The organism is Flavobacterium xueshanense, from assembly GCF_900112975.1.
Classification (GTDB): Bacteria; Bacteroidota; Bacteroidia; order Flavobacteriales; family Flavobacteriaceae; genus Flavobacterium; species Flavobacterium xueshanense.
This window is the reverse complement of sequence record NZ_FONQ01000011.1, coordinates 57672-115342: the sequence shown is the minus strand read 5'-3', so window position 1 is coordinate 115342 and position 57671 is coordinate 57672. Positions and strand designations below refer to the sequence as shown.

Sequence of the window (57671 nt, the reverse complement as noted above, 5' to 3'; positions counted from 1 at the left end):
TGTGTCTATGAAGATGCGTTTGGGGTATGATAACAGCGAAGAAATTCTGGATGTTTTGCCTATTTTAGATACCTATCCTATTAAAAATATAGCGATTCATGCGCGCATTGGAAAACAACTGTATAAAGGTGGCGTAAATCTAGATGCGTTTCAACATTGCATTGATAACAGCAAGCATAAGTTATATTATAATGGCGATATTACTTCAGTGGCTAAATTTCATGAAATGCAACAACGCTTTCCAAGCATTGACCACTGGATGATTGGTAGAGGATTAATTTCGGATCCTTTTTTACCAAGCATGATAAAAAACAACACTTCAGAATATCCTGCGAACAAAATGGAATTATTCAGTACGTTTCACGATACTTTGTATGCTATTTATAGCGAATCTCTTTCTGGATCAACGCATATTTTACTGAAAATGTACCATTTATGGGAATACTTTTCGGCTACGTTTTCAAATCCACATAAAGTTTTGAAAAAAATAAAAAAAGCGCAAAGTATACGGAATTATGAAGTAGCTGTTGCTGAAATTTTCAAAAATGAAAAAATTTGATTAAAAGATAAACCATTGAGAAGATTCTCAATTTTCACTTAATCTTTAAAAAAAAATGAGAATCTCATTTGATTGAGAATCTCATTTTAATATTTTCTTTCTAAAATTAGCGGTAGCAGATTATGCTTTGATCCAATTCAATACTTCTGGATCTGTTACTAATGTTTTTGGAGAAATCACTTTTTCTAATTCTCCTTTTTCGTTGACTAGGTATTTTTGAAAATTCCATTCCACACTTGAATCTTGTAATCCATTTTTAGCTTTTTGAGTTAAAAACTGATAAATTGCTGCCATATCATCTCCTTTTACAGAAACTTTGTCCATCATAGGGAAAGTCACACCATAATTCATTTGGCAGAAAGTGGCAATTTCTTCATTCGTTCCAGGCTCTTGTGAAGCAAAATTATTTGCAGGAAAACCAACAATTACTAATCCTTTGTCTTTATATTCTTTATAAACTGCTTCAAGATCTTTGTACTGTGGTGTCAATCCACATTTTGAAGCAGTATTTACAATCATAATTTTTTTACCCTTCAAAGAAGCAAAGTCAAAACTGTTTCCTGACAAATCTTCTACTTTAAATTGATAAATGGTTTCTTTAGCTACTAATGGTGTGCTCATATTGGTTTCAGATTTTTGAGGTTGTGCTTGATTTTTACAACTGAACAATAATAAAGCACAGCTGGCCAGCAATAATACATTTTTCATATTTGAAATTTTTTATAAAAATAGACAATTTTTTGTCTCATTAAAATTTATTTTCGATAAACACACGTTAAAAAAAGAAACCTGACATTAAGAAAATGCCAGGCTTCCAAACAAATAAACAACAAACCTTTATGCGGTATTAAAAAGTATAAGTAATTTTTCCTTTCATAAAAAAAGGTGTTCCCGGTGTAAAGTGAATTTCTTCAACACTTTTTATTTCATCCTGAAGTCTTGATTCAGTTGCAAATTGTGTTTCGTTCCATTCCGTATTAAAAATATTCTCAACAGCCATCCCAAAATTTACATTCTTATATTGATAATTAACATTTAAATCCGAAACAAAATAGCCTTTAGCAACAATAGAATTATCTTCATTTGCGGGACGGCTTTTTAAATAACGAGATCGAATTCCTCCAGAAAAACCATTTATTTTTTGAAAACTTAAACCTCCTGTTGTGGTAAAATCAGGTGCTAAGGGAATGTAATCCTGACCTTGTGGTTCATCAATACTTCTTGCGTACGTATAATTGGCATCAGCATCAAAATACAACCAATCGTTCAATTGGTAACGCAATCCTAGCTCAGCTCCCATACGCTTTGATTGTCCGCTTGGCTCAACTATTCCTGCATCACCTACGTAAACAAATTCCTGCTCTAAATACAAATGCCATAGTGCTGCATTAAGAATCAACTTTGGAAATGGTTTCCAAATAGTACCAACATCAGTTCCTATAGCCGTTGGTAAAATTTGTTTCCCATTGTTTTGAACAACCACTCGGGCATCATTCGAATGAAATCCCATACCGGATTTTATAAAAAACTGCAAATTGTTGTTTTGCGAATAAATGAAATTCAGTTTTGGAGAAAATTTAAATTTAGATTCAGATTGAGTTTTGTAATTCGCAGTCAACTTGTCTTGATAATTGAATTTAAAATAATCCAATCGAATGGCGGGATTAATCATCAGTTTACCAAAATTGATTTCTGAATTTAAATACGCAAACAAATTTGACTCATCAATGTCTCCTAACTTGATATTTTCTAAAACCGTTCTTCTGTTCAAAGTATGTGAAAGTTCTGTATCTTTTGTGGCATCAGCACGAAAACCCCCACCAAATTGCAACAATATATCTAAATCATTTAATTTGGTTTTCTGGTTCAATTCCGCATTCATACCATAAATATCTCTATTTTCTTTCTGTTTAATTTGGTCTCCGTTAATTGGATCATTCAAGAAAAAAGTAAAATTAGAATACAGCTCAAACTCATAATTTGAATAAAAAGCATTCGCTTTCAAGAAGGTATTCTCATCTATAGGTTTACTTAAACTTACATTAAAATTGGTACGAGACGTTTTTCCGCCTTCAGTATCATCAACAGCACCAAATCTAGAAATCGTTCCATTATCTATCAGCCGTTGTGGTATTTGCCCAGAGGCATCCCATTTGCTAGAAAAGCGAGAGGCCGAAATGGAAAACTTACTATTATCACTTAAAATAGCGGAATATTTTCCCAATAAATTAATTCTGTTAAAATTCTGGGGCGAATCAAATGGTCCGTCTGTTAGTATATATTCTGTTGCTATATAGGCACTTTGTGTTTTTTGGGTTCCCAAAAGGTTAATCAATCCAACGGTTCTCGTTGTATTGAATTGTCCTACTTCTAATCCTACACTACTCTGTCCTATTTTATCTTTCGTTTGGAAGGCAACGTATCCTGCTGTCGCAAAATCCCCTTTGTTAGCATAGTACGTTCCTTTTCCAAAATCGATTTTTTCTACTGTTTCCGGTATTACAAAGTGTAAATCAGCATAACCCTGACCGTGAGCATGAGAAACCATATTTACAGGCATTCCATCTACTGAAATGGCGATATCAGTTCCGTGATCAATATCAAAACCTCTAAGGAATATTTGTTCCGCTTTTCCGCCACCGGCATGCTGCCCGATGAATAATCCGGGTACTTTTCGCAAAATTTCCTGTGACGAATTAACTGGCGTTGTTTGCAAATCTATTTTAGAAATGACATTCATCGCCGAAAGTTTCGGTTGGATTACAATTTCATTCAATCTAAAAATATCATCTTCCAAAATGATTATGTCATCTGAAGAAACAATGGTAAAATTTGACTTTTTATAGCCTACCGCCGTTATCTTGATAACATCACCCAAAACCGTTTTGTCTAAGCTAAACAATCCAAATTCATTTGTGTGGGCATGACTTTCAGAATTTGTATTAACCAAATAAGCGTTTTCTACAGGATTCCCATCACTATCCAACACTTTTCCTTTTTGGATTTGGCCATAGGAAGTCAACCCAAAAAGGACAATCATCATTAAAACAATATTTTTCATACGCTATAACTGATTCACTTTTTGGTCAAAATTAGGACCTAATTCATACAAACTAGATAACAATTCTTCTTTAATAGGTTTGGTTTTGAGCGCTAAATTATTAGACTTGTAAATCATGGCTAAATGATATTGTACCTTTGGTTCAAATGATTTCCCAGCCACATGTTTTTGTGCAATTTGTAATGCTTTTTTATGCTGACCTAAGTTCAAATACGACCAAGCTAACAAATCATAAGAATCAGCTGTAGGTCTGTGATTGACCTCCATTTTTGCAATTTCTAATGCTTTTTGAGCCGTTTGTTTGTCATCAGCGTATATCAAAACATTGTACTTGTTATACATTGCCCCGTAATTATTATTCTCCATCATCGAGAAATAAGCGTTTCTATTTTTTATTTCCTCGATTTTATTTCCTTCAAATTGAGCAATTTGAGATTTTAATAAGTAAAAATCCGGCGTATTATGAGTTGCCGCAATTGCATCAATAATTCGGTTAGCTTCCTTTGTATTTCTTTCTTTGGAAAAAACAATCCAGGCAATTCCTTTTAAAGCGTAAGAATAATTAGGATCAATCGCTAACGTCTGCAGGAAACTATTGTATGAATCCTCAATTCTTCCCGCATGACCATAAAAATCACCTAAATTAGAATTAGACCATATTTTTAATGTCTTGTTATCATATTTTTCAGCAATATCTCTGGCTTTTTCCATAAAAGTTATAGCTGTATCCAGGTCGCCTTTATGATCATTCCACTTTGCCAGACGAATTAAATAATCAAAATCAGTCATGTCTCGAATAGCATTCAAGTTTTTGATAGCTTCAGGATAGTTTCCTAATTCCATTTGAACGTCAAAAAGTAATTTTTGGGTTTCTTTTTTTCCTTCGCCTATTGCTAAAGATTTATTAGCAAGTACAAGTGCTTCTTTAAAACGATGTTGAGAAATATAATTCCTTGCCAAAGATCGAATGGTGGAAACTCTTGAGTAATCATAAGCTTCATTCGATTTTGTTAATAATTCTTCAGATGTATACAAATGACTGATATTGCCTGTGTATTCAAAAAGAGTACTGTAGTTAGATGATAATTGACTTAAATAACTGATTTGGTTGGGAGCTGCATCGAATTTTTTTTGCCAAAAATCAATTTCATTTCGTGCAAAACTCAATGATTTATTATCTTTTATTGTCAAATATTTATTATAATCTTCTTTATGCGTAATTTGTTTTGATTTAGTCTCGCAACCGAATATAAATAGGATTGTGAAAACCAAAAATGGGATTATTTTTAAAGTTTTCATACTCTAAGTGTTTTGTTTGTTTGTTTGTTTGCTTGTTTGTTTGTTTGTTTGTTTGTTTGTTTGTTTGTTTGTTTGTTTGTTTGTTTGTTTGTTTGTTTGTTTGTTTGTTTGTTTTGAAAAAAAACAGAGCGAAGATTACTATGTAAACGCTCTGTTTTTTTTAATATAATACTACCAAGCAGTAGCTAAATAGGGGAAAGTTGTTCCAAAAGCTTTGTCATTTGCATTCACGTTGTCTTTAGTAAGATTAGGATTAGATGCTCCAGTAGAACCTCCAAAAATCAATAATAATTCAACGTCAATTACATCATCTGCCAACGCTCTTCCTGTTAAAACATTTGTTCCATCAAAGAAAGTTGTTTTAGCAGTTTTTGATACATTTAGTACATCCGTAGACAAAAGACCCGTAAACTGAGCTGCCGTTTGTCCTAAAGCATTAGTGGTAAAGCCTGAATTTAAAGCCAATAATCTAGATTGGAAAATAGATTGATATTTAGCTCCCATTGCTGAAGGAATTGCAGCATTAAAATCATCCTTAGGCTGTCCTGAAGCAATGAATACAGTATTAATTGCTGGTCTTGCCATTTGATCTTGCTGTACAAATGTTCCTGTGAAATTAAGATTAGCCTCAGGATAACTATTTGAATCGTCGTTATCACAATTTACTGAAACAACCGCTGCTACCAGTGCGATTGCTATAATTTTGAATTTATTTGTTTTACTCATGATGTTTGTATTTAAGTTTTTTTGAGAAATCGTTACTCTGCGATTTCATAATTTAAATTTAAAATGTTATTGTTTTTTCTTAGTTTCAGCCCAAACATTTAATGTGCTTGATGTACCTAACATTGCTTTTGGAACTTCTACGATCAATGACATAACGTTCGTCCCTGCAAAAGTATCAACACCTGGGCTTTTAAATCCTGTTGCAGTCCCTGCAAGAATTGCTCTAAACTGACCTAAATCAAAGAAGAATGGATCGTCTCTTGGTCCAGCAAAAAATTTCATTCCATTTTTTTCAGCAGTTAATGCTGCAGTACCGTAAGATGATATTGCTACACTTCCAGAAGCTGCCGCCGTTTTAATAGTACTTGTGGTACCTGTAGTACCTGGAGCAACTGGCCCAAAGAAATACATTTTGTCATCTCTTTTGATCGCTTGAATTACTAGATCTTCAACATTATCCCCATTATTATCAATGTTGATTTCAATCATTACATTTTCATCGAATTTTGCCGCAGCAGTTGCACCTGGACTTAACAACCCTTGTGTGTTTACAGCAAATACTAAATTACTAGTGTTCTGACCTTGAAAAGCATAGACATCAGTAATATCAATAGCACTTCCTGATGCAGTTAATGGAGCATCAATGTGATCCGCAGCTACTAAAATCAAGCCTGAAACCGCCACTAGCGATAGACCTAAAATCATTTTTGTTTTTTTCATTTTGATAAAATTAAAAGTTTATACCATCATTTACGGGTAAGTATTCGATTTGGTTTTATAAAACATAAAAAAAAATGAATTTTTTTATCAAAATATTGATAAACAATGCCTTACAACTTAAAAAAAATACATTTTTTTGTAACTTAAAATTTATTTTAATGTTGGTAATCATAAAATATGGCATTTGTAAATAAGAATGTATAAGTTTGTATTCGTTAAATAATAAGATATGAGTCAAGAAGAATTATTAGTATTAATTTATAAGAAAGACGAAAGGGCATTTACACATCTTTACGATATGTATTCTAAAAGTTTATTTTCGGTTATAAATGTTCTTGTAAAAAACAGAGAAGAAGCCGAAGATGTACTTCAGGATGTATTTGTCAAAATCTGGAAAAACATTGATTCCTACCATGAAAGCAAGGGAAGATTCTACACTTGGATTCTGAATATTGCCCGGAATACTTCTATTGACAAACTGCGTTCTAAAAATTTTAATAACAGTCAAAAAAACCTTTCTACTGATAATTTCGTAAATCATTTTGAAGACAGTTCTAAACTGGTCGACAAAATGGATACTATAGGTTTACAGGATTTTGTAAAAAGGCTGAAACCAAAATGTATTCAAATAATTGATTTACTGTTTTTTAAAGGCTATACCCAACAGGAAGCTTCGGATGAATTGGCGATTCCTTTGGGAACAGTAAAAACACAAAATAGGAATTGTATTAATGACTTAAGAAATTATTTGAAAGTATAATGGAAACAAAAGAATATATAGAATCAGGAATCCTGGAACTCTATGTTTACGGTTTACTTAATGAAACCGAAAACGAAGAAGTAAATACCATGGCAAAAAACAGTCCGGAAATACATGCGGAAATTATCGCTATTGAAAAAGCCATTATTGCTTTATCGTCAAGCTTTTCACCGTTTCATTCTGTTGCCAATTATGAGAAAATTAAAGCTAAACTGGAACTCAAACATGCTGAAGTCATACAATTTGAACCTAACAAGAACAGGTCTCAATATATTGGATGGGCAGCTGCTGTGTTGTTATTAGTTGGTATTGGCTACCAATTCAATCAACTGAACCAAACCGCAACACAAGTAGCTAATACTGAAATTGAGAAAGCCAAATTAGAGAAAGAATTTAATGTCTTAAAATTAAAAAATACGGCTAATGAAACGAGTTTAGCGGTTGTGAGAGACACTAAAAACACAGTTGTAGCTCTTGGAGGACAGGCAGTTGCTCCTGAATCTTCAGCGAAAGTATACTGGAATCAAGATACTAAAGTAGTTTATATTGATGCTGCAGGTTTACCGGAACCACCTGAGGGAATGGTTTACCAGGTTTGGGCATTGAAATTAAGCCCGTTGCCTCCTACCAGCATTGGATTATTAGAAGATTTTGATGCAAATGAACAAAAATTATTTGCGGTAAATAATGCTAACGAGGCTGAAGCTTTTGGAATTACACTTGAACCTAAAGGTGGAAGCTTAACTCCTACCATGGAACAATTATGTACGTTAGGAAAAGTCTAAATAACATATTTTTCTAATTAAAACAAAAAAGGTTCAACCGTAAAGTTGAACCTTTTTTCATAGCAATCAAAAAAATATTATTTCTTATAATACTTCTTATATTTTGGATATGAAATAGCTCCAAATAAAGTTATTACCCCTAATGAATACCATATCCAACTTAAAGAATGTGCTTCGCCACTAGCGTAAGAATGTAATCCAACTAAGTGAAAATTTACACCATAATACGTAAACAGAATGGATATAAAAGCAAACATACTCATCAAATTGAATATCCATTTTCCACGTAAAGAAGGTACAAATCGAGCATGAATTACAAATGCATAAACCATAATACTGATTAAGGCCCAAGTTTCTTTTGGATCCCATCCCCAATAACGTCCCCAACTTTCATTAGCCCATTGTCCTCCAAGGAAGTTTCCGATAGTCAACATAATTAAACCGACTGTTAACGCTAATTCGTTTATATAAGTGATTTCCTGAATATTCAAATCCATTTTGGCTTTGTTTTTTTCATTGGTAAACAAAATCAGTAATAATGAAACTGCTCCTAAAATCATTCCTAATGCAAACGGTCCATAACTTGCCACAATAACCGCCACGTGAATCATTAGCCAATACGAATTTAGTACCGGTTGCAGATTTGCAATTTCCGGGTCAATCCAGTTTTGATAAGCAGCCCATAGAATCATTGCGGTTACGAATGCTGATGAAGCCACAGTAAGTTTTGATTTTCTGTCAAAAGCCAAACCGAAAAACATCGTTGCCCAAGCAATATATATGATTGATTCGTACGCATTACTCCAAGGTGCGTGCCCGGAAATATACCAACGAGCAATTAAGCCAACTGTATGCACTATAAATAATAATCCTATAATAAAATGCATAATATTTACTGCTCTAGCTAATATTTTGCGCTCTTTAAAGATCTGTAAAATAGTCAAAAACAACATCAAAATAGCCGCTAATATATACCAGAACGGTAATTTTTGAAAAACATCATACTTATTATACAATATCTCTGTCGTTATTTTTTCTTCACTTGGTCTTACTTTGCTACCAAATCGTTTTTGGAAACCATTCATGCTTTCCAGCAGCTCATCGGCAGTTTTGTAATCATTAGATGTTGAAGCGTTTGCCAAAGAACCAAAATACAAAGGCAATACATTTTTAGTATAGGTCGCTTCCATTCCTTTGAAACCTGCTTCATTAAGTTCTAAATAAGAAACCCATTTGTTATTTTTATCATCCGGAATTGGGAAAATCTTCAATATTCGTCCGCTAAGCGCCGATTCCATCAGATTTACTTTTTTATCAGTTTCGATAAAACCTTTTTCAAAACTATTCGGATTGGCAGTCTTGAAAGCACCCTCTAAATAAGGAGACAATTTATAATTCCCTTTTTCATCAAAAAAAGCGACAAAAGGAGCGTATTTTGCTTTTTTATCGATACCAATAATTTTTCGGATACTATCGTTTTCCGGTTTAATATAGATAATTGGAATTTCAATCCAATAACTCGCATATTGTGTCATGGACAAAAATACCTGATCAGAATTCATTCCGTTATAAGAATCATCATGACTTACTTTTCGCAATAATTCTGATGAAAACGTATTAATCGGTTTCATCCTACCGCCACCATCTTGAATTACCAGTTTACCAAATTTAGCTGCATTCGCTTCAGGAACTTTATATTTAGTGATTAAAGCATTCAGTTCATCCTGACTGAGTACTTTTTTGGTGTGATTCGCATGAGTTGCTGGTGCAGCTTCGGCTTCCGTATGCGCATGTCCTTCGTGATCCGCGTGATTGTGTTCCTGTTCTTGTGCAAAGCTATTGAAACTGAACAGCAATATTAAAATAGTTAATAATTTAGCTTTCTTAGTTTTAACCACTTCCAGTTTGCGTTTAATATCCGCAAAACGGGAATATTTAGTAAACATAATCGCCATCATTGCAAAATAAAGCATGAAATAACCGCTGTACGTAATTGCAGTTCCCCAGAAATCGTGGTTTACAGATAATATGGTTCCCTTTTCGTCAGGATCGAAACCGGATTGAAAAAAGCGATATCCATCATGATCCAAAACATTATTCATATAAATTCTGGCATCAAAAGGTTCTTTGTCCTCCACAGTCACCTTACTTTCAAACGAAGAATAACTTTTCTCCGTTCCCGGATATTTCTGTGCGATAAAATCATTCAACTTTATCTTAAAAGGCAATACATACGCTTTACTTCCATAAAAAAAAGTATAATCAATTTTTCCAATTTTAACTGTTTTAGCTTCTCCAACTTTACCTTTGGAACCTAAAACGGTCACCGTTTGTTGTTTCCCTTCGGCCATAACTTTTACAGTAATTGCATCCTCTTGGCTTTTAGCTTTAAAATCATTATCCGATTCATAATCAACAATTCCTTTTACCGCGGGATCTGGAAATACAAATCGCATTTCGCCAATGCTATATAATGAACGCATCATTAATGGTTGCGCATTATCCTTAGTTACTTTACCCTCTAATTTATCCGCCATTCTCATAAAATTACCTTCAAAAGGTGTTTGGATTGTATAAGCAGTTCCGGTAGTATTGATGTTTATCGCACCATCTGTAAATTTATTTAAGGAAAATAATACGTTGTGAATGTTTTGTACTTCGCCATCTTTCAAGAAATGCTCGTGACGCCCGCCATCTCCAGCTTCTACAATTTTCAAAAACAAAGTACCTGTACGATCTGGTTTGATGTATTCTTTAGCTCCCATGATAAAATTTTCATATTCTACTTCAAATGGAGTATCGGCAAACTTTCCTGAAATGCTAAAATCATTATTTGTTGCCGGAGAAAGCAATACTTGTTTTTCAAAAACCCTGCGTTTCATTTCACCTTTAAATTCACCGTCTACAAAAACAGTCAGAAAGGTTTTATCTGAAAATATCTGATTTTCCGAAGCGCCTTCTCGGATGGGCATCATCCCTTCATAACTGATGTAACGCGTTACAAAAGCACCCGCAATAATAAAGATAAAAGATAAGTGAAGCAATAATGTAGCCCATTTTTCTTTCTTTAAGAGTTGATAACGCTTGATATTTCCAATGAAATTGATAACGAAAAATACGTGAATGGCTTCAAACCACCAGGCATTGTAAATTAAAATTTTTGCGGTATCGGTGTTGTATTTACTTTCGATAAAAGTTCCGGTAGCCATGGCAACGGCATAAGAAATAAATAAAAAGGCCATTAATCGTGTAGAAAACAAAAAAGAGAATATTTTTTTATCCATTTTTATGGGATTATGTTTTGTAAAAGTGTCACAAAAGTACTTAAAAATGTTGACTTTTATATTCTGACATTTGTTAATTTAAACCAAAATTAAGAATGATTTACAAACCCTGAAAAGGCTCTTTTTAGGGCTAAATTCAATTTTTCACCCGCGTAAATTTCGAACAAAACTCTTAATATTTTTTTGCTAATTTTGTCCCATGGTCAAAGTAGTAATTATTGGTTCCGGTAACGTAGCGCAACATTTGATTGCCGCTTTTCAAAATGCTAAAATTCAGGGGTCGGAAATTGAGCTGGTTCAAGTTTATTCCAGACAAACAGAAAGTGTTTCCTACCTGATCGATTTGAAACAGATTACAAATGATTTAGATACTTTGGCGGAGGCTGATTTATATATTATTTGTGTATCGGATGATGTGATTGCAGCGCTTTCTTCACAACTTCCGTTTAAAAATCGTTTGGTGGTGCATACTTCAGGGAGTGTTTCGTTGAATGTTTTGAATGAAAACAATCGTAAAGGGGTTTTTTATCCTTTGCAAACCTTTACCAAAAACAAACCTGTAGATTTCAAAATAATCCCAATTTGTTTAGAAAGTGAAAATGCTTTTGATTATCAATTATTGGATAAAGTAGCCAAATCAATTTCTGAAAAAGTTTTCGCAATAAATTCAGAACAACGAAAAGCCTTGCATGTATCGGCGGTTTTTGTCAATAATTTCACGAATCATTTGTACCAAATAGGTCAGGAAATTTGCCAGGAACATCAGGTTCCTTTCGAAATTCTGAAGCCTTTAATCGCTGAAACCGCTAATAAAATAATGATACTTTCTCCCGAAGAAGCGCAAACTGGTCCTGCAAAACGAAATGACACTGCAACTATTGAAGCACATGAAGCTTTTTTATCACAGGCGAATCATTTGAATATTTATAAAACACTAACACAATCAATATTAAAGAATGGCAAAAAGTTATAAAGAAATAATGAACGATATCACTACTTTTATTTTTGATGTCGATGGCGTACTAACCGATAGCTCTGTTTTTGTAACCAATGAAGGAGAAATTTTGCGTACGATGAACATTCGCGATGGTTATGCGATGAAAGCTGCTGTTGAAAGCGGTTATAAGGTGTGCATTATTTCGGGCGGAAGTAATGAAGGTGTTCGGGTCAGACTTCGAAATCTTGGTATCACAGATATTTATTTGGGCACACCCGATAAAGTGGAAACCTTTGATGAATATACGGATGTTTACCAAATAAATCCAGAACATGTTTTGTACATGGGCGATGATATTCCTGATTATCATGTAATGAAATTAGTAGGATTACCAACTTGTCCTCAAGACTCAAGTCCAGAAATCAAAGCCATTTGTAGCTATATTTCACATAAAAATGGTGGAAAAGGCGCTGTGAGAGACGTAATAGAGCAAGTTATGAAAGCACAAGGAAAATGGATGGCTTATTTTGACGGGAAACACGATTAGTAGTATTTTAAATCTTAAATTATAAATTTCAAATAAAATCTGTGGTTCCATTTCTAAAACTCATCCGATACCAAAACCTGCTATTGCTCGCTTTTATGCAGCTTATTTTTAGGTACGGATTTTTTAAAATTCAAAAAATTCCTCTGGCATTAGCGGATTGGCAATATGGCTTATTAGTTTTATCAACCGTTTTGATTGCTGGTGGTGGATATATCATTAATAATATTTTTGATCAAAACACGGATGCAATCAACAAACCCAATACCGTTGTTATAGGCAAAAGCATTTCGGAAACGCAAGCCTATAATTTATACATTGGACTTACTGCAACGGGCGTGGCGATTGGTTTCTATTTATCAAATGTTATAGCCAAACCGGGTTTTGCATCTATTTTTATTCTGATTGCGGCGACACTTTATTTGTATGCCACAAGTCTGAAACAAATGATGCTCGTTGGTAATATTATTGTTGCATTGTTGCTTTCCTTTAGTGTAATTCTCATTGGTATTTTTGATTTATATCCTGCGACAGGAATATACAATCAGCAGCAAATGGGATTGTTTTTTTCTATATTATTAGATTACGCTATTTTTGCTTTCATGATTAATCTGCTTCGGGAAATTGTAAAAGATATTGAAGATACAGATGGTGATTACAACCAAGGAATGAACACCTTACCCATTGCAATAGGAAAATCCAGAACTGGAAAAATAGTCTTTGGATTGAGTTTTATTCCACTTTTTTTTATTTTATTTTACACTAATAAATACTTGTTCGAATTACTATTCGTTACAGTATATCTATTGCTTTTTGTTGTAGGTCCTCTGATTTTTTTTACTGTAAAAATGTGGTCGGCTACATCGAAAAAAGAGTTGCACATTTTGAGTGTACTTTTAAAATGGATTCTGCTTTTTGGAATCCTGTCCATTGTTGTTATCAGTTTAAATATGAAATATAATGCTTAGAAATAAATTAAAAAAATACCTTTTAATTCTGGCTTCGGGTTCACCCAGACGCCAACAATTTTTCAAAGATTTAGACTTAGATTTTGAAATTCGATTGAAAGAAATCGAAGAAATTTATCCTCCGGAATTAAAAGCTCATGAAATCACTAATTATTTGGCTGAACTTAAAGCCAGCGCTTATGAAGGAGAATTAAATCCGAATGAAATTCTGATTACCAGCGACACCATTGTCTGGCACAATGACAAAGCTTTGGGTAAACCAAAAGACGAACAAGATGCTTTTGAAATCTTAAAATCATTATCGAATGCTACTCATGAAGTAATCACTTCCGTTTGCTTTAAAACCAATGAAAAAGTCGAAATTTTACACGAAATAACAAAAGTCACTTTTAATGAATTAAGCGAGGAATCCATTCGATATTATTTAGAAAATTACAAACCGTATGATAAAGCGGGTTCGTATGGCATTCAGGAATGGATTGGTTTCATAGGTGTTTCAAAAATTGAAGGTTCTTATGCTAATGTGATGGGAATGCCAACGGATAAAGTGTACGAATATTTGAATAATTTAGCGTAGTCATTTTATGGAAATCTCATTAGTACACGAATACACCAGAGAATTAATTGCCACCGGAGTTTTAGGGATTCTGCTGATTATATTGCGGATAATTTCAACAAAACTGGTGCGTCGCTACGCAAAATCAAACCAAACGCTGGAGCACAGAACCAATTTAGTCATCAAATACATTCATTTATTTATTCATATACTAGTAATTGTTGCTTTAATAATAATTTGGGGAGTACAGACTAAAGATATTTTTATTGCTCTTTCTTCAATTACAACCGTTGTAGGAGTTGCCATGTTTGCCCAATGGTCTATTTTGAGTAATATTACTTCCGGTATTATTTTGTTTTTTTCTTTTCCTTTTAAAATTGGTGACGTTATAAAAATTCACGATAAAGATTTTCCAATTGAAGCCGAAATTGAAGATATTGGTGCTTTTCATGTTTTCTTGAAAACGATTGATGGGGAAAAAATTATTTATCCCAATAATTTGTTATTGCAAAAGGGAATATCCGTTCTAAAAAATCATTTTGAAAATAGAGAATTCGTAGATTAATTTATAACTTTATGAATGCTAATGTTATTTTCAATAATAAATCTATCAATTGGGACGTGACAATTATATAACTATTGCTGAAAAATATGTAAAACTTTAATTTTTTTATTACCGCATATTTGACAGTTGAATAATAATTAGTTTAAAATACAAAACAAAAAAGAAATGAATGACATCTTAAAATTTCCATTTTATGCTAAATTATCCTTGACTTTGTTGGGTTTAATTGCTATTATCTTTATTTTTTATATTGGTCAAGACATATTGATTCCTGTAATGATGTCGTTTTTATTTGCCATTTTGTTGTTTCCCATTGTTCAGTTTTTCAAATCAAAACTTCGTTTTCCACATGTTCTGGCAGTAATGATTGCCGTGATACTATTTGTTTTAATTTTCATAGGTCTTTTTGTGTTTCTATCCTTTCAAATCAGTGATTTTGCAGATGATTTTGATAAAATAGAAAGAAATATAAATATTCATCTTAGGAATATTCAGTTTTTTGTGAGAGATAATTTTCATTTAAGTTCAAGAGAACAAAAGCAGTACATGGATACTGCTACTCAAGATTCGATGGAAAAAGGGAAAGAAATTATTGGAACTACCCTAATGTCATTTACGGATACTTTAATAAATTTAACTTTAATTCCAATTTATACTTTTTTAATTCTTTTGTACAGAACTCATTTTTTACTGTTTTTATCTAAACTAGTCAAAAAAGAAAATCACGAACAGTTAAAAAGTATTTTAACAAATGTAAGAGTAGCAATCAACAGTTACATTGTAGGTTTGATTATCGAAATGATTTTAATTTCAGTAATGACAACGCTCGGATTTATGCTTATTGGTATGAAATACGCCATTTTATTGGGAATCATTACAGGAATTCTAAATCTAATTCCTTACATAGGAATTCTTTTTGCCGGTGTTTTAAGTATCGTAGCTTCATTAACCGGTTCACCTGATTTATCAATAATTGTGGGTGTAATTGTAATTACGATCGTCGTTCAGCTAATTGATAATAATTTGATTGTTCCTTTGATTGTAAGTTCTAAAGTTGAAATAAATGCATTTATATCAATTGTAGGAATCATTATTGGCGGAGCAATTGCCGGAATTTCAGGAATGTTTTTAGCACTTCCGATACTTGCTGTTCTCAAAGTGATTTTTGACCGAGTAGAATCATTGGAGCCTTGGGGTTATTTAATGGGCGATCATTTACCTAAAACCTACACTTGGCGTAAAATTAAATTACCGTTGTTTGATTCTGAAGCACCATCGGAAAAGATGATAATCAAAGCTGATGTTGTTGTTCCGGTTTTTACCGAAACGACTACTGAAAATGCCTCCAATCAAACTGATAAATAAATGGGTAACCATTAACCAAATCAGTTTATAATGCTGAATATCTTTAAATCTTTACGCAATCATTAAGACGTTTTCTTGAGATTTTCTTACTCTTTTACAGTAGATTCTTTGACAATGTATAAAAAAATAAAACTGGTATTGTTTCTTGTGTTCATTTGTTGTTCTCATATTTCTTATGGGCAAGAAATAGAGACTGGAAAAGATTCAACCAAAGTTTATTCTACTATTAAAAATTATTCCAAAAAGAATAAATTTACCCGATTGATACATAAATTATTTTTTAAATCGCCATTGATAAAATACGAAATAACAAAAGAAGTCCAAAAAAATTACAGCGGTTTTGAAGGCAAAATTATAAGAAACATTACTATTCTTACACTCGATCCTTTTGGGTATTCTGAAATTGACACTTTAAAAAAGCCTAAAAATTGGGCGGAAAGAAATGGGAATAAAATCCATATTAAAACCAATCCACTGACAATAAGAAATTTATTGCTAATCAAAAAAAATAAACCGTTTAATTCTTTATTAGTGAAAGAATCGGAGCGTTTAATACGAGCGCAAAGATTTATAAATCGGGTTGATATTGTACCTAAATTAATTACAAATAGCCCTGATTCTGTAGATATTGCTATCCGAGTTTTAGATTCTTGGAGTTTGGTTCCACGAGGATCAATTTCAAGTTCAAGAATTAGTTTTGGATTGAACGACCGTAATTTTTTAGGTTTAGGACATCAATTTGAAAATAAAATAAGAAATAGATTCAGTGACGGAAAAAGTGCCTACGCAGTTGCTTACACTATTCCTAATATAAAAAATACCTTTATAAATACCAAAGTCACTTACCAAATTGATTTAGACGGTTATTATGGAAAAAGCATCGCTGTTGATCGCCCTTTTTATTCTCCTTTGACAAAATGGGCTGGTGGAGTTTATGTCGATCAACAATTCAGAAAAGACACCCTACCCGACACCAATTTAGTTTTTGCCTATCAGAATTTCAAATTCAATACACACGATTTTTGGCTTGGACGTGCTTTTAGAATTTTCAAAGGTAATACTGAAAGTGAAAGAACGACAAATCTTGTTGCAACAGGACGGTTTTTACATATTAAATACCAAGAAAGTCCCGTTTTTGAATATGATCTCGATGATTTTTATTCGAATGAAAAACTCGCTTTAGTTGGAATTGGTATTTCATCACGTAAATTTATAAGAGACCGCTTTATTTTCAAAAACGGAATTATTGAGGATGTTCCCATTGGAAGAAATTACGGAATAACAACCGGCTACCAATATAAAAACAGTTCTGGACGATATTATTTGGGTGGTCGCGCCTCCTTCGGGAATTTTTACAAATATGGTTTTTTAAGTGCTAATTTGGAAGTGGGAACTTTTTTTGAAAAAGCCACTACCAAACAGACGGCTTTTTCTTTTCAGGCTAATTATTTCACCAATCTGTTAACTCTTGGAAAATGGAAATTACGACAGTTTGTTAAACCACAATTAGTTATTGGATCAAACCGCATGGATGCAATTGGAGATCAACTTTCAATTAATGAGAATTATGGTCTCGATGGTTTCACTATGGCAGAATATGGGACCAAAAAAGCTTTAATGACTTTGCAAACCCAAGCCTACGCTCCATGGGATTTTTGGGGATTTCGTTTGAATCCTTTTTTTAATTATTCAATTGCTTTACTTGGGAATTCAAAAAAAAGCTTGACGGAAAGCAAAGCGTATTCTAAAATTGGGATTGGGTTCATCATAAACAATGATTATTTAGTCTTTAGTTCTTTCCAAGTTTCCCTTTCCTATTATCCTACCATTCCCGGAAATGGCGAACACATTTTCAAATCGAATGCATTTGAGACAACAGATTTTGGCTTTCAGGATTTTGAATTAGCAAAACCAAGAACTGTAATTTACAAGTAAAAAAACTAAATCAGCAGTACAATTACAAGCAATCAAAATCTTAAAAATGCTAATTTTAAAAAAAATACAAATTACACCTCAATGAAGTTTACGTAAATTATATAATTAATTACGTTAATAGTGTAAGTTTTTGTAGCGTATTATTTTTTACTTTTATCAAATATAAATTTTTAATTAAAACCAAAAGAAATGAAAAAAGTTACCTTTTATTTAATGATGATGGTATTGTCATTGAGTATTGTTCCTACGCAAATGTTGGCTGCTGAAAAAACTCCAACTTCGGTTTCAAGTACCCCAAAAGAAGTTCCTGCTGAAGTTAAAGTATTGCTTAATCGTCTAAACGAAATAAAAGCAATGGACAAGTCTGAATTGACTTCAACAGAGAAAAAAGAATTACGTAAAGAAGTTCGTGCTATCAAAGCAGAATTAAAATCTACAGGAAATGGTGTTTATTTATCTGTTGGAGCTATTATTATCGTTATTCTTTTATTGATTCTTTTGTTATAAGCCAATAAAAATTAAAAATAAAAATCAGGAAACGGTCAATCGTTTCCTTTTTTTATACAATCTACATTCAATACAAACCCTATTATTTAAGCTTGGCACAGTTCTTGGCTTTGATAAAGAAAATCGTGACTTAAATAGTACTTATAAAAAGATTATTAATTAAAATTAAAAAAGATGAAGACATTAAAATTAATCGCCGTAGCTATAATCCTTTTGGCATCAACCAATATGATGCAGGCACAAGTTTCAGTAAATGTAAATTTAGGAAGTCCTCCATCATGGGGTCCTGCAGGATACTCCGCAGTAGATTATTATTATTTGCCAGATGTTCAGTCTTATTATGATATAAAAGCCAGGCAATTTATTTATTTAGGTGATGGACGATGGATACGTTCCAGAAATTTACCTACCCAATACAGAAACTATGATTTATACAATGGCTATAAAGTAGTATTGAATGATTATCATGGTTCAAAACCATATAGTAACTTTAAGAATCATAAAGTTAAATATTTCAAAGGGTATAAAGGTAGTCCACAAAAAACAATAGGCACCAGAAAAGTTGTGGTTCGTAAAGCTTCATATAACCATGGAAACAAAGGAAATGATAATGACAACAAAGGAAAAGGAAACGATGGTCATGGAAAAGGAAATAAAGGACATGGTAACGACAAGAACTAATACGTGCATAACCTGCTAAAAAAAAGAACCTCAAAGCGAGGTTCTTTTTTTTTTGGGAAAATAATATAGGAATCAAATCTTAAAAAAAAGTTAATTATTTTACGTTGGCACAGTTGTTGCCAAACTACAAATAGAAAATAAAAAGAGTCCCAATAAATAATTACAATTAAATTTAAAAAGATGAGAACACTAAAATTAATCGCCATTGGAATTATCCTTTTTGCCTCCAGTACAATACAAGCGCAAGTTTCAGTAAATGTAAATATAGGAACAGCTCCATCTTGGGGTCCAGTAGGATATTCGAACGTAGACTATTATTACTTACCTGATGTTGAATCCTACTATGATATTAGAGCCACACAATTTATTTATTTTGGTGGTGGAAGATGGATTCGTTCCAGACAGTTACCTAATCAATACAGAGACTATGATCTATACAATGGATACAAAGTAGTATTAAATGATTACCATGGTTCTAGACCTTATAACAACTTTAAAAATCATAAAACCAAATATTATAGAGGATACCATGGCAGAGAACAAAGAAATATAGGGTATAATAACGATCGCAGAATTTATGTGAATAACAGACAATATGATAACCGTAAACAATATGACAACCGGAGACAGTATAGCAGTCATAGAGAAAATGATGATTACAGAGAAAATAATGATCATAAAAAAAATAAGAATTATAAACATGGACGTGGACATGGACGTGGAGACGATAGAGATTAAACCTTAAAATATTGTCAAAAATAAAGAGAGAAAACTACAATTAGTTTTCTCTCTTTTTTGTTTAATCGAACTATTATTCTTTAAAGAAAACTAAAAAAATTTCAGAAAAAAATATTTAATTCCTACATTTGAAGCTATTGCAAATTAAATTTAAAAGAATGCAAAAAAAACTCAGTTTAGTCATTACAGTAATTCTGGTTTGTTTTCAAATTACAACTGCGCAACAACCACAAAAATTAAATTCCGTTGAAATTTATTATCAAATTGAAAAGCTTAATTTTCTAGGTTCTGTACTTTATATAGCAGCGCACCCAGATGATGAAAATACCCGATTAATTTCTTATTTATCCAATGAACAAAAAGCAAGAACAGGCTATTTATCGTTGACACGCGGTGATGGTGGCCAAAACTTAATAGGAACGCAACTACGGGAATTATTGGGGGTAATACGAACACAAGAACTTATCGAAGCCCGAAAAATTGATGGTGGAGAACAATTCTTTTCCCGTGCCAATGATTTTGGGTTTTCCAAAAATCCAACAGAAACCTTAGAAATTTGGGATAAAGAGAAAGTATTGGCTGACGTTATTTGGGTCATCCGAAAATTTCAACCCGATGTAATTGTCAATCGGTTTGATCATCGATCTCCAGGAACTACACATGGTCATCACACTTCGTCGGCAATGTTGAGTGTCGAAAGTTTCAAACTTGCCAACAATCCAACAATTTTTCCAGAACAATTGCAATTCGTAAAACCTTGGCAAACCAAGCGTCAGTTTTTCAATACTTCTTGGTGGTTTTATGGAACTATCGAAAAATTTAATGCCGCTGATAAAAAGAACCTAATTGCAATAGAAACTGGAGTATATTATTCCGGATTGGGAAAATCAAATCAAGAAATAGCAGCATTAAGTCGCAGCCGTCATCAATCGCAAGGTTTTGGCAGCACTGGTGCACGTGGCGAAGAAACAGAATATTTAGAGTTTATAAATGGAAGTGCTACAATAGATAAAAAATCATTATTTGAAGGAATCGATACCTCTTGGAACCGCGTAAAAGGAGGAAAAGCAATCGGAGAATTATTGACAACCATCAAAGCTGAATTCGACCATAATAATCCTGCGGCAAGTATTCCAAATTTGGCGAAAGCCTACACTATGATGAAAGCTTTGGATGAAAATCATTGGGCACCATTGAAATCTTCATCCATAAAAGAAATTATAGCAGCCTGTTCGGGTTTGTATCTTGAAGCCGTAGCTCAAAATCAGGAAGCCACTCCCGGAAGCATTATTAAACTGAAGCTCGAAGCCATTAACAGAAGCTCCGTACCCATTCAATTAACGAGTGTGACCGATCTGCCAAATCAAATTACTGCACCTCAAAATCGGGATTTAAAAAACAATATTCTAAACAATATAAACTTGGATTTGAAATTGCCCGAATCAATTAACTACACACAACCGTATTGGTTAAAAGAAAATGGAACCGTGGGAATGTATGCTGTAAATCAGCAACAAAATATAGGAATTCCAGATATTATTAGGGAAACTAAAGTGGTATTTAACGTTCAAATCACCGGAATAGAAATCCCATTTGAGCGAACTGTTGTTTATAAATACAATGATGATGTAAAAGGCGAAGTGTATAATTATCTAGATATTGTGCCTGAAGTTACCACTTCAATAATTGACAAAGTACTGCTTTTTAAAGACACCAAAATTAAATACGTAGGCGTAAAAATTAAAGCTGGGAAAGATGCCGTAAAAGGAAATTTGCAGCTTGAACTGCCTCAGAACTGGAGTGTTTCTCCAAAATCAATTCCTTTTAATATCCAAAAAAAGGGAACCGAACAAATTGTCTATTTTGAAGTAACGGCGCCAAACAAATCCGAAGAGGCAATAGCAAAAAGTGTTGCAATTATTGATAATAAACGATTTGACAAAGAGCAAATCATCATTAATTACGATCACATCACTAAACAGCAAGTTTTAAAATCGGCTGAAGCCAAATGCATTAAAACGGATTTAAAAACAAATGGTGAAAAAATCGCATACATTATGGGTGCCGGAGATGAAGTTCCTAGTAGCCTGACTCAACTAGGCTATACTGTTACGCTACTTAAACCTGAAGAAATAACACCTGAAAAATTAGAAAATTTTGATGTTGTCATAACTGGTGTTCGTGCTTACAACACCGTTGCAGCGCTAGCAAACAAGCAAAACATTCTTTTTGATTTTGTAAAAGGTGGAAAAATAATGCTCGTTCAATACAATACTGCCGGTGATCTTGTAACCGATAATATCGCACCTTATCCGTTAAAACTGTCCCGCGATCGTGTAACGGAAGAAGATGCCGAAGTCCGATTTTTGGCAGCAAACCATCCGGTTTTAAATTTCCCAAATAAGATTACCTCTGAAGATTTTCAAGATTGGAAACAAGAGCAAGGTTTGTATTATCCAAGTGAATACGACAAAGCCTTCACTCCTATTCTATCTTCAAATGATAAAGGAGAGACGCCAAAAAATGGTGCTTTACTGATAGCTCCATACGGAAAAGGCCACTACATTTATACAGGTTTAAGCTTTTTTAGAGAATTACCTGAAGGCGTTATCGGTGCCTATAAATTAATTTCAAATATTATCTCATTGAAATCATCCGAAACTATTCCTGCACAAAATATTAAGCACTAACGCTACCAAAAATGGAAACAAAAAAAATAAAAACCTGGAAAAAGAACTACACTTGGGTGCTTGTGGCCAATGCTATTTACATCTTGATCTTTTGTCTCATCATGAAATTATACTCTTAGATTATGCAATTATTTGATTGGATTATACTCATAGTGACATTACTGTTCATTGTAATTTACGGTGCTTGGAAAACCAAAGGAAGTAAAAATGTAGAAGACTTTATTCTGGGAAGTAACGAAACACCTTGGCACGTCGTGGGACTCTCCGTGATGGCGACCCAAGCGAGTGCAATTACGTTTCTTTCCACTCCGGGACAAGCATATCATGACGGAATGGGATTTGTACAATTCTACTTTGGACTGCCTATTGCAATGGTGGTAATTTGTGTCACCTTTATACCTCTATATCACAAATACAAAGTTTACACTGCTTATGAATACCTCGAAAAAAGATTTGATTTAAAAACTCGTTCCCTTGCAGCCATTCTTTTCTTGTTCCAAAGAGGTTTAGGAACAGGATTGACCATTTATGCGCCAGCGATTATATTATCGGCACTACTGGGTTGGAATCTCACTTACATGAATATTATTATTGGAATGTTGGTTATCATTTATACTTTTTCGGGCGGCACAAAAGCAGTGAACGTTACTCAAAAACAGCAAATGTTTGTTATTATGTCCGGAATGTTTATCACATTCTTTCTGATATTGCATTATTTACCAAATGATATGACATTTACCAGCGCGCTGCATATTGCCGGCGCGAATGACAAAATGAACATTGTCAATTTCTCTTTTGACCCGGAAGAAAAATATACTTTTTGGAGCGGAATCACAGGCGGTTTTTTCCTTGCTCTGGCTTATTTTGGAACGGATCAATCTCAGGTAGGACGTTATTTATCAGGAAGATCTGTTCGGGAAAGTCAAATGGGACTGATTATGAACGGACTTTTAAAAGTACCGATGCAGTTCTTTATTTTACTTACCGGAGTAATGGTTTTTGTTTTTTTTCAATTCAATCCTGTACCGTTAAATTTTAATCCAAATAACAAAGCCATGATTGAAAAATCGGCTTACAAAGGCGAGTATAATGCTTTGGAGAAAAAACTAGACGATTTATCGGAGGATAAAAAAGTGATTAATCTGTTGTACATCGATCAGCTCAATCAAGATTATGACAATCCAATCCTTCGAAAAGAATTAGTGGCTTTGTCAAATAAAGAAAAAGATTTAAGAGATCGAGCCAAAGAAATAATTGTGAAAGCTGATAGCAATAGCGAAACGAATGACAAAGATTATGTGTTTTTTCACTTTATTCTTAACTATTTACCCAAAGGACTTATAGGATTACTGCTGGCTGTCATCATTTCAGCAGCAATGTCATCTACCGCTTCCGGACTGAATGCATTGGCATCCACTACTGCAATTGATATTTACAAACGAAATGTCAAAGAGGAAAAATCAGAAAGACATTACCTTTATGCTACCAAATTCTTTACCTTATTATGGGGTATTATTGCGATACTTTTTGCCTGCATCGGGACGCTGTTTGAAAATTTAATCCAATTGGTAAACATCATTGGATCTATATTTTACGGAACCGTATTGGGAATTTTCCTGGTTGGTTTTTACATACACAAAGTTCAATCTAAAGCTATATTTTACAGTGCTGTTGTCAGTCAACTTACTATTTTTATCATTTACTATTACGCTATTTACATTTTTCCAAGCGGTGAAGAAAAACTTGGGTATTTATGGCTTAATTTCATCGGAGCAATGTTAACGATAGTAATTTCGTTGTTATTACAATGGACGATTTTCAGAAAACAGAGAGCGATTACTGCTTAAATAAAAGTACTGTCCCTCTTTCATTTCTGAACTAAATGATTGTGTTTTAGTTTCTAAAATCTATTAACTTAAGATTTGCAAATCATATTGATAGTATCCTTTTATTTTTAAAAATACTGGAATATTTATTGGTAATATTGTAATTCCGACGAAGAAAGAATCACACAATCTAAATAACGTAAGGAGATTTCCCTTTCTTCAAAATGATAAACCGCGCGGTTGTTTATCAAGGTAATTACAAAAGTAAAATGGTATTAGGCGCTACATTTAAAATGATAATTGCTTATTTTTTAAACAAAAAAAATCCCGTTTCATCTATTTGAAACGGGGTTTTTTTGTAAAAGAGTTTATATAATTAGTTCTTACTCCACTCCGCGATACTGTCTTTATTCATTTTTACGTAATCTTGGTTTTTAGCCATTTCAGCCGCCGCAAGAGATAATTTCGCAGTTTCGATTGCTCCTTTTTTATCTCCAAGTTTGGCTTGAATCAATGACTTCAATCTGTTATACCAAAACGGTTTGTCTTTAGTCATGTCCAATGCTTTATTTACATAAACCAAAGCTTTTGCATTATCGCCATTTGATTGAAATAAAAATTGAGCGGCAGAAAAATAATCTGCAGCAGCTGGTCCGGCTAATGCTTTCTCAATATTAGCTGTTGCTTTTTGTTGTGTAGGCACTTCAAATTTTAACGCTGCATACGAGTTCTCCCAGTATATTTCTAAAAAGGCAAAATTGTTATCTAAACCATTAATTCCAATAGTAAATGTTTCCACACTTTTATTTAAAGTTTCTGGCTTAACAGTTGCTCTAAGTGCTACATTTTCTTCTTTCCACTCTTCAGGATTACCCCAGTTATCAGTAGTTTTATAAAAAATTATTTCCCAGCTTTCTATTTTTGGAATCGTGTACAACGAATATTTTCCTTTTTTCAAAGTTTTACCATCAATAATCACATCGTCGCTAAAAGATACGGTTGTGTTTTCATTCGCTCCTGTTCTCCACACTTTTCCAAAAGGAATTAAATTACCAAATACGGCTCTTCCTCTTGCACTTGGTCTTGAATAATTAATTTCTACATCTGTCAAACCTACTGCTTGCATGATGGTAGATTTCGGACTTGATTGAGGTGTTTTAACTTGTGCCTCGACGGTGAAATTTGCTATAATAATGGCAAATACAATGATTATTTTTTTCATGTTTTAAATTTTTATATTTCCAAATTTACAAATTCAGTGGCTTTCTATTGTTAATTATTTCTTAATTTAGACTGAATATCCTTAAGCATTTCAAAACCCAATTCGTTAAAATGATTAATCACAACATCAGCTTCCGATAAATCTTGCGCTTCAGAATGAATACTGTTGTAACCCACACAAAAAATCCCGGCAGCTTTCGCCGCTTTTATTCCATTCGTACTGTCTTCAATGACAATACAGCTTTCTTTTGAAGCAATTGACAAACTAGCGGCATGTTCAAAAATAGCAGGATGTGGTTTCGATTTTGGAAAATCTTCTCCGCTTACAACATGCGTAAAATAGTCATGCAATTTAAACCGGTTAAACACTCGCTCAATAGTAACTTTGGAAGCCGAAGAAGCCAGAATCAACTGCATTCCGTTTTGATGCAATTCTTTAATAAAACTTTCAACACCTTCCAGTAATTCCAAATCAGCCTTACTGTCAAAAGCTTCATTAAAAATGTTGCGTTTTCTTTGAATCAAATCTTCAACTTCGTGTTCAATTACGAAAACCTCTTTCAATTTCTGAAAAGTATTTCGAGTCGAAAAACCAGTAAATGAGGTGTACATTTCCTCCGTAACAGTAATATTTAATTCATTAAATTGTTTGAAATAAGCATAACGGTGTACGGGTTCAGTGTCGACAATTACGCCATCCATGTCAAAAATTACGGTTTGTATCATTTGAAATTATAAATTATGAATTATGAGTTTTAATATCTAAGACGGAGGCTAAAAAATGAATACTATTTCTTTACCAAATAACGAATCACGGTTTCTGCAGCGTACAAACCAAATAATCCCGGCATGTAACTGTTTGTTCCGTAAAATGACTTTTTAAAATTGGACCCGTCGGTCATTTTTAAACTCGTCTCATCTTGAATTTCAGAAGAAAAAACCACTTTCAATTTATCAATTTTAAATTCTTTCAATCGTCTCCGGATGGTTTTAGCAAAGAAACAATTCACTGTATTGGTAATATCCGTTACTTTCACTTTAGAAGCTTCCATTTTACCGCCCGCGCCCATACTGCTGATGATTTTTACTCTTTTTCGCTTGGCGCCAATAATTAAATTTAACTTAGGAGTGACACTGTCGATGCAATCCAAAACATAATCAAACTCCTCTGAAACAATTTCGAAAGCGCGCTCCGGCGAAAGAAATTCTTGCACGCGAGTCAATTTCAACTCTGGATTGATGTCCATTAATCGATCCCCAACAACGGTAATTTTGGGATGTCCCACAGTAGAATGTAAAGCAGGTAATTGTCGGTTTACATTAGTAATGTCAACTACGTCACCATCTACAATAGTCATATTTCCTACTCCTGCTCTCGCCAAAAATTCAGCCGCAAAAGAACCAACACCACCCAATCCTACAACCAATACATTTGCATTTTTTAAATTATCTAAACCTTCTTTTTTAAATAAAAGTTCGGCTCTTTCTGTCCACTCTGCCATTATTTTTTGTTTGTTGTTTATAATTTGCTGCTCTGAAAAATCTGAAATCAGAAATCGTTATTCTAAAATCAAAATTTTAAATCAAAGACTTTATTAAGATTATTATTCACTATTTCCTGTATTTCTTTAACGGAAATTCCTTTGTATTTTGCTGCCAATCCATAAACTGCTTCAATTCCTTCATCCACCGTATCCGTCTCTAGAAAGAATCGATAATTGGGAACGCTTTTAAAAACAGCTTCTAATTCCTTATTCAGCAATAAATATTTTCCAAACGAAATATAAAATCCATTGTCCACTAATTGTTTGGCAAGTTGTGCATTTTTTGAGAATCCATGAATTAGCATTGGAACTGAAATATTCAATTTTTTCTTAAGTGCAATTAATTCCTGAAAAGCCGCGACGCAATGTATCACTACTACTTTTTGATGTTTTTGTGCCAAAAGCAATTGCTTTTCGAAAACCATTTGTTGCAATTCCATTGGAGTTTCTATGCGCTTGTCCAATCCGCACTCGCCAACAGCGAGACAATTTGCCTCTTGTATTTTACTTTCGATTATCGCCAAGTCAGATTCTATTCGTTCTTTAACAATAAACCACGGATGAATTCCGATGGAATAATACGGAATCGTTGCATCAAATTCCTGAGGATATTGATTCACTATTTCCAACACATTAGATTGATTAGTCCATTTGTGCGTATGCAGATTAAAGAATTCCATTAGTCGTGAAACTTTTTGACTCCAGCTTTTATCTCGATATCTAAATCATTTTCCAGCGGGACTTTTGGACAAGAATACTTGTAATTATAAGCGCAATACGGATTGTAAGATCTATTAAAATCAATCACAATCGTATCTCCTTTCGGGATTCTTAAATCAATATACTTTCCGCCGATGTAACTTTTGGCACCTGAAGTCAAATCAGAAAACGGCAGAAATAAATAGTCTTTATATTCCTTCTTTTTTGAAAGTTCAATATTCTTGTACACATTCAGTTTAAAATCTCGACCGTTAATTGTAAAGTAAAGTTCACCATATTTTACATACAAAGGTTTTCTGTCCGTTGAAGTTTCCATCTCAAAAGGTTTTTCTTTCTGGATTCTTACCAATTTTGCCACCACAAAAAAAGTTTCGTTTGCAGGATAAAAATCAAGCGTTTTGAAAACCGCTAAATCTTCTGCAGTCAATGGACTTGTCTTTGCATCAGCATATTCTGCGTTCAATTCCTTTTGGAATTTGGCTACAGCCGAAACATCAAACTGTTCTTGGCCAAAGCCAAAATAGAATTGCAATAAAAGAATTAAAGTAAATAGTGTCCGCATGTTTCTATTTTTATACAAAAATAGTTTAAAAGTTACTAGGACACAAAGCCGCATCAATACAAAGTTTTCTACCTTTGCAAAATTATAACTTAGTATATGATCCAAACTGCTTTTAAACGTTACATAAATAATTTCAAAGGCTTTACCAGAGAAATTTGGATTCTTACACTAATCACTTTTATCAATCGTGCCGGTACAATGGTTTTGCCGTTTTTGTCCAAGTATTTGAAAGAAGATTTGAATTTTTCCTACGCACAAGTGGGATGGATTATGGTTGCTTTTGGTTTTGGTTCTATGCTGGGTTCTTGGCTCGGAGGCAAATTATCTGATAAAATAGGTTTTTATAAAATCATGGTTTTCAGTTTGTTCACCAGCGGAATTATGTTGTTTTTTGTACAATACATCCGAACTTTCTACGGATTATGTATTGGAATGTTTGTTATTATGACCGTTGCTGATATGTTTCGTCCCGCAATGTTTGTCTCGCTCGCGACATACGCCAAACCTGAAAATCGCACCAGAGCACTGACTTTGGTTCGATTAGCAGTAAATTTAGGATTTACTGCGGGACCGGCTTTGGGAGGTTTGATTATCATGAATTTAGGCTACAGCGGATTATTTTGGGTAGATGGAACCTCTTGCATTGTATCTATTTTAATTTTCACCTTATTGGTAAAAGAACGTAAAAAACCTGCCGATTTAAACACCGCAAATAACGAAACCGAAATACCTGCTTCCGTTTTTAAAGACAAAATATTCTGGATTTTTCTCTTTATCTGTTTTATAACGGCGATGCTTTTCTTTCAACTTTTTACGACTTTACCCTTATATCACAATGAAAAATTTGGGCTGACGGAGTTTCAAAGCGGACTTTTATTATCCTTAAATGGACTGTTGATTTTCTTTTTGGAAATGCCAATAGTCAGTTTTAGCCAAAGAAAAGATATCAATAAGCTCAAAATTATACTTTGGGGTTCGCTGCTGATGTCCCTAAGTTTCTATGTTTTAATGATCAATATGTGGGCTGGAATACTGATTTTCAGCATTGTTTTTATCACTTTTGGCGAAATGTTCATCTTCCCTTTTTCCAACTCTTTTGCGTTAAGTCGAGCACCAAAAGGGCATGAAGGCCGCTACATGGCCTTGTTTACGATGAGTTTCAGTTTGGCACATATTGCGAGTTCTAAAACTGGTCTGCAAATCATTGCTACATTTGGCTATCAGGCAAACTGGTTTGTCATGGGTAGTTTAGGGATACTTTCTGTAGCAGGTTGCATTTGGTTGCAAAAACTTGTTCAAAAAGAACAAAATTAATTCCATTATCACTCTTTGGGCGTGACCCCATTCCTAAAAGGGGCAAACTAACTAGATGCTTAAACTGCCCCTTTTATCAATGCGGTCGGGCTATACGCGCTACTTTGGTAGCTAGCTCCTATCCCTCACGCGACCTCTTTTTCAAAACAACGCATCTGAAATGAAGCGCATCTATCTTTCCAAATTAACTCCCTTAAAAGTATATAACTAGCAACATGAATCTTTAATTTAAAACTCTAAATAAGTTAAAAACTAAAAAATTAGTTAAATAACTATAAAAATAGTTTGTAAACTAGAAATATAGTTGTACGTTTGATTCAAATAAAAAAATCATGCAAAAACTGACTAATAAAGAAGAGGAAATAATGCATATTTTATGGAAGCTCAAAAAAGCATTCGTAAAAGAAGTCATGGCCGAAATCACCGAAGATCAGCCCCACTATAACACACTTTCTACTATTGTTCGCAATCTGGAAGAAAAAGGTTTTGTGTCACACAATGCTTTTGGAAACACGCACCAGTACTATCCTATCGTGAGTTTAGAAGATTATAGAAAACGTTTTATGAATACTGCAATCGATAATTATTTTAACAGTTCTTATAAAAATATGGTATCGCATTTTGCCAAAGAAGAGAAAATTTCTGCAGCTGAATTACGAGAGATTTTGGCAATGATTGAAAGTCAAAAAGAGGAAATATAAACTTTATATTAACAACAATAATTATGGAAGCATTCTATATTTATCTTATCAAATCCAGTGGATTAATTGCTCTTTTTTATTGGGCTTATCATTTTTTGTTGCGAAAAGAAACCTTTTTTACAAGCAATCGTTGGTTTCTATTATTGGGTTTATTTACTTCCGTTCTTTTGCCGTTAGTCGTTTTAACGAAAATAATATGGGTAGAATCAACTCCTGTAAATTATGATTGGTCATCATTGCCCATAAACACAATTGTTGATGAAGATCATACAGAAGAGTATATTTATCTGGGATTAGCAGTAATGTACTGTATTGGTACATTGTATCTATTAATTAAATTCGGTTTTGATTTTTACAGTTTACAAAAAGTATTTAAAGGAAAAACCATAAAACGTCAAGCTGATTTTAAATTTATAGACATACAAGACAACCTCGCTCCTTTCTCTTTTTTTAATACTATAGTTTATAACTCTTCTTTATACAGCACCTCCGAATTAGAAAATATTTTGGAGCACGAAAAAGTTCATAGTGAGCAAAATCATACTGTTGATGTATTGATTTCAAGATTGTTTTGTATTGTGTTTTGGTTTAATCCATTTATTTGGTTTTATAAAAAAGCAATTGTACAAAACTTGGAATACATTGCTGACGACGAAGCCACAAAAAAGATATCCGACAAAAAAGCGTATCAGTTCACGCTTTTAAAAATAACAACACACGAAAATTGTGTCGCCATTACTAATCATTTTTATCAATCATTAATCAAAAAACGAATCGTTATGTTAAACAAAAATCAATCAAAAAAATCGAATTCTTGGAAGTACATTTTAATTCTTCCGGCATTAGTCGCATTTGTATTTTCATTTCAAATTGAAACCATTGCACAGGAAAAAAAATCAGAACAAATTATTACGGAACCTTCAAAAACAAATGAAAATTCAGTCGATGTATACAAAATAAATAAAAATACTACTGATGAGGAACTAAAAGAAAAATCAAGTAATTTAAAAGAAAACTATGCCATAATTGCTACTTTTTCCGGAATCAAAAGAAATTCCAAAAACGAATTGACCGCTATAAAAGTTGATTTAAAAAAAGGAAAAGAAATTGCACAGAAAATGGAAACAAAAGGAACTGATGCCATAAATGAATTTGGAATTACAATATCTAAAAATGATGATGGAATGCTTACCGTAAATTTTGGTTCAGATGAAAAAATGATCAATCAAAAAAGTATTGTTGTTGCTCCAAATGCACCGTCAGTAACTGAAAAAGAAATTTTTATCAACGGCAAAAAAGTAAGTGAAGATGATTTGGATAAAATAGATCCTAATGAAATTTCGACTATGAATGTCAATAAGAATGATAACAAACAGGAAATCCGAATCATTACTAATAATCATAGGAAAATGATTAACGAGAATGACATTTACATCAATAATGAAAAAGTGTCTCAAAATGAATTAGAACGTTTAGATCAAAATACAATTGAGAGAATGGATGTAAATAAAGATGATAAAACAATCCGAATTATAACCAAAAATGGAATCCAATATTCTCAAGAGAGAAATTTACCAGTTCCTCCAACGCCGCCAATACCGCCAGTTTTTAATATTACAACTCCAGTTCCTCCTGCATTTCCAAAAGCACCAAAAGCACCTAAGGGTGATCCAATTAAAGGAGATAAAAAAGCTTGGAAAGAGTTTGAAAAGAAAATGGAAGACTTCGAGGCTAAAATGAAAAAACTAGAGCCTCAAATGGAAGCTTTCGATAAGCAAATGGCAGAATTTGATAAGAAAATGGAACCATTCAATAAAGAAATGGAAGTTTTTGAAAAAAAAATGAAAGTGTACGAACAACAAATGGAAGAATATCATTCTAACTTGGAACGCGAAAGAAAAAAATAATAACTCCCCTAAATAGCCAAAAAAGACGGTCCTTATCAAGACCGTCTTTTTTTATATCTTTGTCTAAAACAAAACCGTATGTACAAAATCCTAGCACAAATCAACAAAGTCATTTTACCTAGTTTCACCAAACAGCGGTTAGATTTGGCGAAAGCCACGAAATGGCAAATGGCAATTATTGGTTATAAATATTATGTGACCACTCGTGCATTATCTAAGAAGTGATTGCGGCAAAAATATCATTGTCTTTAATTTTTGCTTTTCCATTAAGGAAAGCTAACTCCTTAAGGAAATTGCTTTGCACGATTTCGCCGCCTAAACTTGCGAACAATTCACATACCGCTTTTGCCGTTACTCCAGTTGCTAATACATCATCGTGAAGTAAGATTCTATCTCCTTTTTGAATCGCATCGGTATGAATTTCTAAAGTATCCGTTCCATATTCCAAATCATCCGTTGCCGAAATGATTTCATAAGGTAACTTGTTAGGCTTTCGAACCGGAATAAAACCAACATTTAATTCCTGTGCTATCAACATCCCAAAGAAAAATCCACGACTCGCTACTCCTATTTCCGTGTCAATTTTTTTATTTTTTAAGGATGAAAGCTATATTTCAAGGCATTAATTCCTTGCTTTGGGATCAATTAACAATGGAGTAATGTCTCTAAAAAAAATTCATTCTTTGGGAAAACCCTGAATATCACAGATATAATTTTTCAACACCATATTTTTTTATTTTTTTACAATTTTACACTTGCAAATTACACATTTATGCCTATATTTGCACCCGCAAGCAGGATAATAAAACGGTTTGCAAAACGGCCTTGTGGCGCAACTGAATAGCGCACTTGATTACGGCTCAAGAGGTTACTGGTTTGAATCCAGTCAAGGTCACCAAACCCCAACAGATGTTGGGGTTTTTTTATGTTTTACATCGAAAAGTGTACTAAAATCAAGTAATTAGAGCTAATATACCAAAAAAACCTCGAAAACCAAATACCTTCCTAATACACTATTCACTACACTCCTGACTACACCATTAAAAATAGAAATTTAGAACCTAAAAATCAACTCGTTTTTAACACCTCATTTATAATTATTGCATTCCAATTTCAACGAGATAAATCGCCTTATGATAGTTAGAATTTTTCAAATAGTTTGGATTAAAATCGGGATTCTAAATTTTAATCTATTTGAGTTATAAATATATTATTAAAAAATATCCATATATCACTTTTTACAACATTTTAATTTCCGTTAAGTTATGTATCTAAAAAGTTTTGAAATAGACTTTTTAGATACATAACTTATTGCTTTTCATTTTAAATAATGAAATCATTTCGTGATATTATGGGAAAATTTTATAGTAAACAAACATTAAAATACATTGTTGTCCGATAAAAATTTCGGAATGTTAATTTTTCTATATATTTCAATACTTATCGAGGTTTTCCGCTGCTTTAGCTTATTTTTTAGTGCTGTCACGAGAATTTGATAAATGAAAAAATATAATTTTTAGTTTTATTTATCGAATTTTATCCAGTCGCCAAATAATCATCAGATAGTCCTAATTGACCATCGTTTTCTATGTCTAATTCCCAGTCGTTTTCAGTACTTTCTAAAAATTTGGTTAGATGAATATAGTTGAATAAATGAATTCTACAAATACTAACTAAATTCGAGAAAGACCATTGCCTTTTCAAACTTTTCTTTACAACTCCCATCAAAAGATTTATTATCAGGATACAATAAATTTGAATTTTAATAGCGTATTCGTTATCTCCTAAAAAATATTTTAGGGGGAAATTTTGCTTGATTTGTTTGAATAATAATTCGATTTGCCATCTTATTTTATAAATTGCAGCTATTGTGTCTGCTCTAAATTCAAACAAATTACTAATAAACTCAAAACTTTTTTTGTGTTCTCTGTCATAGTTTTTTATTTTTCGTAGTTTCAATTTGGTTTTTCCATTTCCTTTATTAACTTCAACCTCAATGATTTCATTCGATAAAAAACCGCTGTTAATGTTCTCTGGAATTAGGTTTTTTTGTGCTACTTCATAATTTGCATTGTCTTTTATTTGAGTTACAAAACCTGTGCTTTGCTTGGTAAAATGTGCAAAAGCCTTCTAATCATTGTATCCTTTATCAAATATATAAACAGTATGTTCATCGCATTTTAGCTTTTCTAAAAACTTATGATCATGTGTTCTAGCTGGGGTAAACCAAAGTAAACTTGGAACTTTTTCATCAGTATTTATCACCCTATGCGACTTGATTCCGCCCTTGCTCTTTCCGTCATAATACTTTCTTCCAACACATTTTAAGACGTCTTTAAACAGACTTATTGTGGTGCTATCAACGATTTTAACCTTTTTTTCTAACGCTATCTCAACTCGGCTGTCCGACAAAAGAAAGCTATATTTCTTGAGCAAGTTGTTATAAATTTCTTCAAAAAACACCACTTTCCTACCCTTGTTTGTGTCCGCCAAAGTAGTCTTTTTTGGAAGATGATTGATTCTAACAATTTCCTCTTTGCCCGATAAACCAAGCATCCCACCAGTAACCTCACGCAAAGAATTACACTTTTCTAAACAGCAAAAAACCATACTAAAAAAATGATCATTGCATTTGAAATGTTTGACATAGTTTTGAACTGACCCGATACTTTTTGTTTAACTTTTACATTTCTTATTGCTCTTTCCGATGCATTATTATCAAAAGGTACGTGGAAAAGATGGAGAAAAGTAAGAATGTATTCTTTGTGTTTTATCATTCGTTTATGGAATGCACGCAGTATCTTTTGATTTTCAGGAAGTGGATTTTCTAATAAAACTTCTAAAGAGATTCTTATTTTATCCCTTTCTAAGATTGGATTGTTATATTGCTCTTGGTCTAAATTTTTCTTAAGTTCTAAAGCTTCATACAATGTCCTTTTGAAGTTTGTAGCCCAATTGGAATCAAAGCGTTGTTCAAGAAATATAAGTACTCTTAACAAATGCGTAATGCATAATTGGTGTGTTTTGAATTGGATTTGAAAATGACTTGGCCAACAATGATGGACTAAAACTGCAATATGAAACCCTTGGAAAAAATTAGTATCAATAGTAGCTGTTCATCTATTTTTTGAAAACACTACAAATGTAGCAAACTTGCTTTGCCAACTCCAAAACCAACCATTTTTACCATTTACTCTAATGCCTATTTCATCAGCAGCAACAACTTTTTCGTTCGATACTTTTTGAGCAATTAAATCATTTGCAGGTTGTGCTTTTAGATCAAAACCATCCAAGAGATTGCAAATTGTACCTCGTCAAATAGGCAGATTGCAAACGTCTCTAAAATATTCGCTCATTCTCTCAAAAGGCAAGTATTGACCAGTATGCATATAGGCAATTATGGCTTGAATATTAGCGTCGTAACTTATTGTTGCTCTTACGTTTTTCGGAAAATCAGACTTGTTTTGATGACTACAATAACGCGTTTTTTTAATAATTCGATGCTTTGTATATTTTGGGAAAATAATTGGAATATCAACCAATTGTCTTTTTAAAAGTCACTCTTCTGGCTTGTGGGACAAATTATGTCCGCAACAATTATAAAAATCAGGTTTGTAATTGATCATTTGATCTGGATTCTCAACCATTTTTAGCGTAGTGCCTTCGTGTCCTCGCTGTCCGCCCGCTTTCTTGCCAAATTTAGTGCGGAGACTTTGGTTTTTCAAAGGTCTATTCTCATTTTTAGATAGTGAAACTATACTATTACGACTGTTTTTTCGATACGTTAAGAACTCGATTTTATCAAGTAATTTTTCAATTAATGATTCTAATCGGATAACTTTTTTCTCTAATTCAGTAACACGTATTTTGCCGGAGTTCAATTTCTATTTATTTGACACAAAGGAAACAAAACCCATAAAAAGCAAAGAAAATCAAGCATATAGTTGTTAATTAGTAATGAACAAATATTCACAATAAAGCTGTTTTTCTATAACACAAAACGGAAATTGTTCATAACTATATTTTTTTGGAACAGGCTGAATAGTTACCAAACAACAGGCTTTTATTTTATATATTTACTAAATGAAAGTACAACGCTAAGCAAATTAATTAGATTCATATCAGTTGTAATAAGACTAACATAAAAACAAAAAACCACCCCTAACAAAATCAAAACGATGAGAAAATTTTTAATCCTACTATTGTTTTTAATACAATTACAATCCGCAATCGCTCAAAATGGAACAGAAGCTGTTGATATTACAGATATGTTGAAAATTAAAACAGTTAGTAATGTAACGCTGACTCAAGATGGGAAACGAGCTGCTTTTACTGTGACCTCAATTGAAGCCGATGAAAATAATAAATTAGAATACAAATATCTCACACAGATTTTTACTACCACTACTTCAAAAAATTCTGCACCCACGCAACTTACTACAAATAAAGATGGAGCAACAAGACCGGCATGGAGCCCTGACGGCAAAAAAATTGCTTTTATCCGTTCTGTAGAGGACAAAATGCAAATTTTTATATTATTAATGGAAGGTGGAGAACCTATCCAATTGACAAAACATAAATACGGTGCAACCAATCCGAAGTGGTCGCCAGATGGCAAAAGAATACTTTTTTCTTCAAGCATCCCGTTAAGAGATTTACTTCAAGACTCTATTTTAAACAAATCAAAAACAATTCCTACTTGGAAAATGGAGAAACCCGGTTTTGATAAAAATGAACATTTGTTGACTACTAATGCAAAAGCAAATCCAAACGGAAATTTATTAGAAATAAGAGCCTATTTAGATAAGAATGCACTAGATAAAAAAGCAATCGTCTTGAATAAATTGAATTTTCAAAGTGAGTCAAATGTTTCTTCAGAAATGAATTTTAATCACTTCTTTGAAATAAATGTCTCCAAAGATGCTGAACCTCGTTTACTTACTAAAGGATTTTATAGTTTTAGTACTGCTGACTATACCCCAAACGGGAAACAAATAATTTTATCAGGAGATGTAGACACAATAGAAAATGCAGATCGTTCATTAGAAAGTGAGGTTTTTACAGCTGACACAAATGGCGAAAATTTTAAAATGATACTTGGCGAAAGCGGTAAAAGATACAACAATGCTACTTTATCTCCATCAGGAAAATGGTTAGCTTTCCTCTCCAGTAATACTTCTTTTATAGCCGTTTCTTCATTATCGATAATGCCCATGAATGGCAGCGAGAAAGATATTGTAACAATCCCTTTTGATCGAAATAAATCGAATCTTACCTGGAGTAAAGATGACAAATATCTGTACTTTACCTCTCAAATGGACGGTGGTAATGTATTGCACAGAATTAACCGATTAACAAAAAAAATAGATATTTTATCCAGCGTTGACATTGGTATTTCAAGTTTTGACATCGCAAATAATACAATTGTATTTTCTAAAACTCAGGTATCAAATCCTTCTGAATTATATTTTGCTGATGCCAATTTTAAAAATGAAAAAAAAGTAAGTGATTTTAATGATTGGGTTACAAATAAAAAATTATCTTTTCCTGAAAAGAAAACATTTATTAACGATTTAGGGATGACTGTAGAATATTGGATTATGAAACCATCCAACTACAAACAAGGAGAAAAATATCCATTATTGTTAGAAATTCATGGTGGCCCATCAGCAATGTGGGGTCCAGGTGAAGAAAGTATGTGGCACGAATACCAATATTTTTGCAGTAAAGGATACGGCATCGTTTATAGTAATCCAAGAGGTTCTGGCGGATATGGTTTGGATTTTTTAAGAGGTAATATTAATGATTGGGGCAAAGGTCCAGCTAGTGATGTATTAACAGCATTAGACAAAACTATTGAAGAAGGTTGGGCTGACAACTCCAAATTACTTATTACGGGAGGTTCTTATGCAGGTTACCTAACAGCTTGGATCATAAGTCATGATAATCGTTTCAAAGCTGCTTGCGCGCAACGCGGTGTATATGATCTTAACACATTTTTTGGAGAAGGAAACGCATGGAGATTAGTTCCAAATTATTTTGGAGGGTATCCGTGGGAACCAAAGGTAAAGGAAATTCTAACTCGTGAATCACCAATCAGCTATGTCCAAAATATTACAACACCTTTCATTATTTTTCATGGTGGCAACGATCGTCGTACCGGTTTTATTCAGGCAGAAATGATGTTTCGTAGTTTAAAAGTATTAAATCGACCAGTCGAGTTTGTCGTACACCCGGGAGCAACTCATGAAATCACTCGAAATGGTGACAATCGCCAACGAATGGATCAAATGCTACGAACTTATGAATTTTTTGAAAGATCCATTGAAAAAAAGTAAAATCAACTTAAACTTACACACTCATACATTAGAATTTAAATTTTAGAAAAACATAAAAGCCCTGTACATTATTAAACGTACAGGGCTTTTTTTTTTATAATGTTGCCATATCGATTACAAAACGGTAACGCACATCGCCTCGAATCATTCGGTCGTAAGCATCATTTATGTTTTTGATATCAATCATTTCGATTTCAGAAACAATACCGTGTTCTGCACAGTAATCAAGCATTTCCTGCGTTTCTGGCAATCCACCAATCAAAGAACCCGCTAAGCTTTTTCTGCCACCTATCAAACTAAAAGCACGAACCTCATAAGGTGTTGGCGGTACTCCCACACAAATATGCACTCCGTTTACTCTTAACAATGACAAATACAGATTCAAATCATGTGGAGCAGAAACAGTATCAAGAATAAAATCGAAATATCCTGTTACACTTTTTAGTTGGTCTGCATCTTTAGTCACAATAAAATTGTGAGCACCTAATTTTTTGGCATTGGCTTCCTTCTCTGGAGATGTACTCAACACAGTAACCTCTGCACCAAAAGCAACACCAAATTTAACAGCCATATGACCCAAACCTCCTAAACCTAAAACAGCTAACTTGTGTCCTTTCCCTACTTTCCAATGCTTTAATGGAGAATAAGTAGTAATTCCAGCGCAAAGCAATGGAGCAACCGCAGCTAAATCTAATTTATCTGAAATATGCAAAACAAAATCTTCATGAACGACAATAGTATTGGAATATCCACCATAAGTGGGTGTTTTCCCATCTTGTCCCAAGGCATTATACGTTTCAGTACTTCCGTTTAAACAAAATTGTTCTAAACCTTCCTTACAGTTCTCACAAGTTCTACAAGAATCTACCAGACATCCTGTACCAGCTAAATCTCCTACTTTAAACTTTTTGACATGACTTCCTACATTTATCACTTTCCCTACAATCTCATGTCCCGGAACCATTGGAAATATTGCTCCACCCCAATCATCTTTTATTTGGTGAAGATCACTATGACAAACACCACAAAATTGAATGTCGAATTGTACATCATGTGGCCCAACTTCTCGTCGTTCAAAATTCCAAGGGGCTAAATCTGTTTTTGAATCCTTTACTGCGTATCCTTTCGTAGGTATCATATCTTTTATTTTTTATAAAATTATGGAATTAATTCCAGTTGGAAGTCATAGGAATTCCAAAGGTTTTCCCAAAATTTAGCATTAACTTCGTTGAAATAAAAATACAACCATTAACAATTACTGAAACTTCTATAATTTTAGTTTTCCAGGAATAAAAAATCTGGTTCATTATCAAAATACTTTGTTTTGAGTATCTTTAAAAAAAATAAATCATGGAAACACAATCTTATAAAAATCACATTCGGTATTATCCGCCTCATCATTTTGTATATTATCCCATCATAATGGCGTTTTTAGCTTTCAGCATTTATTTTAGTTTCACAACTGAAGATTCACTGATTTGGGGATTTATCAGTGTTGTTTTTATAGTGCTTTTTTGCCTTGCCTTTATGTTGCGTCAGCATTATGCTTTGACTCTACAAAATCGGTTGGTACGTCTAGAACTGCGATATCGATATTTTTCTATTACCGGAAAAAGATTAGAAGATTTTGAACACCAATTAAATGACGACCAGTTATTTGCGTTGCGTTTTGCCCCAGACGATGAATTTCCCGCACTTACGCAAAGAGCGCTGAAGGAAAGTCTTTCGGGAAAGGAAATTAAGAAAGCGATTCAGCACTGGAAAGGCGACTATCAAAGAGTTTAATGTTCCAAAATAATAAGGCAAATTTACCCAATTTAACAATTCCGAATTTTGTTTCTTTGTGGTGAAGAGAAAGTAATAAAAACTGAATTTAAAACCCATAAATGGCAGAATATTTTCTAGATATTGATTACAAAGACATTACGTATAAGGAAGAAGAAGTCAATTTTAAAGAATTTGAATGCTGTACTTTTACCAATTGTAACTTCTCCCAATGTGTTTTTGTGGCGGTTACTTTCATAGACTGTACTTTTAATGATTGCACTTTTAGCAATGCCAAAATTAATTATGTTGCCTTTAGAACTGTAACTTTCAATGGGTGTGATATTAAAGACGTCAATTTTGCCATGTGCGACAAATTGATTTTCGAAATTGCTTTTAATGATTGTATTTTGGATTTTTCCAAATTTTATACCTTAAAAATCAAAGGAACACCATTCACCAATTGCAGTATTATTGCAGTCGATTTCATGAGCACTGATTTGACTGAAGTCGTTTTTGACAACTGCGACTTACACCGTTCTGAATTTGGAAAAGCAATTGCCAACAAAGCTAATTTTAAAACCAGTTATAATTACACGATTGATCCCAAAACAACAAAATTAAAGAAAGCCGTTTTTGCTTTAGAAGGAATAAAAGGACTACTCTACAAACATGAAATTATAGTTGAATAGTACTTAAGAAATTATTTTTCCGTCTTCCATAATTATAATTTTGTCAGTTTTTTGGGCAAAATCAGTATCGTGTGTAACCACTAATAAAGTCTGATTTTTCTCTTGGGTTAATTTACTAAAAATATCAAAAACCAAGTCACTATTTTTCTTGTCTAAATTCCCTGTAGGTTCATCGCCCATTATAATCCACGGATCGTTTATTAAAGCACGTGCAATAGCTACCCGCTGTTTTTGTCCACCGCTTAATTGATTTGGCATTTTCAGTGCCTGATCTTCCATGTCGAGTGTTTTTAAATGTTCCATAGCGCGATGCTCTAATTCTTTATCTGAATATTTAGCTAATTTCATTCCCGGTAACATTACATTTTTCAACACATTATATTCTGCCAGCAAGTAATGAAACTGAAATACAAAACCTATTTTTTCATTTCTGATTAACGCTAATTCTTTGTCGGTTTTTCCGGTAACAAGTTCGTTATGAATTAATATTTGACCGTCATATTCCGTATCCATCGTAGAAAGTAAATACAACAAAGTCGATTTTCCACAGCCCGATTTTCCTACGATAGAAACAAATTCGCCATGATTTACTCGCATACTTATTTCTTTCAACACTTGAAATTTTACAGGGTTGTAAAAATATTTATTAAGACCAATTGTCTCTAAAACAGTATTATTTTCCATCTTTATTTCCCTCTGATAATTTCTACTGGATCTACTTTACTGGCTTTTAAAGCAGGAAAAAGTCCGGCAATGGTCGTTGTAAATAATGCAAAAGTAATCCCGATACCATAAAATAGCGGATTGTAATTAATAGGATAAGTTTTCACAGTAGGTAACGAAGCCGTTTCAAACGGAATAACATCAATAATTGAAGAGAAAATATAGCCAAACAGCAAACCAAACAATCCTCCAGCAAGACCAATAATGATAGAAAGCGAAACAAAAATCCATTTCACATCATTACCGGAGAATCCAGTGGCTTTCAAAATCGCAATACTATCCATTTTTTCATAAATCATCATGTTCAGAATATTATAAATTCCAAAACCGGCAACAATCAGCAAAACCACTCCAACGGAATAGGAAATGATACTTCGCACCGTACTTCCGGTTTCAAACTGAGAATTTGCCGTTTGATAATCGGTCGAATCCACATTAAAAGTATCCCGAAACTCTTTTGCAACAGCAGGCGCAGCAGCCATATTATATAAATTTACCTGAATATCGGTGATGTAGTTAGTAGGTTCTCCCAATATTTTTTGGGCTGTAGCCAAAGATGTATAACTCGTCACATTGTCGATTTCAGCAATCCCAATTTCGGAAATACCCACAATTTTAAGCGAAGCTAAATTCCCTTTAGAAGTGGTAATCTTGATAATGTCACCTTTGGTAAAAAGCATTTTATCCGACAAACCTTTTCCAATAATAATACTATTATTCTGAAGCAAATCAGCTACTTTTCCCTCTATAATATAATCACTGATTTTAAATAATTTATCTTCAGGTAAAACATCAATTCCATTAATTATCCCTGAGATTTCAATCGTCCCCGAATTAAAAAAAACGGGCGAAGTCACCTTTGGGGCAACATCAATCACGCGAGAATCTTGTTTCAAAACAGCCAAAATTGTTTTGCTGTTATAAATTGATTTTCCACGGTCTTTCGGCTTTATCGAACGAACAAAATTGGTTTTTTTCTTGAACGCTTCGGATGAAAGTATGGGTTGATTTTCCGAAGGCTTTATTTCGTTATACAGCAGTACATGAGGCGTTCTATTGAGCATTAATCCATCCAATAAATCATTTAAACCATTCATAAAACTAACCAAAGCAATAAACATGGCAATACTGAACGTTACGCCAATAGCAGCAACAATCGTTTGCTTCAATCTTGCACGAAGCAAATGCATTGCAATATTTAAAATCAGTTTAAAATTCATTATTTGGGTTTATAAATCGTTTCTTCAGCGGTTAATCCTGATATTATTTCCACTTTTTGATAATCGCTCAAACCGGTTTTCACTTCTCTTTTTTCCTCTTTGTTTACTAAAACATATTTGCCTTCTATCAAATATGATTTTGGAATCGTGATGGCATTCTGCTTTATCTGAATGATAATATTGGCTTCAGCGGTTAGATTTGGATACAGTTTTTGGGGAGGTTTTATAAAAGATGCTTCGATTTTAAAAGTACGGGAACGCTCGTTCATTATCGGATAAATTTTATCAACGACGGCCTCAAAAACCTGTCCTTTATAACTATCCATTGTCACCAATACTTTTTGTCGCGTGCTCACGCGAACCATATCATTTTCATCAACTTCTAATTCCAATAAAAAGGAATTGGATTGACCAATTATCGCCAAAGGAGTTTGCGCTGTAACTAATGTTCCTTCTTTTACCAAGACATCAAACAATCGTCCGGAAAAGGCACTTTTGACGCTAAAATCACTTTGGGATTTCTGGTTTATTCGCAGATTGACAGAATTTTTGCTTTGATCATTCCTCAATTGGGCTTTGAGTTGTGCCAATTGTTTTTTAGAAGCTTCATGATTAATTTTGGAACTTTTAAACGCTAATTCTACTCTTTCAAAATCAACTTCCGAAATACCTCCCTGACTTTTGATGTTTTTATTTCGGTTATATATAGATTCGTCTAACGTCAATTTATCTCTGCTTGATTGGACTTTCATTTCCATTTCGGCAATTTTATCTTGAATATACCGACTGCTTTCCAGACTTAATTGATACGTTAAACGAGCGTCTTCCGTATTCAATTCCGCTTTATCACTTTCCAATTCAAATAAAGACTGTCCTTTAGTAATGGATTGACCAGCGGTAACATTTACTTTTTGTAATGTGCCGTTTACAGTAGCGTAGACCGTGTATTGCCCCACTGCTTTGATAACTCCGGAAGCATAAACACTTTCAGTTACATCTCCCAAAGTAGGTTTCGTTTCTTCGATACTTTTTTTAGAACAACTTATTACACTGAAAATAAGTAAATAAAATAATATTATTGATTTAAAACTCATTTTGTCTTTATTTGAAACATCGATATGTTTGGATAAATTCTTACTATCAAATGTACGATAATATAAAGTTTTACCGCAAATTCACCCTTGCATAATTATTAGCAAAAACTACAATTTAAAAAATTATTACAATTTCTTTTCCATTTTGTAATCTTCCATTAAATAACCAAAATCTAATTCAATAACTTCTTCAGCGACCACTTTAAAACCAATTTTTTGATAAAAAGAAAGCGCTTTATTAAATTTATTTACATTTAATGAAATAACACCTGAATGATTTTCTGTAGCTAATTTTTCAACCGTATCAATTAACAACTTTCCAGCGCCTTTGCCTTGCGCTCGCGGAAGTAAATAAATTTTATGCAATCGGGTGTGATTTTTATTTAAATAATTATGCTCAAACGATGCAAATCCTATACAATTAGTGTCGTCATGAAGTAGTATAAAATGATGGCCTTTTTTATTTAAATTCTCGCTTAAAGTTTCCTCTGAGTAAAACAAATTGAGCATATAGTCAATCTGTTCTTTGGATAAAATCGCACCATAAGTATCCGGCCAAGAACCATATGCAATCTCTCTGATTAATTTAAGATCTTTAGTTGTTGCCCCCGAAATTATTAACATTAGCTGTAGTTTTTTTGAAAATTATTAAAATTAAACTAAATCTCCTTTAGGAAGGAAAATATAAAATTTTGAACCACGATTAGGTTCACTTTTTACTTTAATAAATCCTTTGTGATTTTCTACAATTCGACTACAGATTGCTAAACCAAGTCCTGTTCCTGAATATTTAGGATCAGTTTCTAAACGTTTGAATAAAAGAAATATTTTTTCAGCATATTCTTGTTTAAAGCCGATTCCATTATCTTCAACTACTATTTTATAATAATCTTCCTTATTAATTATTTCGTATTTAGAAACTTCTTCCTCTGTAATAACTTCAGAAGTGATGTTGATTTGAGGTATATTACCTTCCTGACTATATTTTAGCGAATTTGAAACTAAATTTATAAATAGCTGTTTTAGCTGAAATGGAATTGCTTTAATTATTGGTAATTGTCCAATATGAATTATTGCACTTTTCTCTTCAATATTTGTTGTCAAATCTTGGATCGTATCGGATATAATTTTGTTTAAATCTGTTTCAACAAAAACTATATCGCCCTTTATGGTTCTGGAATAATTAACTAAATCAATAAGCAATGTTTGCATTCTGTTCGCTGCAATTCTAATTTTAGAAAAATAATCTCTTCCTTGCTGTGAAAGCCCATCAAATTCTTTTTCTTCTACTCTGGATATAAACATTTGAATCTTACGAAGTGGCTCCTGCAAATCATGACTTACAATATTATTAAAAGATTCAAGCTCTGAATTTATATATTTTAACTCTTTATTATTTTCCTCCAGTTCAAGCGTTCTTTTATACTGATCTGTAATATCATAATTTACCCCTATTTTAATCATATTACCGTTTCCGTCTCTAGTAAAACTGCCAACACCCATGATATATTTCACCTCATTAATTGCGGTTAAAAACCTAAACACAATAGAAGTTGATTGATGATTGACCAAAGAATCTTTATGAACTTGCGTAACATATTCTAAATCATCAGGATGCAAGTATTTGATTGAATTTTCTAGAGTGGATTCAAATGCATTGGGTTTAACTCCCATGAGCCGATACATATTATCTGAAAAAGTATATTGATTTGTTTCTAAATTAACCATCCAATGACCAAAACCAGCCGTTTTTTCAGCCGCATTAAATGACTCATTAAGCAACATTAATTTATCATTCGCTTGCTTAAGGTCTTCAATATCACCATTGGTTTTGTTAAATGAAAGCAACAGGATTAGAAGCGATAAAATAATTAATAGGAAAGCAGTCAGTAACGAATCCTGAAGTTCAAATTGATGATTCGAATTTTGAAATTTGGTTTTTAATCGTTCTGAATTAATTATTTTGTAGACAAACAATTTCATCATTTCCGTGTAATCATTACTTTTCTTCAACTTAGAATTAAGTCCCAACTGATCTACATTACTACTTTTAGCAGCAATTAATGTTTCTCTGAATAATTTAAACCTGTGATTGATAAGTTTTTCAAGTGTCAGAATATCTTTATTTCTTATCGGATCATTTACAGTTAATACTTTTAATTTTTTTATTCCTTCCTCGATTATTCCTCTATTCAGAAATCGATTTTGTAAATAGGATTCATCTTTAGTAATAATGTAATTACGTAAACTGTAATCGTAGCTGTTTATTATAGATAACTGCTTCTCCATTTCCAGTTGAGTCTCATTGGATTTTGCGATTAACTCAAGTGTTGACGTGAGTCGTTGCATCTGAGAAAAGAACTGCGACCCAAAATAACAAACGACAAGAATAGCGACACCCAAGGCTAATTTGAATACTTGAGAATTTTTAAATAATTTTAAAAATTTCATCTTTTTTTTTATTAAATGCTAAAGAAAAAAGTTTCTATATTTAATCCTGAGGTATGAAATTGCCAATTCATATTTACTACCTCTTTAATGACTTTTTTCAACATAGAAAAGTCATTTGGTTTTTTTATGTAAATATTGGCACCTTCAATAAAGGTATCTTCAATATCTTTTTTTGATGATGATGTTGAATATATGGCAACCGAAACGTCTTTAAAACGAGTATTAGCTCTAATTTCTTTTAGACAATCTATTCCAGTTTTCCCGGGCATATTTAAATCTAGAAATAAAATATGAGGCAACTTGATATTAGGAAGCTCCAAATAATCCATCAAATCTTTACCATCTTTAAATAAAGTCAGCTTATTATCCATTTTAAGCTCCGTAATAGCTTCACTAAAAAAAGTGCGATCATCTTCGTCATCATCGGCTAAAAGAATATGCATTGGATCTTGATGTGTAATCATATAATAGTGGGTATTATTTTCATTATTTTTCTATTCCGTATTTGATAATTTTCTTCTCTTATCAATTACTCTTTTAAACATGGAAGGTGTTAATCCTGTTACTTTTTTAAACTGAGTTGACAAATAAGCCACACTACTGTAATTTAGTTCATACGAAATCTCTGTCAAACTTAATTCTCCGTCGATAATAAATTTTTTTGCTCTTTCAATTTTCTGAATAATAATAAAATTTTCTATGGATGTATGCGTGTATTCGGAAAAAATATTCGTCATATATCCATATCTATAATTCAATTTATCAGCTAGGTATTGAGAAATTGTTGTGTTAGGAAATTTTTCTTTATCATAAATAATTTCAATTATAGCATCTTTAATTTTTTGGATTAACTGTCCTTTTGGATTATCGATGATATGAATTGCAAATCTTTTGAGTGAAGTTTGAAGTTCCTCAAAAGTATCCTCAGAAATATTATCACTAATTTCAATTTGGCCTAAATCCAGTAATTGATAGTTTATATTTAATTTTTCTAATTGATCTTGTAATATTGTTCTGCAAGCAATATTTCCATCATAATTATAATTGAGCTTCATTGCAGTTACTAATTAGTAGAGTTGAACTTAAAAATATAAATGTATATCAAAAATTATAAAACGGTAACAAATTACTAAAATTAATAACAATTTCAGTGCTTGTAAAAAACAAAATCAATTATAAGCAGCTGATTTTTAATTGATTTTAAGTAATTAAAAAAAGGACAAATTCTTAATATTAATAAAAAATTTGGTAATCTAACCGTGAATCGTTTCGTTTTTTCCGTAATTTCCTATAACAGACGCTTCAAATTCTATCCATTCTCTCCAGCGTTTTTCTACATCGATACCCACTCCATACTTTCGGGCATATGTAATAAATGTGGTGTAATGCCCCGCCTCACTTTCCATTAAATCCCTGTAGAATATAGACAATTCCTCATCTTGAATATTTTCCGAAAGCACCTTGAAACGCTCGCAGCTTCTAGCTTCGATCATTGCCGAAAATAATAACCGTTCCACCAAACTGGAAACCCGATTTCCATTTCCACTTTTTTTCATATACAAATACAATTCATTCACATAATCATCTTTGCGTTCGCGCCCCAATTTCAAGCCTCGTTTGATGATGATATTATGCACTTGTTCAAAATGGTCGATTTCTTCTTTGGCTAAAGCCAATAAATCCTGAACTAAATCCTGATGTTCCGAATTATTAGTGATAATTGTAATGGCATTTGTAGCTGCTTTTTGTTCACACCAAGCATGATCTGTCAAGATTTCTTCAATGTTTTTTTCTACAATATTCACCCATCTCGGATCGGTTGGTAATTTTAATCTTAATACAGACATTGTAAAGTTTGTTTAAAGTTTGAAAAAAAAGTTTAAAGTTTAAAGTTCCGTTAAAATGAAAAAAGTTTAAAGTTCAAAATTTTGTGATACCTTTTTGAGACACAAAACTTTAAACTTTAAACCTTAAACCTTAAACTAAAAATTAGTATACGAAAATAGCTCTTTCGCTCATCATTTCGTTTACTTCATTAGCCACTTCTTCAATAATATCTTCGTTAGTGTGGTTCATTAGTACTCTGTCAATCAGTTCTACTATTGTTTCCATGTCTTCTTCAACCAGACCACGAGTGGTAATAGCTGGAGTTCCTACTCGGATTCCTGACGTTACAAATGGTGATTTATCATCAAATGGAACCATATTTTTATTTACAGTAATTTCTGCTTTTACCAATGCATTTTCAGCATCTTTTCCAGAAATGTTTTTGTTTCTTAAATCAATCAACATCATGTGATTGTCTGTTCCACCAGAGATGATTTCATACCCTCTTTTCACAAAAGCATCTGCCATAGCATTCGCATTTTTTTGCAATTGCAAAGCATACGTAAAAAATTCATCTTTCAACGCTTCACCAAAAGCTACTGCTTTTGCAGCAATAATGTGCATTAACGGACCACCTTGATTTCCAGGGAAAACAGCTAAATCTAATAAAGATGACATCATTCTGATTTCTCCTTTTGGGGTGGTTAAACCAAATGGATTTTCGAAATCTTTACCCATTAATATTAAACCTCCGCGAGGCCCACGTAATGTTTTGTGAGTTGTAGTTGTTACAATATGGCAATGAGGTAATGGATCATTCATCAAACCCTTCGCAATAAGACCTGCAGGATGAGAAATATCAGCCAATAAAATAGCGCCAACACTGTCAGCAATTACTCTGAAACGCTCAAAATCCATATCACGAGAATACGCCGAAGCTCCTGCAATAATTAATTTTGGTTGTTCTCTCGTAGCTATTTCTTGAATTTTATCATAGTTCAATCGTCCTGTTTCTTTGTCTACACCATAAAATGAAGGAGTATACAAACGTCCTGAAAAATTAACTGGCGAACCATGCGTAAGGTGTCCACCATGAGACAAATCAAAACCTAAAATTTTATCGCCTGGTTTGATACAAGCGTGGTAAACCGCTGTATTTGCTTGTGAACCGGAGTGAGGCTGTACATTTGCATAAGCCGCACCAAATAATTCTTTGGCTCTGTCAATAGCGATTTGCTCTACAACATCAACTACTTCGCAACCTCCGTAGTACCTTTTGCCTGGATATCCTTCGGCATATTTGTTAGTTAAAACAGAACCAGCTGCTTCCATCACTTCGTCACTTACGAAGTTTTCCGATGCAATAAGTTCTAATCCGTGAATTTGTCTCTCCTGTTCTTCTAGAATAAGGTCAAAAATTTGTTCGTCGCGTTGCATTTTTTTGATTTTCGTTAATTTGATGCAAAAATACAAAAAAACGTTTGGTTAATAGTTAGATTATAATATATTTGATAAGTAATTTTTTAACAAAATAATTCACAAAATATGCCAATAACAGCTAACGATACCAACAGAAAATCATGGCTAGAAGTACCTGTCAATAGTGATTTTCCTATTCAAAATATTCCATTTGGAGTTTTTCTTACTAAAGAAAACATAGTAACCGTAGGAACCAGAGTTGGGGATTCCGCCATTGATTTAGGAGCTTTACAACAATTAAATTATTTTGAAGGCATTGAACTGACGGATGATATGTTCATGCAGGACACTTTGAATGATTTTATTTCTGATGGTCAAAAAACATGGCGTTTGGTTCGAAACCGAATTGCAGAACTTTTTGATGTGACAAATTCGAAATTGCAAGATAATGCCAAAGATAGAGACATCATAATTTTCAGAATGGAAGATGTAGAAATGCAATTACCGGTGCTTATTGGTGATTACACGGACTTTTATTCCAGTAAGGAACATGCCACTAATGTAGGAAAGATGTTCCGCAACCCTGAAAATGCATTATTACCAAACTGGTTGCACATTCCTGTGGGGTACCACGGAAGAAGTTCTACTGTAATTCCTTCGGGAATTTCAGTACACAGACCAATGGGACAAATGTTGCCAAATGGTGAAACTACGCCCGTTTTTGGACCTTCACGTTCGGTGGATTTTGAATTGGAAACTGCATTCATCACAACCGATGTCAATATTATGGGTGAAAATATTCTTGTAACTGAGGCAGAAGATTATATTTTCGGAATGGTTTTACTGAATGACTGGAGTGCCCGCGATATTCAAAAATGGGAATATGTTCCGTTAGGACCATTCTTGGCAAAGAGTTTTGCTTCTTCAATTTCTCCTTGGATTGTTACGATGGATGCTTTGGAACCTTTTAGAACTAAAGGTCCAAAACAAGAACCAACGCCTCTTCCCTATTTGCAACAAAAAGGAAAACATTCTTTCGACATTAATTTAGAAGTGGCCATTCAGCCTGAAAATGGGGAAGCAACAGTTATTTCTCATTCTAATTTTAAATACATGTATTGGACAATGAGCCAGCAATTAGCACACCACACTTCTAACGGTTGTCGTGTAAATTCAGGCGATATGATGGGATCTGGCACCATTTCCGGGCCTACTCCAGACAGTTTTGGATCGATGCTTGAATTGACTTGGGGCGGAAAAAACCCAATACAATTAAAAGATGGAACTGAACGTAAATTTATCAATGATAATGATACTGTAATCATGAAAGGACATTGTCAAAACGGACATGTTCGCATTGGTTTCGGTGAAGTTTCCAGTAAGCTATTGCCACCTTTCGTTAGAAAATAAAAAGAATAAACATCGATTCGAAAAACCTAACAACTATACTATTTTTGTTAGGTTTTTTTTATGGCATTATTTTTGGATTTTGCAAATCAGAATAATTAATCTGTTTAAAAAAAGTAATATTTCCATCAAAAATCAATTCGTTAATCATATCGCTTATGAAAAAAATTACTCTTTCATTATTCTTGTTTTTTATTATTTTCTCCTGCGGCGTAAAGCAAACGCAAAATTTAGTAGGCTCCGGAAATTACGATCAGGCAATTGATAACGCAGCATCCAATTTGCGAACCAATAAAGATAAAAAAGGCAAACAAGACTATGTTTACTTGCTCGAAGAGGCTTTCGCCAAAGCAAAAGATCGGGATTTGAATGCCATTAATTTATTGGCTAAAGATGCTAATCCAGCTCAATTGGAAAAATTGTACAATACGTATTTACAATTGAATGATCGGCAGGAAAAAATCAAACCTTTACTTCCTTTAAGGTTAATCAAAGAAGGACGAAATGCCGTTTTCCCGTTTGATAGTTATAACGAACAAATCATTGACAGTAAAAATGCTTTGTCCGCTTATTTGTACACTAATGCCAAAAAATTAATGGCCACTTCTGATAAAATGAATTTCCGAAAGGCTTATGATGATTTGACTTATTTGAATCAGATAAATCCCAATTACAAAGATGTTTCGCGATTGACGGACGATGCAAAATTTAGAGGTTTCGATTATGTTTCGGTTTACACCAAAAACGAAACCAACATGATTATTCCGATCCATCTTCAAAATGATTTATTGGATTTTAGTACATTAGGATTAAACGATAAATGGACTGTTTACCACAGCAACAAACAAAAAGGAATCAATTATGATTACGGAATGATGATTAATTTTCGAGAAATTTACATTTCGCCAGAGCAAATCAAAGAAAGTGAATTTGTAAAAGAACGAATTATCAAAGATGGTTTCAAAAAACTGATTGATGCAAACGGTAAAGAAGTGCTGGACGAAAAAGGTAAAGTAGTTATGGTAGATAATCTCAAAACTGTAACAGCCCGAATTTATGAATTCAGACAATTTAAATCCTGCCAAATTACGGCTAAAGTGGATTATGTAAATTTCAGAAACAATCAACTTTTACAATCTTTTCCTTTAACCAGCGAGTTTATTTTCGAAAATATTTATTCCACTTACAAAGGAGACCGACTCGCCGCTGACGATAATTATTATTCCTATTTTGACAGAAGTCCAATTCCTTTTCCTAGTACTGAACAAATGGTTTATGACACTGGAGTTGACTTAAAAGCTAAAATTAAAGATATTATCACCCGAAACAGCTTTAGAAACTAATACTTTAAAGACTTTACTATTTCATAAAACTTCTTGATAATCACTTTTATCAAGAAGTTTTTTAATTTAAATAAATCAACAAAACATTAAAATTTTGTTAGAAAACACAAAAGTAGTGTTGCGTTATAAAAATATGTGTACTTTTGGACCAATGAATAAATCAAGTTTACATATAACTTCTTTGTCACGGACAAACAGACTTACCACTTCTCCCGAAGTACGGATGCTATAACTATAGTACCCAAAAGCTGTTTCGTATTTTTATTCATTTTTCATTTTCTCTGTTTTGAAATCACCGCTATTTTCCATTGGATTAATTTATCCAAAAACTAATACTTATTTAATGCTATCGCATTGTAGTTCAATTTATTGCACAACAATCAACAGTTTTGATATTGTATTTGAATTTGGTAAAAATACATTTCAAAAACAAATATTAAAATCATTTTATAACTCAAAATTCAGCTTTTGAAATGAAGATTTCTATCATTATAACTCAGGAAGAACATTATAAATATTCGCAGGAAATATGCGATACCATAGAATTATCCGCACTATTAAGAGGTACGGGAATTGCTAAGAGAACTCCTGAATACATCCAGAAAAAAATGGAAAGTAAAGATGCCATAATTGCATTAGACAACGGGAAATTTACAGGTTTTTGCTACATTGAAAGTTGGCAGCACGGTAAATATGTGGCACATTCAGGATTGATAGTTCATCCTGATTACAGAAATTTAGGATTGGCAAAACAAATTAAATCGAAAGTATTTGACTATTCTTTGGAGAAATACCCAGATGCTAAAATATTCGGAATTACAACTGGATTAGCAGTAATGAAAATCAATTCTGATTTGGGATACAAACCGGTTCCGTTTTCAGAATTGACGACAGATCCAACTTTTTGGGCCGGTTGTAAAACCTGTACTAATTTTGAGATTTTACAAAGTAAAGACAACAAAATGTGTTTGTGTACCGGAATGCTTTATGACCCAAAAGAAAAGCCTAAAGACCCGCCTGAACATCCATTTAATGTCAAAATTTTAAACCGATTAAAATCAATAAAGCAAGCCTTATTCTTAAAAAAATAAATCCCCTCCCCGAAGCGGAGGAAGCCAAGGAGCCAAAAAAAAACACATAAATAAAAATTCCCCTTTGCCGGTTTCGGGTCCTCTTCTTCGGAGGGGGTTGGGGGAAGGAAAAAAAATAATATCATGAAAAAAGTAGTATTAGCTTACAGCGGAGGATTAGACACCTCCTATTGCCTAAAATATTTAAAAAACGAAAAAGGATATGAAGTTCATACCGTTCTTATAAATACAGGCGGATTTGATGAAACGGAGTTAGCGGATATTGAAGCAAGAGCTTACGAACTAGGAAGTGCGCAGCATGTTAATTTAACTATCGTCGATAAATATTATGATAAAGCCATTAAATATTTGATTTATGGAAATGTATTAAAAAATAATACCTATCCATTATCCGTAAGTGCCGAGCGTGTTTTTCAAGCTATCGAAGCGATTAAATATGCAAAATCTGTTGGTGCTGAAGCAATCGCGCACGGAAGCACCGGTGCAGGAAATGACCAAATTCGTTTTGATTTAATTTTCCAAACCATTGCTCCCGAAATTGAAATCATCACTCCGATCAGGGATTTAAAATTATCAAGACAGGAAGAAGTGGATTATTTATCTAAACATGGAGTTCATTATTCTTGGGAAAAAGCACAATATTCCATCAACAAAGGATTGTGGGGAACAAGCGTAGGTGGTAAAGAGACATTGACGTCCAATCAAACTTTACCAAGTGAAGCGTATCCTTCGCAATTGCAAAAAACGGGTGAAGAGAAAGTGACCTTACAATTTGAAAAAGGACAATTAGTAGGAATCAATGGTACATTGGACACCCCAACAAAAAACATCGTTGCTTTAGAAAAATTAGCCAGCGCGTATGCAATTGGTAGGGATATTCATGTTGGTGATACGATAATCGGAATAAAAGGAAGAGTTGGTTTTGAAGCCGCTGCGCCTTTAATCATCATCAAAGCACACCATTTATTAGAGAAACATACGCTGGGTAAATGGCAACAATACTGGAAAGAACAATTAGGAAACTGGTACGGAATGTTGTTTCATGAAGGACAATTCTTGGATCCTGTAATGAGAAACATCGAGGCTTTTCTGGAAGATACCCAAACCACTGTAAACGGAACCGTTATCGTTTCACTAAAGCCATATCACTTTACATTGGACGGAATTGAATCTGAAAATGATTTAATGAATACTACTTTTGGACAATACGGAGAAATGAACAACGCCTGGACTTCTGACGACGCCAAAGGATTTATCAAAATTCTGGGGAATGCCCAAAACATATTTTCATCTGTAAATAAACTGACACACGATTAATATAATAATATGGTCGTGACCCTCCGTAAAAACTACGGGTCGGGCTATACGCTGTATCTTTTGTTCTGCTATCGCGCCACAAAAGGATGCCGCTCCTGTCCCTCACGCTAAAAAACTAGACAACAACTTTTTCGCAAAAAACTAAAATTATGATTAATATTGGAATAATTGGCGGTTCAGGTTACACTGCGGGGGAACTCATCAGAATATTAATGTTTCATCCCAATGCAACACTCGATTTTGTGTACAGCACGACAAACGCCGGAAAACCACTTCATGTCGCGCATCATGATTTGATGGGCGATATCGAAATGAATTTTACCGATACTGTAAATCCAAATGTGAATGTAGTTTTTTTGTGCTTAGGACACGGTAAATCAAAATCGTTTTTAGAACAAAATCAATTTGCGAGTCATACCAAAATCATCGATTTAGGAAATGATTTCAGATTAACAAAAGACAAAGAATTTAACGGAAAAACTTTCGTTTACGGTTTGCCAGAATTAAACAAAGCGCACATCAAAAACGCTCAATTTATCGCTAATCCAGGTTGTTTTGCCACAGCAATTCAACTAGCATTATTACCATTGGCTAAAAACGAAATGCTTACGACTGACATTCATATCAATGCCACAACCGGAAGTACGGGAGCCGGAGTTACTGCTACGGAAACAACACATTTTAGTTGGAGATCGAATAATATGTCGCATTACAAAGCTTTTGAACACCAACATTTGGGCGAAATAAACCAAAGTGTCAACCAATTGCAAGCGGATTATAAAAACGAATTGATTTTTGTACCCAACAGAGGAGATTTTGCCAGAGGGATTTTCGCAACATTATACACAACAATCGAAGAAAACTTGGAAGATGTAGTGGCAAAATATGAGGCGTTTTATAAAGATCAACCTTTCGTAACTATTACCACCACTGGAATCAACATGAAACAAGTGGTTCAAACGAATAAATGTATTATTAGTTTAATGAAAAAAGGAAACCGGCTATTGATTACTTCAGTAATTGATAATTTAACAAAAGGAGCTTCAGGACAAGCCATTCAAAATATGAATCTACTATTTGGATTGGATGAAACCACCGGATTACATTTGAAACCTAGTGGATTCTAGATGTTTATTTGGTTAATCGTTAATTCGTTTAATCGATTAAACAAATAACCCATTAACCCATTAACCGATTAAATTTGAAAAACATGAACTTATTTGACGTTTACCCATTATATAACATTACACCTGTAAAAGCACTAGATTGTACTATTACAGATGAAAAAGGTGTGGAATATTTAGATTTATATGGCGGTCATGGTGTAATTTCCATTGGACACACCCAACCGGATTATGTTGCCAAACTAAAAAATCAATTGGATAATATTGGTTTTTATTCGAATGCGATTCAGAATCCATTGCAAGTAGAATTAGCGGAAAAATTAGGGAAACTCTCCGGATTGGAAGAGTATACTTTATTCTTGTGCAGTTCCGGAGCTGAAGCCAATGAAAACGCCTTGAAATTAGCCTCTTTTCACAACAATAAAACCAGAGTAATTGCTTTTGATAATTCCTTTCACGGAAGAACTTCGGCGGCGGTTGCGGTTACAGATAACAAAAAAATTGTTGCGCCAATCAATGCACAACAAATAGTTACTTTTTTACCATTGAATAATATTGAGTTGGTAGAAAAAGAACTAAAAAAAGGAGATATTTCTTCTGTTATCATTGAGGGAATTCAAGGCGTTGGCGGTTTAGACCAAGGAACTACTGAATTTTTTCAGGCATTAGCAAAAATGTGCGAGGCTTACGATGTCGTACTGATTTTGGACGAAGTGCAATCAGGATACGGAAGAAGCGGAAAGTTTTTTGCACACCAACATCATAACATCAAAGCAGATATTATTTGTCTGGCCAAAGGAATGGGTAACGGATTTCCTATTGGAGGCATCTTGATTTCTCCAAAATTCACAGCGAGTTATGGATTATTGGGAACTACTTTCGGCGGAAACCATTTGGCTTGTGCTGCCGGAATAGCAGTTTTGGATATAATTGAAAGTCAAAAATTAATGGATAACGTAAATGATGTTTACGCCTATTTTTTAGAAGCAATCAAACAAGTTCCTGAAGTGATCAAAGTAAAAGGAAGAGGATTAATGCTAGGGGTAGAATTTGATTTTGACGTAAGTAATCTTCGTAAAAAAATGATTATGGACAAACATATTTTTACAGGAAATGCGAATAATAAAAACTTATTAAGAATTCTTCCTCCACTGACAATCAAGAAAGAAGCTATCGATACCTTTATTATAGCATTAAAAGAATCGTTGAAAGAAATACAGTCTTAATTATGAATGCATTACTACCAATAGAAAAACGAAATGCCGTTTTAAGTCGCATGTCCGAACTTCTTGAACACGAAAGAGCCAACCTTAAAACGGTGAATCAACAGGATATTAATAATTATTCTGGGAATGACTTGGCCATGGAAAAACGTTTACTGGTTGA

General features: G+C 33.3%; 53 protein-coding genes, 1 tRNA gene and 2 pseudogenes (2 of these 56 cut by a window edge). 30 read left to right on the top strand and 26 right to left on the bottom strand.

Features of this window, described 5'->3' with window-relative positions; genetic code table 11:
- On the top strand, positions 1-559 hold the 3' portion of the coding sequence (locus BMZ76_RS11270) for a tRNA dihydrouridine synthase (RefSeq protein ID WP_091206331.1). It extends 392 nt beyond the left edge of the window; only the last 559 of its 951 coding nucleotides appear in the window; its start codon lies beyond the left edge, outside the window; it ends in the stop codon at positions 557-559.
- 120 nt (positions 560-679) lie between these two features.
- Here BMZ76_RS11270 and BMZ76_RS11265 read toward each other — a convergent pair whose 3' ends face one another.
- The 5 genes from BMZ76_RS11265 to BMZ76_RS11245 form a co-directional block, all read right to left on the bottom strand.
- Complete coding sequence (locus BMZ76_RS11265; protein ID WP_091206328.1) at positions 680-1267, bottom strand: glutathione peroxidase; 588 nt, start codon at positions 1265-1267, stop codon at positions 680-682.
- Between the two features lie 139 nt (positions 1268-1406).
- The gene (locus tag BMZ76_RS11260) at positions 1407-3620 is read right to left on the bottom strand and encodes a TonB-dependent receptor (RefSeq protein ID WP_091206324.1); all 2214 of its coding nucleotides are present in this window, start codon (positions 3618-3620) and stop codon (positions 1407-1409) included.
- A gap of 3 nt (positions 3621-3623) precedes the next feature.
- Positions 3624-4919: a tetratricopeptide repeat protein gene (locus BMZ76_RS11255; protein WP_091206319.1), complete on the bottom strand. Its 1296-nt coding sequence runs from the start codon at positions 4917-4919 to the stop codon at positions 3624-3626.
- Between the two features lie 171 nt (positions 4920-5090).
- The gene (locus BMZ76_RS11250; protein WP_091206314.1) at positions 5091-5645 is read right to left on the bottom strand and encodes a DUF4331 family protein; all 555 of its coding nucleotides are present in this window, start codon (positions 5643-5645) and stop codon (positions 5091-5093) included.
- A 66-nt stretch (positions 5646-5711) separates the two neighbouring features.
- A complete protein-coding gene (locus tag BMZ76_RS11245) occupies positions 5712-6365 on the bottom strand; it encodes a DUF4331 family protein (protein ID WP_091206312.1) in 654 nt (217 codons plus the stop codon).
- A 229-nt stretch (positions 6366-6594) separates the two neighbouring features.
- On the opposite strand from BMZ76_RS11245, the gene BMZ76_RS11240 reads away from it, so the two are divergent.
- Positions 6595-7125, top strand: coding sequence for an RNA polymerase sigma factor (locus BMZ76_RS11240; RefSeq protein ID WP_091206309.1), 531 nt, complete (start codon positions 6595-6597; stop codon positions 7123-7125).
- Entirely contained in the window at positions 7125-7910 is a 786-nt protein-coding gene (locus BMZ76_RS11235) for an anti-sigma factor (RefSeq protein WP_091206304.1), read from the top strand. The genes BMZ76_RS11240 and BMZ76_RS11235 overlap by 1 nt, the downstream gene beginning before the upstream one ends.
- Before the next feature lie 77 nt (positions 7911-7987).
- Here the strand turns inward: BMZ76_RS11235 and ccsA are convergent, their stop codons facing one another.
- The gene (ccsA, locus tag BMZ76_RS11230; protein ID WP_091206301.1) at positions 7988-11194 is read right to left on the bottom strand and encodes a cytochrome c biogenesis protein CcsA; all 3207 of its coding nucleotides are present in this window, start codon (positions 11192-11194) and stop codon (positions 7988-7990) included.
- 199 nt (positions 11195-11393) lie between these two features.
- On the opposite strand from ccsA, the gene BMZ76_RS11225 reads away from it, so the two are divergent.
- The 12 genes from BMZ76_RS11225 to BMZ76_RS11170 all read left to right on the top strand — a co-directional run bounded on the left by BMZ76_RS11225 (position 11394) and on the right by BMZ76_RS11170 (position 24527).
- The gene (locus tag BMZ76_RS11225; RefSeq protein ID WP_091206298.1) at positions 11394-12167 is read left to right on the top strand and encodes a Rossmann-like and DUF2520 domain-containing protein; all 774 of its coding nucleotides are present in this window, start codon (positions 11394-11396) and stop codon (positions 12165-12167) included.
- Positions 12151-12678, top strand: coding sequence for a KdsC family phosphatase (locus tag BMZ76_RS11220; protein WP_091206293.1), 528 nt, complete (start codon positions 12151-12153; stop codon positions 12676-12678). Before BMZ76_RS11225 ends, BMZ76_RS11220 begins: the two co-directional genes overlap by 17 nt.
- Before the next feature lie 95 nt (positions 12679-12773).
- Positions 12774-13643, top strand: a complete 870-nt coding sequence (locus BMZ76_RS11215; RefSeq protein ID WP_244281801.1) for a geranylgeranylglycerol-phosphate geranylgeranyltransferase — start codon at positions 12774-12776, stop codon at positions 13641-13643.
- Positions 13636-14220 (top strand): Maf-like protein, encoded by a 585-nt coding sequence (locus tag BMZ76_RS11210; protein WP_091206287.1) that lies wholly within the window; start codon positions 13636-13638, stop codon positions 14218-14220. The genes BMZ76_RS11215 and BMZ76_RS11210 overlap by 8 nt, the downstream gene beginning before the upstream one ends.
- A gap of 7 nt (positions 14221-14227) precedes the next feature.
- The gene (locus tag BMZ76_RS11205) at positions 14228-14764 is read left to right on the top strand and encodes a mechanosensitive ion channel domain-containing protein (RefSeq protein WP_396230409.1); all 537 of its coding nucleotides are present in this window, start codon (positions 14228-14230) and stop codon (positions 14762-14764) included.
- Positions 14765-14929: 165 nt separating this feature from the next.
- Positions 14930-16129 carry an AI-2E family transporter gene (locus tag BMZ76_RS11200; protein WP_091206284.1) on the top strand — a complete coding sequence of 400 codons (1200 nt, stop codon included), beginning with the start codon at positions 14930-14932 and terminating at the stop codon, positions 16127-16129.
- A 261-nt stretch (positions 16130-16390) separates the two neighbouring features.
- Positions 16391-18064, top strand: a complete 1674-nt coding sequence (locus BMZ76_RS11195) for a BamA/TamA family outer membrane protein (RefSeq protein WP_317615069.1) — start codon at positions 16391-16393, stop codon at positions 18062-18064.
- Between the two features lie 189 nt (positions 18065-18253).
- Entirely contained in the window at positions 18254-18571 is a 318-nt protein-coding gene (locus BMZ76_RS11190; protein WP_091206277.1) for a hypothetical protein, read from the top strand.
- 174 nt (positions 18572-18745) lie between these two features.
- Positions 18746-19252 carry a hypothetical protein gene (locus BMZ76_RS11185; protein ID WP_091206274.1) on the top strand — a complete coding sequence of 169 codons (507 nt, stop codon included), beginning with the start codon at positions 18746-18748 and terminating at the stop codon, positions 19250-19252.
- 180 nt (positions 19253-19432) lie between these two features.
- Entirely contained in the window at positions 19433-19990 is a 558-nt protein-coding gene (locus BMZ76_RS11180) for a hypothetical protein (RefSeq protein ID WP_091206270.1), read from the top strand.
- Positions 19991-20148: 158 nt separating this feature from the next.
- Entirely contained in the window at positions 20149-22680 is a 2532-nt protein-coding gene (locus BMZ76_RS11175; RefSeq protein WP_091206265.1) for a PIG-L family deacetylase, read from the top strand.
- A 122-nt stretch (positions 22681-22802) separates the two neighbouring features.
- Positions 22803-24527 carry a sodium:solute symporter family protein gene (locus BMZ76_RS11170; protein ID WP_091206261.1) on the top strand — a complete coding sequence of 575 codons (1725 nt, stop codon included), beginning with the start codon at positions 22803-22805 and terminating at the stop codon, positions 24525-24527.
- A 355-nt stretch (positions 24528-24882) separates the two neighbouring features.
- On the opposite strand, the gene BMZ76_RS11165 is transcribed toward BMZ76_RS11170, so the two are convergent.
- From BMZ76_RS11165 to BMZ76_RS11145, 5 genes are all read right to left on the bottom strand, one after another.
- A complete protein-coding gene (locus BMZ76_RS11165; RefSeq protein ID WP_091206257.1) occupies positions 24883-25728 on the bottom strand; it encodes a DUF2911 domain-containing protein in 846 nt (281 codons plus the stop codon).
- A 50-nt stretch (positions 25729-25778) separates the two neighbouring features.
- Positions 25779-26453, bottom strand: coding sequence for an HAD family hydrolase (locus tag BMZ76_RS11160; RefSeq protein ID WP_091206254.1), 675 nt, complete (start codon positions 26451-26453; stop codon positions 25779-25781).
- Between the two features lie 62 nt (positions 26454-26515).
- Positions 26516-27229, bottom strand: a complete 714-nt coding sequence (locus BMZ76_RS11155) for a tRNA threonylcarbamoyladenosine dehydratase (protein WP_091206250.1) — start codon at positions 27227-27229, stop codon at positions 26516-26518.
- 68 nt (positions 27230-27297) lie between these two features.
- The gene (locus BMZ76_RS11150) at positions 27298-27951 is read right to left on the bottom strand and encodes a TatD family hydrolase (RefSeq protein WP_091206246.1); all 654 of its coding nucleotides are present in this window, start codon (positions 27949-27951) and stop codon (positions 27298-27300) included.
- Positions 27951-28553 (bottom strand): DUF1684 domain-containing protein, encoded by a 603-nt coding sequence (locus BMZ76_RS11145; RefSeq protein WP_091206242.1) that lies wholly within the window; start codon positions 28551-28553, stop codon positions 27951-27953. The genes BMZ76_RS11150 and BMZ76_RS11145 overlap by 1 nt, the downstream gene beginning before the upstream one ends.
- 96 nt (positions 28554-28649) lie before the next feature.
- On the opposite strand from BMZ76_RS11145, the gene BMZ76_RS11140 reads away from it, so the two are divergent.
- The 4 genes from BMZ76_RS11140 to BMZ76_RS11125 all read left to right on the top strand — a co-directional run bounded on the left by BMZ76_RS11140 (position 28650) and on the right by BMZ76_RS11125 (position 32700).
- Positions 28650-29867 (top strand): MDR family MFS transporter, encoded by a 1218-nt coding sequence (locus BMZ76_RS11140; RefSeq protein WP_091206239.1) that lies wholly within the window; start codon positions 28650-28652, stop codon positions 29865-29867.
- 332 nt (positions 29868-30199) lie between these two features.
- A complete protein-coding gene (locus BMZ76_RS11135) occupies positions 30200-30568 on the top strand; it encodes a BlaI/MecI/CopY family transcriptional regulator (protein ID WP_091206235.1) in 369 nt (122 codons plus the stop codon).
- Between the two features lie 23 nt (positions 30569-30591).
- Positions 30592-32475 (top strand): M56 family metallopeptidase, encoded by a 1884-nt coding sequence (locus BMZ76_RS11130; protein WP_091206232.1) that lies wholly within the window; start codon positions 30592-30594, stop codon positions 32473-32475.
- 78 nt (positions 32476-32553) lie between these two features.
- Entirely contained in the window at positions 32554-32700 is a 147-nt protein-coding gene (locus BMZ76_RS11125; RefSeq protein ID WP_091206227.1) for an SsrA-binding protein, read from the top strand.
- Here BMZ76_RS11125 and BMZ76_RS11120 read toward each other — a convergent pair.
- Positions 32690-33151: pseudogene (locus BMZ76_RS11120) on the bottom strand (adenine phosphoribosyltransferase). The gene BMZ76_RS11125 and the pseudogene BMZ76_RS11120 sit on opposite strands and share 11 nt — an antisense overlap.
- Positions 33152-33296: 145 nt before the next feature.
- Here BMZ76_RS11120 and BMZ76_RS11115 point away from each other — a divergent pair.
- Positions 33297-33373, top strand: a tRNA-Arg gene (locus BMZ76_RS11115).
- Positions 33374-34011: 638 nt separating this feature from the next.
- On the opposite strand, the pseudogene BMZ76_RS11110 reads toward BMZ76_RS11115, so the two are convergent.
- From BMZ76_RS11110 to BMZ76_RS11100, 4 genes and pseudogenes are all read right to left on the bottom strand, one after another.
- Positions 34012-35085: pseudogene (locus BMZ76_RS11110) on the bottom strand (IS4 family transposase).
- Positions 35067-35474, bottom strand: a complete 408-nt coding sequence (locus tag BMZ76_RS16500) for an IS66 family transposase (RefSeq protein WP_396230408.1) — start codon at positions 35472-35474, stop codon at positions 35067-35069. The pseudogene BMZ76_RS11110 and the gene BMZ76_RS16500 overlap by 19 nt, the downstream one beginning before the upstream one ends.
- A gap of 117 nt (positions 35475-35591) precedes the next feature.
- Entirely contained in the window at positions 35592-35768 is a 177-nt protein-coding gene (locus BMZ76_RS16495; protein WP_167547455.1) for a hypothetical protein, read from the bottom strand.
- A gap of 264 nt (positions 35769-36032) precedes the next feature.
- Entirely contained in the window at positions 36033-36356 is a 324-nt protein-coding gene (locus tag BMZ76_RS11100; RefSeq protein WP_091206220.1) for a DUF6444 domain-containing protein, read from the bottom strand.
- Positions 36357-36653: 297 nt separating this feature from the next.
- Here BMZ76_RS11100 and BMZ76_RS11095 point away from each other — a divergent pair, with 297 nt between their 5' ends.
- A complete protein-coding gene (locus BMZ76_RS11095) occupies positions 36654-38813 on the top strand; it encodes a S9 family peptidase (protein ID WP_091206216.1) in 2160 nt (719 codons plus the stop codon).
- Positions 38814-38907: 94 nt separating this feature from the next.
- Here BMZ76_RS11095 and BMZ76_RS11090 read toward each other — a convergent pair whose 3' ends face one another.
- Positions 38908-39951, bottom strand: coding sequence for an NAD(P)-dependent alcohol dehydrogenase (locus tag BMZ76_RS11090; RefSeq protein WP_091206213.1), 1044 nt, complete (start codon positions 39949-39951; stop codon positions 38908-38910).
- A 212-nt stretch (positions 39952-40163) separates the two neighbouring features.
- Here BMZ76_RS11090 and BMZ76_RS11085 point away from each other — a divergent pair, with 212 nt between their 5' ends.
- Together BMZ76_RS11085 and BMZ76_RS11080 are read left to right on the top strand one after the other, a co-directional pair.
- Entirely contained in the window at positions 40164-40598 is a 435-nt protein-coding gene (locus tag BMZ76_RS11085) for a DUF6526 family protein (protein ID WP_091206210.1), read from the top strand.
- Positions 40599-40699: 101 nt separating this feature from the next.
- A complete protein-coding gene (locus BMZ76_RS11080) occupies positions 40700-41269 on the top strand; it encodes a pentapeptide repeat-containing protein (RefSeq protein ID WP_091206205.1) in 570 nt (189 codons plus the stop codon).
- Between the two features lie 3 nt (positions 41270-41272).
- On the opposite strand, the gene BMZ76_RS11075 is transcribed toward BMZ76_RS11080, so the two are convergent.
- The 9 genes from BMZ76_RS11075 to glyA all read right to left on the bottom strand — a co-directional run bounded on the left by BMZ76_RS11075 (position 41273) and on the right by glyA (position 50021).
- Positions 41273-41953, bottom strand: a complete 681-nt coding sequence (locus BMZ76_RS11075; protein WP_091206200.1) for an ABC transporter ATP-binding protein — start codon at positions 41951-41953, stop codon at positions 41273-41275.
- 2 nt (positions 41954-41955) lie between these two features.
- Positions 41956-43212 carry an ABC transporter permease gene (locus BMZ76_RS11070; protein ID WP_091206197.1) on the bottom strand — a complete coding sequence of 419 codons (1257 nt, stop codon included), beginning with the start codon at positions 43210-43212 and terminating at the stop codon, positions 41956-41958.
- Positions 43212-44306, bottom strand: a complete 1095-nt coding sequence (locus BMZ76_RS11065; RefSeq protein WP_091206192.1) for an efflux RND transporter periplasmic adaptor subunit — start codon at positions 44304-44306, stop codon at positions 43212-43214. The genes BMZ76_RS11070 and BMZ76_RS11065 overlap by 1 nt, the downstream gene beginning before the upstream one ends.
- 126 nt (positions 44307-44432) lie before the next feature.
- Entirely contained in the window at positions 44433-44930 is a 498-nt protein-coding gene (locus BMZ76_RS11060) for a GNAT family N-acetyltransferase (protein WP_091206189.1), read from the bottom strand.
- A 30-nt stretch (positions 44931-44960) separates the two neighbouring features.
- Complete coding sequence (locus tag BMZ76_RS11055; protein WP_091206186.1) at positions 44961-46757, bottom strand: ATP-binding protein; 1797 nt, start codon at positions 46755-46757, stop codon at positions 44961-44963.
- Positions 46758-46768: 11 nt separating this feature from the next.
- Complete coding sequence (locus BMZ76_RS11050) at positions 46769-47221, bottom strand: response regulator (RefSeq protein WP_244281798.1); 453 nt, start codon at positions 47219-47221, stop codon at positions 46769-46771.
- A gap of 30 nt (positions 47222-47251) precedes the next feature.
- Entirely contained in the window at positions 47252-47812 is a 561-nt protein-coding gene (locus BMZ76_RS11045) for a helix-turn-helix domain-containing protein (RefSeq protein ID WP_091206183.1), read from the bottom strand.
- A 198-nt stretch (positions 47813-48010) separates the two neighbouring features.
- On the bottom strand, positions 48011-48604 hold the full coding sequence (miaE, locus tag BMZ76_RS11040) for a MiaE family protein (RefSeq protein ID WP_091206179.1): 594 nt from the start codon (positions 48602-48604) through the stop codon (positions 48011-48013).
- Between the two features lie 142 nt (positions 48605-48746).
- Positions 48747-50021, bottom strand: a complete 1275-nt coding sequence (gene glyA / locus BMZ76_RS11035; RefSeq protein WP_091206175.1) for a serine hydroxymethyltransferase — start codon at positions 50019-50021, stop codon at positions 48747-48749.
- A gap of 108 nt (positions 50022-50129) precedes the next feature.
- On the opposite strand from glyA, the gene fahA reads away from it, so the two are divergent.
- The 7 genes from fahA to BMZ76_RS11000 all read left to right on the top strand — a co-directional run.
- Positions 50130-51413, top strand: coding sequence for a fumarylacetoacetase (fahA, locus tag BMZ76_RS11030; protein WP_091206171.1), 1284 nt, complete (start codon positions 50130-50132; stop codon positions 51411-51413).
- Between the two features lie 155 nt (positions 51414-51568).
- Positions 51569-52753 carry a hypothetical protein gene (locus tag BMZ76_RS11025; protein WP_091206167.1) on the top strand — a complete coding sequence of 395 codons (1185 nt, stop codon included), beginning with the start codon at positions 51569-51571 and terminating at the stop codon, positions 52751-52753.
- A gap of 473 nt (positions 52754-53226) precedes the next feature.
- A complete protein-coding gene (locus BMZ76_RS11020; RefSeq protein WP_091206163.1) occupies positions 53227-53844 on the top strand; it encodes a GNAT family N-acetyltransferase in 618 nt (205 codons plus the stop codon).
- Between the two features lie 123 nt (positions 53845-53967).
- A complete protein-coding gene (locus BMZ76_RS11015) occupies positions 53968-55161 on the top strand; it encodes an argininosuccinate synthase (protein ID WP_091206160.1) in 1194 nt (397 codons plus the stop codon).
- 149 nt (positions 55162-55310) lie between these two features.
- A complete protein-coding gene (gene argC / locus BMZ76_RS11010; protein ID WP_091206157.1) occupies positions 55311-56288 on the top strand; it encodes an N-acetyl-gamma-glutamyl-phosphate reductase in 978 nt (325 codons plus the stop codon).
- 83 nt (positions 56289-56371) lie between these two features.
- Positions 56372-57511, top strand: coding sequence for an aspartate aminotransferase family protein (locus tag BMZ76_RS11005; RefSeq protein WP_091206154.1), 1140 nt, complete (start codon positions 56372-56374; stop codon positions 57509-57511).
- Positions 57512-57513: 2 nt separating this feature from the next.
- Positions 57514-57671: the 5' end (the start) of a glutamate-5-semialdehyde dehydrogenase gene (locus BMZ76_RS11000; RefSeq protein ID WP_091206149.1), read on the top strand. It continues 1039 nt past the right edge of the window; 158 of the gene's 1197 nt are visible here — the first part of the coding sequence; its start codon is at positions 57514-57516; its stop codon lies off the right edge, out of view.

Excerpts from the sequence above, each read along its gene's own strand:
- BMZ76_RS11075 (WP_091206200.1), bottom strand. The coding sequence starts at position 41,953 with ATGGAAAATAATACTGTTTTAGAGACAATTGGTCTTAATAAATATTTT.
- BMZ76_RS11235 (WP_091206304.1), top strand. The coding sequence starts at position 7,125 with ATGGAAACAAAAGAATATATAGAATCAGGAATCCTGGAACTCTATGTT.
- BMZ76_RS11245 (WP_091206312.1), bottom strand. The coding sequence starts at position 6,365 with ATGAAAAAAACAAAAATGATTTTAGGTCTATCGCTAGTGGCGGTTTCA.
- BMZ76_RS11015 (WP_091206160.1), top strand. The coding sequence starts at position 53,968 with ATGAAAAAAGTAGTATTAGCTTACAGCGGAGGATTAGACACCTCCTAT.
- BMZ76_RS11080 (WP_091206205.1), top strand. The coding sequence starts at position 40,700 with ATGGCAGAATATTTTCTAGATATTGATTACAAAGACATTACGTATAAG.
- BMZ76_RS11225 (WP_091206298.1), top strand. The coding sequence starts at position 11,394 with ATGGTCAAAGTAGTAATTATTGGTTCCGGTAACGTAGCGCAACATTTG.
- BMZ76_RS11065 (WP_091206192.1), bottom strand. The coding sequence starts at position 44,306 with ATGAGTTTTAAATCAATAATATTATTTTATTTACTTATTTTCAGTGTA.
- BMZ76_RS11175 (WP_091206265.1), top strand. The coding sequence starts at position 20,149 with ATGCAAAAAAAACTCAGTTTAGTCATTACAGTAATTCTGGTTTGTTTT.
- BMZ76_RS11180 (WP_091206270.1), top strand. The coding sequence starts at position 19,433 with ATGAGAACACTAAAATTAATCGCCATTGGAATTATCCTTTTTGCCTCC.
- BMZ76_RS11140 (WP_091206239.1), top strand. The coding sequence starts at position 28,650 with ATGATCCAAACTGCTTTTAAACGTTACATAAATAATTTCAAAGGCTTT.
- BMZ76_RS11025 (WP_091206167.1), top strand. The coding sequence starts at position 51,569 with ATGAAAAAAATTACTCTTTCATTATTCTTGTTTTTTATTATTTTCTCC.
- BMZ76_RS11005 (WP_091206154.1), top strand. The coding sequence starts at position 56,372 with ATGAACTTATTTGACGTTTACCCATTATATAACATTACACCTGTAAAA.
- BMZ76_RS11260 (WP_091206324.1), bottom strand. The coding sequence starts at position 3,620 with ATGAAAAATATTGTTTTAATGATGATTGTCCTTTTTGGGTTGACTTCC.
- BMZ76_RS11050 (WP_244281798.1), bottom strand. The coding sequence starts at position 47,221 with ATGATTACACATCAAGATCCAATGCATATTCTTTTAGCCGATGATGAC.
- BMZ76_RS11045 (WP_091206183.1), bottom strand. The coding sequence starts at position 47,812 with ATGAAGCTCAATTATAATTATGATGGAAATATTGCTTGCAGAACAATA.
- BMZ76_RS11135 (WP_091206235.1), top strand. The coding sequence starts at position 30,200 with ATGCAAAAACTGACTAATAAAGAAGAGGAAATAATGCATATTTTATGG.
- BMZ76_RS11055 (WP_091206186.1), bottom strand. The coding sequence starts at position 46,757 with ATGAAATTTTTAAAATTATTTAAAAATTCTCAAGTATTCAAATTAGCC.
- BMZ76_RS11210 (WP_091206287.1), top strand. The coding sequence starts at position 13,636 with ATGCTTAGAAATAAATTAAAAAAATACCTTTTAATTCTGGCTTCGGGT.
- BMZ76_RS11190 (WP_091206277.1), top strand. The coding sequence starts at position 18,254 with ATGAAAAAAGTTACCTTTTATTTAATGATGATGGTATTGTCATTGAGT.
- BMZ76_RS11185 (WP_091206274.1), top strand. The coding sequence starts at position 18,746 with ATGAAGACATTAAAATTAATCGCCGTAGCTATAATCCTTTTGGCATCA.
- glyA (WP_091206175.1), bottom strand. The coding sequence starts at position 50,021 with ATGCAACGCGACGAACAAATTTTTGACCTTATTCTAGAAGAACAGGAG.
- BMZ76_RS11060 (WP_091206189.1), bottom strand. The coding sequence starts at position 44,930 with ATGTTAATAATTTCGGGGGCAACAACTAAAGATCTTAAATTAATCAGA.
- BMZ76_RS11150 (WP_091206246.1), bottom strand. The coding sequence starts at position 27,951 with ATGGAATTCTTTAATCTGCATACGCACAAATGGACTAATCAATCTAAT.
- BMZ76_RS11070 (WP_091206197.1), bottom strand. The coding sequence starts at position 43,212 with ATGAATTTTAAACTGATTTTAAATATTGCAATGCATTTGCTTCGTGCA.
- BMZ76_RS11240 (WP_091206309.1), top strand. The coding sequence starts at position 6,595 with ATGAGTCAAGAAGAATTATTAGTATTAATTTATAAGAAAGACGAAAGG.
- BMZ76_RS11165 (WP_091206257.1), bottom strand. The coding sequence starts at position 25,728 with ATGAAAAAAATAATCATTGTATTTGCCATTATTATAGCAAATTTCACC.
- fahA (WP_091206171.1), top strand. The coding sequence starts at position 50,130 with ATGCCAATAACAGCTAACGATACCAACAGAAAATCATGGCTAGAAGTA.
- BMZ76_RS11200 (WP_091206284.1), top strand. The coding sequence starts at position 14,930 with ATGAATGACATCTTAAAATTTCCATTTTATGCTAAATTATCCTTGACT.
- BMZ76_RS11220 (WP_091206293.1), top strand. The coding sequence starts at position 12,151 with ATGGCAAAAAGTTATAAAGAAATAATGAACGATATCACTACTTTTATT.
- BMZ76_RS11205 (WP_396230409.1), top strand. The coding sequence starts at position 14,228 with ATGGAAATCTCATTAGTACACGAATACACCAGAGAATTAATTGCCACC.
- argC (WP_091206157.1), top strand. The coding sequence starts at position 55,311 with ATGATTAATATTGGAATAATTGGCGGTTCAGGTTACACTGCGGGGGAA.
- BMZ76_RS11095 (WP_091206216.1), top strand. The coding sequence starts at position 36,654 with ATGAGAAAATTTTTAATCCTACTATTGTTTTTAATACAATTACAATCC.
- ccsA (WP_091206301.1), bottom strand. The coding sequence starts at position 11,194 with ATGGATAAAAAAATATTCTCTTTTTTGTTTTCTACACGATTAATGGCC.
- BMZ76_RS11155 (WP_091206250.1), bottom strand. The coding sequence starts at position 27,229 with ATGGCAGAGTGGACAGAAAGAGCCGAACTTTTATTTAAAAAAGAAGGT.
- BMZ76_RS11265 (WP_091206328.1), bottom strand. The coding sequence starts at position 1,267 with ATGAAAAATGTATTATTGCTGGCCAGCTGTGCTTTATTATTGTTCAGT.
- BMZ76_RS11170 (WP_091206261.1), top strand. The coding sequence starts at position 22,803 with ATGCAATTATTTGATTGGATTATACTCATAGTGACATTACTGTTCATT.
- BMZ76_RS11160 (WP_091206254.1), bottom strand. The coding sequence starts at position 26,453 with ATGATACAAACCGTAATTTTTGACATGGATGGCGTAATTGTCGACACT.
- BMZ76_RS11215 (WP_244281801.1), top strand. The coding sequence starts at position 12,774 with ATGCAGCTTATTTTTAGGTACGGATTTTTTAAAATTCAAAAAATTCCT.
- BMZ76_RS11145 (WP_091206242.1), bottom strand. The coding sequence starts at position 28,553 with ATGCGGACACTATTTACTTTAATTCTTTTATTGCAATTCTATTTTGGC.
- BMZ76_RS11020 (WP_091206163.1), top strand. The coding sequence starts at position 53,227 with ATGAAGATTTCTATCATTATAACTCAGGAAGAACATTATAAATATTCG.
- BMZ76_RS11250 (WP_091206314.1), bottom strand. The coding sequence starts at position 5,645 with ATGAGTAAAACAAATAAATTCAAAATTATAGCAATCGCACTGGTAGCA.
- BMZ76_RS11125 (WP_091206227.1), top strand. The coding sequence starts at position 32,554 with ATGTACAAAATCCTAGCACAAATCAACAAAGTCATTTTACCTAGTTTC.
- BMZ76_RS11085 (WP_091206210.1), top strand. The coding sequence starts at position 40,164 with ATGGAAACACAATCTTATAAAAATCACATTCGGTATTATCCGCCTCAT.
- BMZ76_RS11130 (WP_091206232.1), top strand. The coding sequence starts at position 30,592 with ATGGAAGCATTCTATATTTATCTTATCAAATCCAGTGGATTAATTGCT.
- miaE (WP_091206179.1), bottom strand. The coding sequence starts at position 48,604 with ATGTCTGTATTAAGATTAAAATTACCAACCGATCCGAGATGGGTGAAT.
- BMZ76_RS11255 (WP_091206319.1), bottom strand. The coding sequence starts at position 4,919 with ATGAAAACTTTAAAAATAATCCCATTTTTGGTTTTCACAATCCTATTT.
- BMZ76_RS11090 (WP_091206213.1), bottom strand. The coding sequence starts at position 39,951 with ATGATACCTACGAAAGGATACGCAGTAAAGGATTCAAAAACAGATTTA.